The sequence below is a fragment of the Mucilaginibacter sp. UYP27 genome (genome assembly GCF_040547175.1).
Lineage (GTDB): Bacteria > Bacteroidota > Bacteroidia > Sphingobacteriales > Sphingobacteriaceae > Mucilaginibacter.
This window is the reverse complement of sequence record NZ_JBEPPE010000008.1, coordinates 57,672-113,172: the sequence shown is the minus strand read 5'-3', so window position 1 is coordinate 113,172 and position 55,501 is coordinate 57,672. Positions and strand designations below refer to the sequence as shown.

At 42.8% G+C, this 55,501-nt stretch carries 68 protein-coding genes and 1 tRNA gene (2 of these 69 only partly in view); 19 read left to right on the top strand and 50 right to left on the bottom strand.

The features are described 5' to 3' along the window. Positions 1–678, bottom strand: partial view of a glutamyl-tRNA reductase gene (gene hemA / locus ABIB39_RS19565; RefSeq protein WP_354431863.1) — the 5' portion only. The gene continues 549 nt to the left of window position 1, outside the view; only the first 678 of its 1,227 coding nucleotides appear in the window; its start codon is at positions 676–678; its stop codon lies off the left edge, out of view. A 167-nt stretch (positions 679–845) separates the two neighbouring features. On the opposite strand from hemA, the gene ABIB39_RS19560 reads away from it, so the two are divergent. From ABIB39_RS19560 to trxA, 8 genes are all read left to right on the top strand, one after another. After that, positions 846–1,217: a DoxX family protein gene (locus ABIB39_RS19560; protein WP_354431862.1), complete on the top strand. Its 372-nt coding sequence runs from the start codon at positions 846–848 to the stop codon at positions 1,215–1,217. Positions 1,218–1,341: 124 nt separating this feature from the next. After that, positions 1,342–2,868 carry a carbon-nitrogen hydrolase family protein gene (locus tag ABIB39_RS19555; protein ID WP_354431861.1) on the top strand — a complete coding sequence of 509 codons (1,527 nt, stop codon included), beginning with the start codon at positions 1,342–1,344 and terminating at the stop codon, positions 2,866–2,868. A 114-nt stretch (positions 2,869–2,982) separates the two neighbouring features. Then, positions 2,983–3,258, top strand: coding sequence for an ArsR/SmtB family transcription factor (locus ABIB39_RS19550; protein WP_354431860.1), 276 nt, complete (start codon positions 2,983–2,985; stop codon positions 3,256–3,258). Positions 3,259–3,330: 72 nt separating this feature from the next. Then, the gene (locus ABIB39_RS19545) at positions 3,331–4,527 is read left to right on the top strand and encodes an MFS transporter (protein WP_354431859.1); all 1,197 of its coding nucleotides are present in this window, start codon (positions 3,331–3,333) and stop codon (positions 4,525–4,527) included. Positions 4,528–4,628: 101 nt separating this feature from the next. After that, the gene (locus ABIB39_RS19540; RefSeq protein ID WP_354431858.1) at positions 4,629–5,459 is read left to right on the top strand and encodes an alpha/beta hydrolase; all 831 of its coding nucleotides are present in this window, start codon (positions 4,629–4,631) and stop codon (positions 5,457–5,459) included. Between the two features lie 76 nt (positions 5,460–5,535). Next, a complete protein-coding gene (locus ABIB39_RS19535; RefSeq protein ID WP_354431857.1) occupies positions 5,536–6,534 on the top strand; it encodes an MBL fold metallo-hydrolase in 999 nt (332 codons plus the stop codon). Between the two features lie 13 nt (positions 6,535–6,547). Beyond that, the gene (locus ABIB39_RS19530) at positions 6,548–7,423 is read left to right on the top strand and encodes an alpha/beta hydrolase (RefSeq protein WP_354431856.1); all 876 of its coding nucleotides are present in this window, start codon (positions 6,548–6,550) and stop codon (positions 7,421–7,423) included. A gap of 284 nt (positions 7,424–7,707) precedes the next feature. Continuing rightward, positions 7,708–8,007: a thioredoxin gene (trxA, locus tag ABIB39_RS19525; protein WP_354431855.1), complete on the top strand. Its 300-nt coding sequence runs from the start codon at positions 7,708–7,710 to the stop codon at positions 8,005–8,007. Between the two features lie 5 nt (positions 8,008–8,012). Here the strand turns inward: trxA and ABIB39_RS19520 are convergent, their stop codons facing one another. From ABIB39_RS19520 to rplC, 32 genes are all read right to left on the bottom strand, one after another. Continuing rightward, positions 8,013–9,203, bottom strand: a complete 1,191-nt coding sequence (locus tag ABIB39_RS19520; RefSeq protein WP_354431854.1) for an acetyltransferase domain-containing protein — start codon at positions 9,201–9,203, stop codon at positions 8,013–8,015. Positions 9,204–9,424: 221 nt separating this feature from the next. Next, positions 9,425–10,090 (bottom strand): phosphatase PAP2 family protein, encoded by a 666-nt coding sequence (locus tag ABIB39_RS19515; protein WP_354431853.1) that lies wholly within the window; start codon positions 10,088–10,090, stop codon positions 9,425–9,427. Between the two features lie 4 nt (positions 10,091–10,094). Continuing rightward, positions 10,095–11,828, bottom strand: a complete 1,734-nt coding sequence (locus ABIB39_RS19510) for a thiamine pyrophosphate-dependent enzyme (protein WP_354431852.1) — start codon at positions 11,826–11,828, stop codon at positions 10,095–10,097. A gap of 130 nt (positions 11,829–11,958) precedes the next feature. Then, complete coding sequence (gene rplQ, locus ABIB39_RS19505; RefSeq protein ID WP_354431851.1) at positions 11,959–12,525, bottom strand: 50S ribosomal protein L17; 567 nt, start codon at positions 12,523–12,525, stop codon at positions 11,959–11,961. A gap of 161 nt (positions 12,526–12,686) precedes the next feature. Then, positions 12,687–13,679, bottom strand: a complete 993-nt coding sequence (locus ABIB39_RS19500; RefSeq protein ID WP_354431850.1) for a DNA-directed RNA polymerase subunit alpha — start codon at positions 13,677–13,679, stop codon at positions 12,687–12,689. Positions 13,680–13,775: 96 nt separating this feature from the next. Continuing rightward, positions 13,776–14,384: a 30S ribosomal protein S4 gene (rpsD, locus tag ABIB39_RS19495; protein WP_354431849.1), complete on the bottom strand. Its 609-nt coding sequence runs from the start codon at positions 14,382–14,384 to the stop codon at positions 13,776–13,778. A 67-nt stretch (positions 14,385–14,451) separates the two neighbouring features. Beyond that, positions 14,452–14,841 (bottom strand): 30S ribosomal protein S11, encoded by a 390-nt coding sequence (gene rpsK / locus ABIB39_RS19490; protein ID WP_354431848.1) that lies wholly within the window; start codon positions 14,839–14,841, stop codon positions 14,452–14,454. Positions 14,842–14,972: 131 nt separating this feature from the next. Beyond that, on the bottom strand, positions 14,973–15,350 hold the full coding sequence (gene rpsM, locus ABIB39_RS19485) for a 30S ribosomal protein S13 (RefSeq protein WP_354431847.1): 378 nt from the start codon (positions 15,348–15,350) through the stop codon (positions 14,973–14,975). Between the two features lie 71 nt (positions 15,351–15,421). Beyond that, entirely contained in the window at positions 15,422–15,538 is a 117-nt protein-coding gene (rpmJ, locus tag ABIB39_RS19480; RefSeq protein ID WP_082855993.1) for a 50S ribosomal protein L36, read from the bottom strand. 8 nt (positions 15,539–15,546) lie between these two features. Further along, positions 15,547–15,765, bottom strand: coding sequence for a translation initiation factor IF-1 (gene infA / locus ABIB39_RS19475; protein ID WP_022833270.1), 219 nt, complete (start codon positions 15,763–15,765; stop codon positions 15,547–15,549). 63 nt (positions 15,766–15,828) lie between these two features. Further along, on the bottom strand, positions 15,829–16,620 hold the full coding sequence (gene map / locus ABIB39_RS19470; protein WP_354431846.1) for a type I methionyl aminopeptidase: 792 nt from the start codon (positions 16,618–16,620) through the stop codon (positions 15,829–15,831). 5 nt (positions 16,621–16,625) lie between these two features. Continuing rightward, positions 16,626–17,969 (bottom strand): preprotein translocase subunit SecY, encoded by a 1,344-nt coding sequence (gene secY / locus ABIB39_RS19465; RefSeq protein ID WP_354431845.1) that lies wholly within the window; start codon positions 17,967–17,969, stop codon positions 16,626–16,628. Positions 17,970–17,974: 5 nt separating this feature from the next. Next, entirely contained in the window at positions 17,975–18,421 is a 447-nt protein-coding gene (rplO, locus tag ABIB39_RS19460) for a 50S ribosomal protein L15 (protein ID WP_354431844.1), read from the bottom strand. A gap of 4 nt (positions 18,422–18,425) precedes the next feature. Next, positions 18,426–18,605 (bottom strand): 50S ribosomal protein L30, encoded by a 180-nt coding sequence (rpmD, locus tag ABIB39_RS19455; RefSeq protein ID WP_067059736.1) that lies wholly within the window; start codon positions 18,603–18,605, stop codon positions 18,426–18,428. Positions 18,606–18,611: 6 nt separating this feature from the next. After that, entirely contained in the window at positions 18,612–19,130 is a 519-nt protein-coding gene (gene rpsE, locus ABIB39_RS19450) for a 30S ribosomal protein S5 (RefSeq protein WP_067059737.1), read from the bottom strand. Positions 19,131–19,142: 12 nt separating this feature from the next. Beyond that, positions 19,143–19,490: a 50S ribosomal protein L18 gene (rplR, locus tag ABIB39_RS19445; RefSeq protein WP_252757840.1), complete on the bottom strand. Its 348-nt coding sequence runs from the start codon at positions 19,488–19,490 to the stop codon at positions 19,143–19,145. A 5-nt stretch (positions 19,491–19,495) separates the two neighbouring features. Next, positions 19,496–20,053: a 50S ribosomal protein L6 gene (rplF, locus tag ABIB39_RS19440; protein ID WP_354431843.1), complete on the bottom strand. Its 558-nt coding sequence runs from the start codon at positions 20,051–20,053 to the stop codon at positions 19,496–19,498. A 17-nt stretch (positions 20,054–20,070) separates the two neighbouring features. Next, complete coding sequence (gene rpsH / locus ABIB39_RS19435; protein WP_457132732.1) at positions 20,071–20,469, bottom strand: 30S ribosomal protein S8; 399 nt, start codon at positions 20,467–20,469, stop codon at positions 20,071–20,073. A gap of 154 nt (positions 20,470–20,623) precedes the next feature. After that, entirely contained in the window at positions 20,624–20,893 is a 270-nt protein-coding gene (gene rpsN / locus ABIB39_RS19430; protein ID WP_354431842.1) for a 30S ribosomal protein S14, read from the bottom strand. Next, positions 20,886–21,455 carry a 50S ribosomal protein L5 gene (gene rplE, locus ABIB39_RS19425; RefSeq protein WP_354431841.1) on the bottom strand — a complete coding sequence of 190 codons (570 nt, stop codon included), beginning with the start codon at positions 21,453–21,455 and terminating at the stop codon, positions 20,886–20,888. Before rplE ends, rpsN begins: the two co-directional genes overlap by 8 nt. After that, entirely contained in the window at positions 21,455–21,796 is a 342-nt protein-coding gene (rplX, locus tag ABIB39_RS19420) for a 50S ribosomal protein L24 (RefSeq protein ID WP_354431839.1), read from the bottom strand. The genes rplE and rplX overlap by 1 nt, the downstream gene beginning before the upstream one ends. Position 21,797: 1 nt before the next feature. Next, positions 21,798–22,166: a 50S ribosomal protein L14 gene (rplN, locus tag ABIB39_RS19415; RefSeq protein ID WP_073405786.1), complete on the bottom strand. Its 369-nt coding sequence runs from the start codon at positions 22,164–22,166 to the stop codon at positions 21,798–21,800. A 1-nt stretch (position 22,167) separates the two neighbouring features. Next, positions 22,168–22,422, bottom strand: coding sequence for a 30S ribosomal protein S17 (gene rpsQ, locus ABIB39_RS19410; RefSeq protein WP_354431838.1), 255 nt, complete (start codon positions 22,420–22,422; stop codon positions 22,168–22,170). A 20-nt stretch (positions 22,423–22,442) separates the two neighbouring features. Continuing rightward, positions 22,443–22,652: a 50S ribosomal protein L29 gene (gene rpmC, locus ABIB39_RS19405; protein WP_252757837.1), complete on the bottom strand. Its 210-nt coding sequence runs from the start codon at positions 22,650–22,652 to the stop codon at positions 22,443–22,445. 110 nt (positions 22,653–22,762) lie between these two features. Beyond that, a complete protein-coding gene (gene rplP, locus ABIB39_RS19400; protein WP_129876197.1) occupies positions 22,763–23,185 on the bottom strand; it encodes a 50S ribosomal protein L16 in 423 nt (140 codons plus the stop codon). A gap of 47 nt (positions 23,186–23,232) precedes the next feature. Further along, positions 23,233–24,105, bottom strand: a complete 873-nt coding sequence (rpsC, locus tag ABIB39_RS19395; RefSeq protein WP_354431837.1) for a 30S ribosomal protein S3 — start codon at positions 24,103–24,105, stop codon at positions 23,233–23,235. Positions 24,106–24,111: 6 nt separating this feature from the next. Beyond that, positions 24,112–24,540, bottom strand: coding sequence for a 50S ribosomal protein L22 (gene rplV, locus ABIB39_RS19390; protein WP_067059749.1), 429 nt, complete (start codon positions 24,538–24,540; stop codon positions 24,112–24,114). 3 nt (positions 24,541–24,543) lie between these two features. Further along, the gene (gene rpsS / locus ABIB39_RS19385) at positions 24,544–24,810 is read right to left on the bottom strand and encodes a 30S ribosomal protein S19 (RefSeq protein ID WP_067059750.1); all 267 of its coding nucleotides are present in this window, start codon (positions 24,808–24,810) and stop codon (positions 24,544–24,546) included. A gap of 2 nt (positions 24,811–24,812) precedes the next feature. Continuing rightward, the gene (gene rplB, locus ABIB39_RS19380) at positions 24,813–25,640 is read right to left on the bottom strand and encodes a 50S ribosomal protein L2 (protein ID WP_354431836.1); all 828 of its coding nucleotides are present in this window, start codon (positions 25,638–25,640) and stop codon (positions 24,813–24,815) included. Positions 25,641–25,647: 7 nt separating this feature from the next. Continuing rightward, positions 25,648–25,938, bottom strand: a complete 291-nt coding sequence (gene rplW, locus ABIB39_RS19375) for a 50S ribosomal protein L23 (RefSeq protein ID WP_354431835.1) — start codon at positions 25,936–25,938, stop codon at positions 25,648–25,650. Between the two features lie 2 nt (positions 25,939–25,940). Beyond that, entirely contained in the window at positions 25,941–26,573 is a 633-nt protein-coding gene (gene rplD, locus ABIB39_RS19370; RefSeq protein ID WP_252757832.1) for a 50S ribosomal protein L4, read from the bottom strand. 1 nt (position 26,574) lies between these two features. Next, positions 26,575–27,192 (bottom strand): 50S ribosomal protein L3, encoded by a 618-nt coding sequence (gene rplC / locus ABIB39_RS19365; protein WP_354431883.1) that lies wholly within the window; start codon positions 27,190–27,192, stop codon positions 26,575–26,577. A 235-nt stretch (positions 27,193–27,427) separates the two neighbouring features. Here rplC and ABIB39_RS19360 point away from each other — a divergent pair, with 235 nt between their 5' ends. Then, complete coding sequence (locus ABIB39_RS19360) at positions 27,428–28,951, top strand: rhomboid family intramembrane serine protease (protein ID WP_354431834.1); 1,524 nt, start codon at positions 27,428–27,430, stop codon at positions 28,949–28,951. A gap of 10 nt (positions 28,952–28,961) precedes the next feature. Here the strand turns inward: ABIB39_RS19360 and ABIB39_RS19355 are convergent, their stop codons facing one another. After that, on the bottom strand, positions 28,962–30,221 hold the full coding sequence (locus ABIB39_RS19355; protein WP_354431833.1) for an NAD(P)-binding domain-containing protein: 1,260 nt from the start codon (positions 30,219–30,221) through the stop codon (positions 28,962–28,964). Positions 30,222–30,423: 202 nt separating this feature from the next. On the opposite strand from ABIB39_RS19355, the gene ABIB39_RS19350 reads away from it, so the two are divergent. From ABIB39_RS19350 to ABIB39_RS19340, 3 genes are all read left to right on the top strand, one after another. Beyond that, entirely contained in the window at positions 30,424–31,167 is a 744-nt protein-coding gene (locus tag ABIB39_RS19350) for a hypothetical protein (RefSeq protein WP_354431832.1), read from the top strand. 7 nt (positions 31,168–31,174) lie between these two features. Next, positions 31,175–31,621: a hypothetical protein gene (locus ABIB39_RS19345; protein ID WP_354431831.1), complete on the top strand. Its 447-nt coding sequence runs from the start codon at positions 31,175–31,177 to the stop codon at positions 31,619–31,621. A gap of 105 nt (positions 31,622–31,726) precedes the next feature. Next, positions 31,727–32,137, top strand: coding sequence for a VOC family protein (locus ABIB39_RS19340; RefSeq protein WP_354431830.1), 411 nt, complete (start codon positions 31,727–31,729; stop codon positions 32,135–32,137). A 46-nt stretch (positions 32,138–32,183) separates the two neighbouring features. Here the strand turns inward: ABIB39_RS19340 and ABIB39_RS19335 are convergent, their stop codons facing one another. The 6 genes from ABIB39_RS19335 to ABIB39_RS19310 form a co-directional block, all read right to left on the bottom strand. Beyond that, a complete protein-coding gene (locus ABIB39_RS19335; RefSeq protein ID WP_354431829.1) occupies positions 32,184–33,293 on the bottom strand; it encodes an acyltransferase family protein in 1,110 nt (369 codons plus the stop codon). Between the two features lie 96 nt (positions 33,294–33,389). Continuing rightward, positions 33,390–33,695, bottom strand: coding sequence for a 30S ribosomal protein S10 (rpsJ, locus tag ABIB39_RS19330; RefSeq protein ID WP_022830652.1), 306 nt, complete (start codon positions 33,693–33,695; stop codon positions 33,390–33,392). Between the two features lie 127 nt (positions 33,696–33,822). Then, a complete protein-coding gene (gene fusA / locus ABIB39_RS19325; protein ID WP_354431828.1) occupies positions 33,823–35,934 on the bottom strand; it encodes an elongation factor G in 2,112 nt (703 codons plus the stop codon). Positions 35,935–36,019: 85 nt separating this feature from the next. Continuing rightward, positions 36,020–36,487 carry a 30S ribosomal protein S7 gene (gene rpsG / locus ABIB39_RS19320; RefSeq protein WP_121245903.1) on the bottom strand — a complete coding sequence of 156 codons (468 nt, stop codon included), beginning with the start codon at positions 36,485–36,487 and terminating at the stop codon, positions 36,020–36,022. A gap of 19 nt (positions 36,488–36,506) precedes the next feature. Beyond that, positions 36,507–36,926: a 30S ribosomal protein S12 gene (gene rpsL, locus ABIB39_RS19315; protein WP_191161789.1), complete on the bottom strand. Its 420-nt coding sequence runs from the start codon at positions 36,924–36,926 to the stop codon at positions 36,507–36,509. A 452-nt stretch (positions 36,927–37,378) separates the two neighbouring features. After that, the gene (locus tag ABIB39_RS19310) at positions 37,379–37,843 is read right to left on the bottom strand and encodes a hypothetical protein (protein WP_354431827.1); all 465 of its coding nucleotides are present in this window, start codon (positions 37,841–37,843) and stop codon (positions 37,379–37,381) included. Positions 37,844–37,939: 96 nt separating this feature from the next. On the opposite strand from ABIB39_RS19310, the gene ABIB39_RS19305 reads away from it, so the two are divergent. Further along, positions 37,940–38,012, top strand: a tRNA-Gly gene (locus ABIB39_RS19305). A gap of 36 nt (positions 38,013–38,048) precedes the next feature. On the opposite strand, the gene ABIB39_RS19300 is transcribed toward ABIB39_RS19305, so the two are convergent. Both ABIB39_RS19300 and ABIB39_RS19295 read right to left on the bottom strand, forming a co-directional pair. Continuing rightward, positions 38,049–39,275 carry a serine hydrolase gene (locus ABIB39_RS19300; protein WP_354431826.1) on the bottom strand — a complete coding sequence of 409 codons (1,227 nt, stop codon included), beginning with the start codon at positions 39,273–39,275 and terminating at the stop codon, positions 38,049–38,051. Then, complete coding sequence (locus ABIB39_RS19295) at positions 39,211–39,714, bottom strand: serine hydrolase domain-containing protein (protein ID WP_354431825.1); 504 nt, start codon at positions 39,712–39,714, stop codon at positions 39,211–39,213. The genes ABIB39_RS19300 and ABIB39_RS19295 overlap by 65 nt, the downstream gene beginning before the upstream one ends. Before the next feature lie 128 nt (positions 39,715–39,842). Between ABIB39_RS19295 and ABIB39_RS19290 the strand changes: the two genes are divergently transcribed. Then, positions 39,843–40,094: a hypothetical protein gene (locus ABIB39_RS19290; RefSeq protein ID WP_354431824.1), complete on the top strand. Its 252-nt coding sequence runs from the start codon at positions 39,843–39,845 to the stop codon at positions 40,092–40,094. Positions 40,095–40,592: 498 nt separating this feature from the next. On the opposite strand, the gene ABIB39_RS19285 is transcribed toward ABIB39_RS19290, so the two are convergent. The 4 genes from ABIB39_RS19285 to ABIB39_RS19270 all read right to left on the bottom strand — a co-directional run bounded on the left by ABIB39_RS19285 (position 40,593) and on the right by ABIB39_RS19270 (position 44,092). After that, on the bottom strand, positions 40,593–41,765 hold the full coding sequence (locus ABIB39_RS19285) for an acyl-CoA dehydrogenase family protein (RefSeq protein WP_354431823.1): 1,173 nt from the start codon (positions 41,763–41,765) through the stop codon (positions 40,593–40,595). 234 nt (positions 41,766–41,999) lie between these two features. Further along, positions 42,000–42,452: a DUF1569 domain-containing protein gene (locus ABIB39_RS19280; RefSeq protein ID WP_354431822.1), complete on the bottom strand. Its 453-nt coding sequence runs from the start codon at positions 42,450–42,452 to the stop codon at positions 42,000–42,002. 2 nt (positions 42,453–42,454) lie between these two features. Continuing rightward, positions 42,455–43,753, bottom strand: coding sequence for an alpha-L-fucosidase (locus ABIB39_RS19275; RefSeq protein ID WP_354431821.1), 1,299 nt, complete (start codon positions 43,751–43,753; stop codon positions 42,455–42,457). A gap of 9 nt (positions 43,754–43,762) precedes the next feature. Beyond that, positions 43,763–44,092: an L-rhamnose mutarotase gene (locus ABIB39_RS19270; RefSeq protein WP_354431820.1), complete on the bottom strand. Its 330-nt coding sequence runs from the start codon at positions 44,090–44,092 to the stop codon at positions 43,763–43,765. 113 nt (positions 44,093–44,205) lie between these two features. On the opposite strand from ABIB39_RS19270, the gene ABIB39_RS19265 reads away from it, so the two are divergent. Beyond that, a complete protein-coding gene (locus ABIB39_RS19265; RefSeq protein WP_354431819.1) occupies positions 44,206–44,721 on the top strand; it encodes a GNAT family N-acetyltransferase in 516 nt (171 codons plus the stop codon). 57 nt (positions 44,722–44,778) lie between these two features. Then, entirely contained in the window at positions 44,779–47,340 is a 2,562-nt protein-coding gene (locus ABIB39_RS19260; RefSeq protein ID WP_354431818.1) for a phosphocholine-specific phospholipase C, read from the top strand. Here the strand turns inward: ABIB39_RS19260 and ABIB39_RS19255 are convergent. Further along, complete coding sequence (locus ABIB39_RS19255; RefSeq protein WP_354431817.1) at positions 47,333–49,000, bottom strand: ArnT family glycosyltransferase; 1,668 nt, start codon at positions 48,998–49,000, stop codon at positions 47,333–47,335. The genes ABIB39_RS19260 and ABIB39_RS19255 overlap by 8 nt on opposite strands. A gap of 196 nt (positions 49,001–49,196) precedes the next feature. Here ABIB39_RS19255 and ABIB39_RS19250 point away from each other — a divergent pair, with 196 nt between their 5' ends. Next, positions 49,197–50,054: an alpha/beta hydrolase gene (locus ABIB39_RS19250; RefSeq protein WP_354431816.1), complete on the top strand. Its 858-nt coding sequence runs from the start codon at positions 49,197–49,199 to the stop codon at positions 50,052–50,054. A 125-nt stretch (positions 50,055–50,179) separates the two neighbouring features. Further along, a complete protein-coding gene (locus ABIB39_RS19245; RefSeq protein ID WP_354431815.1) occupies positions 50,180–51,076 on the top strand; it encodes an MBL fold metallo-hydrolase in 897 nt (298 codons plus the stop codon). A gap of 729 nt (positions 51,077–51,805) precedes the next feature. On the opposite strand, the gene ABIB39_RS19240 is transcribed toward ABIB39_RS19245, so the two are convergent. Beyond that, positions 51,806–52,903, bottom strand: a complete 1,098-nt coding sequence (locus tag ABIB39_RS19240) for a DUF3810 domain-containing protein (protein WP_354431814.1) — start codon at positions 52,901–52,903, stop codon at positions 51,806–51,808. A gap of 106 nt (positions 52,904–53,009) precedes the next feature. Then, complete coding sequence (locus tag ABIB39_RS19235) at positions 53,010–53,525, bottom strand: DUF2911 domain-containing protein (protein ID WP_354431812.1); 516 nt, start codon at positions 53,523–53,525, stop codon at positions 53,010–53,012. 259 nt (positions 53,526–53,784) lie between these two features. On the opposite strand from ABIB39_RS19235, the gene ABIB39_RS19230 reads away from it, so the two are divergent. After that, positions 53,785–55,437 (top strand): ArnT family glycosyltransferase, encoded by a 1,653-nt coding sequence (locus ABIB39_RS19230; protein ID WP_354431811.1) that lies wholly within the window; start codon positions 53,785–53,787, stop codon positions 55,435–55,437. Position 55,438: 1 nt separating this feature from the next. Here the strand turns inward: ABIB39_RS19230 and ABIB39_RS19225 are convergent, their stop codons facing one another. Beyond that, on the bottom strand, positions 55,439–55,501 hold the 3' portion of the coding sequence (locus tag ABIB39_RS19225; RefSeq protein ID WP_354431810.1) for a TonB-dependent receptor plug domain-containing protein. 2,343 nt of this gene lie beyond the right edge of the window; 63 of the gene's 2,406 nt are visible here — the last part of the coding sequence; its start codon lies off the right edge, out of view — the gene reads right to left on this strand; its stop codon occupies positions 55,439–55,441.

Sequence of the window (55,501 nt, the reverse complement as noted above, 5' to 3'; positions counted from 1 at the left end):
AGCCAATTGCTGCGCTTTCGAGAGTGTGCGGTTAAAAACCGAGAAGTTTGAGAATTTATGTTTTTGAAGGTATTTAGAAATATTGCGGTTCGTTTCGCCGGCACCGATAATAAGGATACGGGCGTTAGCGCAAAGTTTTAGGTCTTTTAACTTACGGTAAGCTAATGACACTACCGAAATTGGATTTTTTGAAATATTGGTGTGGGTATAAACCTCTTTAGCTGCCTTTACCACGCACTCCATGGTTACACGCAGTTTATCGCCGGTTAGGCCAGCCCCGCGGCAATCTTCGTAAGCTTTGCGTAACTGGGCTAAAATTTCTTTCTCGCCAACTATCAGGCTTTCTAAAGAGCATGAGGTACGCAACAAATGGTTCATGGCGTCCTGCCCTTCGTAAATAGAAGCGGCATCAAGGAAAGTTGTGGTTGAGTGCGAACAAAGGCCAGTTTCTAAAGAAGAAAGAAACTCATGTGCAAAGGCCTTGTCAATAACTTGCGGGGTAGAAAACACAAATTCTACCCGATTACAGGTAGATAGGTAAAAGATCTCATCGATAGCAAAACGTGCTTTAACATCACGAAGCTTGTCGGTCAGGCTTTCCTGGCATAGCACCAATCGTCCCAATTCCTTCAGCTCAATGTGTTTATGTGTAAAAGCGATAACTTTTAAATACTTCAAAGCAGTTTTATATTTTGACCCAACAAAAGTAATATACCTTGTTAGATGCAGTGTCAATTATTTGTCATACAGGTGCATTTAGAATGATTATAAATAATGTGTTTTTATCAATAAAAAGCCATATTTTTACGATTATTCTTTCCAATCAATCGATTGAACAATTAAAAATGCGAATATTAAAAAACATCAGTCTTGTAATTTTGGTGGCCAGCTATGTTTTAGCCGGGGCCAATCACTTTATACATCCGCAGGGATATCTCCGCATCATTCCCTCGTATTTACCTGCCCCGGTGATCCTGAATTACCTGGCCGGTTTCTTCGAAGTTTTGCTCGCGCTAATGTTGATACGGCCAAAAACACGTAAGGTTGCCTCATATGGCATAATGCTTATGTTACTGGCGTTTATGCCGGTGCATATCACTATGCTTTTAAACGCCCCGCTAAAAGTGGGCGACCTTTGGGTTACCCCTGCAATTGCCTGGGTGCGGTTACTGTTGCAGCCAGTGCTGATGCTGTGGGCGTGGTGGCATAGGGAATAGTATCAAGTATATAGCATCGAGTAGTTAGACCACTGTACGCAATGGCATCCAAAATTTTGATACTTGCTACCAACTACTTGGTACCTTAATCCAAACATTACTCCCAAATCTCCGTTACAGGAAAATGGATCTGCAAAGCATCGAACTACGTACCCTGGAGGTACTGGACTACCAGGAATTAAAAAAATCAATGAAATCGGCCTACACCGATATGGAGGACGACCATTGGGATATGGCCTCTATTAAAAAGCTGATCAAGCTATTTCCCGACGGGCAAGTTTGTGTTACGGTTAATGGCGAGGTAGTAGGCTGCGCGTTGGCTATTATTGTAGATTATAATAAGTACGGTGACACCCACACCTACAAGCAAATTACCGGTAACGGCAGCTTTAAAACCCACGACGATAAGGGCGACGTACTATATGGTATCGAGGTTTTTATCCATCCAAAATACCGCGGTTTGCGCCTTGCACGCCGTTTGTATGATGCCCGAAAAGCCCTTTGCGAAAAACTGAACCTGAAAAGTATTATTGCCGGCGGCCGCATCCCTAATTACCAAAAAGTCCAGGCCGAACTCACGCCAAAGCAATACATCGATAAGGTAAAATATAAAGAGATCTTCGACCCTACACTTTCGTTCCAGCTATCTAATGATTTCCACGTGCGTAAGATCTTGCGTAATTATCTGCCCGAGGATGCCCGTTCAAAAGGTTTTGCTACGCTGATAGAATGGAATAACGTTTATTACGAAGAGATAAGCTCGGTCATCAACCAAAAAACGGTTGTGCGTATCGGGTTGGTGCAATGGCAAATGCGCCCCTACAACAACATCAGCGAGTTGATGAAACATGCGGAATATTTTGTTGACGCGGTGAGCGATTACCAGTCGGATTTTGTGCTGTTCCCGGAGTTATTTAATACGCCATTAATGGCCGAGTACAACCACATGGACGCGGCCAAAGCCATGCGCGAACTGGCTAAATTTACCGAACCTATTACCCAGGCCTTCTCTAAATTGGCGGTATCTTATAATGTAAATATCATATCAGGCAGTATGCCTTGTATCAAGGATGATTCCTTGTATAACGTTTCGTATCTATTCCGCCGCAACGGCAGTATGGAGGAAAGTGTGAAGCTGCACCCTACCCCGTCAGAAATCAATTCGTGGGGGATGCGCGGCGGCAGCGACCTTAAGGTATTTGATACCGATGCAGGCCGTATAGGTATCCTCATTTGTTATGATGTGGAGTTCCCGGAGTTATCACGCATCCTTGCCAGCCAGGATATGCAGATTCTGTTTGTGCCTTTCCTTACCGATACCCAAAATGGTTACAACCGCGTTAAATTTTGCGCCCAGGCACGTGCTGTTGAAAATGAATGTTACGTAGCCATTGCCGGCTGTGTAGGTAACCTGCCTAACGTAAATAACATGGATATCTCTTATGCTCAATCGGCCGTGTTTACGCCGTCAGATTTTGGTTTCCCTACAAATGGCATCCAGTCCGAAGCTACACCGAACAGCGAGATGATCGTTATTGCGGATGTGGACCTTTCGGTACTAAGCGCCCTGCACGAGTATGGCAGTGTGCAAAATTTAAAGGACAGGAGAACGGACCTTTACGGGATAACTTTTAACGGGAAGAAAGTATAAACAAGCCCAAATATGACAGTCGATACATAGATACATTTCTATCTATCTATAATATTATATACTTTTGCATTATCAAATCGATCATCACGTTATAAAAATGATCGGTTGAAAATAATGGACAATAAAAAAATAGAGAAAATATCACGGGCACTAAGCGACACCAGCCGGATAGCTATTTTACAGGAATTTAAAAAAAAGAAAGATTGCCTTTATTGCGCCGAAGTGAATGATCTGCTTGATCTTACACAGCCTTCGGTTTCGCATCACCTAAAGCAATTGGTTGATGCCGAACTTTTACTTCCCCAAAAAGAAGGCCGCAATCTTAAATACGTACTGAACCAGCAAGTACTTGACGAGTACATCGATTGCCTGAACAAACTTAAAGATTAGAGCGTTTTATCGAACCTCACTAAATACCACTTACATATATCGAAACATTTGAATACTTGAATATTAAAACACATGAAAAGATCAATTTACATATTAGCACTGGGAGCGTTTGGTATCATCACAACCGAATTTGGTGTCATTGGCATTTTACCCACTATTAGCCGCGAGTTTAAGGTATCTATTGATACGGCTGGTTGGTTATTAAGCGCTTTTGCACTAACTGTTGCTTTATCATCGCCGTTTATAACTGCCCTTACAACCAAAATAAACCGCAAATTTTTGCTATGCCTGGTATTGGGTGTGTTTATATTATCAAACTTGCTTTCTGCTTTTTCTCCAAACTTTACGATACTCATGATCGCCAGGATATTACCGGCATTTTTTCACCCTCTATTTTGGAATATATCTTTAGCTGTAGCATTTAAACAAGGGGGTGCTAAAGCTGTGTCAATAGTGATGACCGGGCTTAGCATCGCCACAGTATTGGGTGTCCCGCTTACCACATACGCTGCCGATTTTTTTCATAACTGGCAGGCATCCTTTTTTCTTACAAGCTTTATAAGCTCAATTGCCTTTTTGGGTTTGCTATTTTTTGTACCTTCTATGCCTGGTAATAAAGATAAAGCGGCAGAAAGCCAACTATACGTGCTAAAGGACACCAAGCTGTGGCTTAATCTTGTTTCAACTGTTCTTACCCTCGCTGCCATGTTTTCAAGTTACAGCTACCTGGCTGCATATCTCGAAAAAATCTCAGACATGAACGGTGCTCAAATCAGCATCATGCTGCTTTTGTTTGGCGGTATGGGTATTGCCGGTAATTGGCTAATGGGGATTGCTCTTGGTAAAAATGTAATATTGGCCAGCAGGTTCTTTTTTATCCTGTTGATAGCCATGCAATTATTAGCCTATTATTTTGGCAGCATTTTTATACCCATGGTATTTATTGTTGCTTTTTGGGGTATGATACATACCGGTGGTTTTTTAGTCCCTAATATCCGCACTACCCAAAGTGTACCACATAGTTCATTAGAATTTGTAAACAGCCTGCTCACTTCATGTTACAACATCGGCATATCTGTGGGTGCTTTACTGGGCGGCTTTGTCATCGCAAAATACGGCATTCATGAAATAATCTGGATGGCTATACCCCTATTGCTGTTGGCCTTTGGCTTAAGCTTTTTTACCGGCGCTAAAACGCAAAAAAACGACAAGGACAACGCTGATAAAATAGTTGTACAAGAACCTGTTCCTTCTGTTGTTGGCGAATAACAGCTAATCAATACAGTAGTAATGCCCGTTATCCTAAATATAAAGGGGCATTACTATTTGTACTTGCTACATTTCGCATCAAAAGCCGTAATTTTCGGGCCATGATCGTTAAGCAACATTATACCATCCCCGGCGCTAAAGGCCGTGGTATGGCGGCCGATATAACCTATGATACGCTGCACCCTTATGCGCCGCTGGTGATCTTTGCCCATGGCATCAGGGGGTTTAAGGATTGGGGCGCGCATAACCTGGTTGCCAACTATTTTGCAGAAAATGGTTTCCGTTTCCTCAAATTCAACTTTTCGCATAACGGCACTACGGCAGATAAGCCTACCGAATTTGCCGACCTGATAGCCTTTAGCGATAACACTTTTTCTTTTGAGCTGGAAGACCTGAAATCGGTAATAGATTTCGCCTGCGGCGGCTCGGCCATTCCGCGTGTGAAAAGCGTGTATGTTATTGGCCATAGCCTGGGTGGTGGCATCAGCATTGTAAAAACAGCCGAGGATAAACGGATAGCAAAACTGGTTACCATGGCCGCCATCTCCAGCTTCCATAACCTTTGGCCGAAGGATGCCGAAAAACAATGGCGTTTACAGGGCGTCATGTATATGAAAAACTCGCGCACCGGCCAAAACATGCCCTACAAATCGTCATTGTTAAAAGATCTGGATGACAACCCTACAAGGTTGGATATCCCGCTAAGGGCATCAGAAATAACCCAACCCTGGCTAATTATACATGGTGATGCCGATACCAGCGTGCCTCTTAGCCATGCCGAACTTTTGTACGGAGCGCAGCCACTTGCACAGTTGGTAGTGATACCCACTGCCGATCACGTTTTTAACGCGTCGGAGCCATATCAATCAGCAGAACTCCCTGCACAATTATCGACATTTTGTGATGCTGCCATCAACTTTTTTAAGATATAATTGCTGTTACAGCCATCTGTAAGCAATCTTTCATCGTTATATAATTAAAATAGCACCACAAGTTTTATAATTGTTTATGAGTTTAGCCGGAGCAAAAAAACAGGGACGTAAATTTTTAAATCCTATACCCACCGAAGAAGCCGGTTTAGGCGTAATGATCCCTATACTACGGGAATACATTAATAACAAGGCCGAAAACGTCCCAAAAATAACGATAACCGGCCCTAAAACGGATTTAGCTATTTACCAAACGCCACCTGCAAGCGGCCTACGAATAACGTGGGTTGGGCACAGTAGTTTGCTGATAGAGGTTGATGGCATCCGTATTTTAACTGATCCGGTTTGGAGCCAGCGGGTATCTTTCTCGCAGGCATTTGGGCCTAAAAGGTTTTTCCAGCCACCGATAGCACTCGAAGACTTGCCGCCATTAGATGTGGTGATCGTATCGCATGATCATTACGACCACCTGGATAAAGCCACCATTAAATTCTTTGCTGGCAAGCCCATCCGGTTCATCACCCCTATAGGTGTTTGCAAATATCTCGAAGATTGGGGTATCCTCAAAAACTATATCCACGAGGTGGATTGGGGCGATAGCGTGATGATAGGTGACTGCAACATTACGGCTACACCATCAAGGCATTTTTCGGGCCGTGGTATCATCAACCGCAACGAAACACTTTGGGCATCATGGGTGATAAAAGGGCCACAGCATAACATATTTTTCGGTGCCGATTCAGGTTGGTTCCCGGGGTTCGCCGAGATAGGCGAAGCCTTCGGCCCGTTCGATCTTACCATGTTAGAGATAGGTGCTTACGGTACGAATTGGCCGGATATCCACATGGGGCCGGATAATGCCACCAACGCCCACCTTGCCCTTAAAGGCAAACTGATGATGCCTTTACACTGGGCCACTTTTAACCTGGCCCCACACGCCTGGTTTGAACCCGGCGAACGGTTGGTGAAGTTTGGCGAAGAAAAAAATATTAACCTATTTATCCCCCAGCCCGGTAAACCTACCGAGGTAAAAGGCCCATATAATTCGGAATGGTGGAAACCATTTATGAGTAAATAACTTAAATTGCATCATGAAAACACCGACATCGTTTTATCAAGTTTTGTTTATACTGATGCTGTGTGCGTTGGCATCGCAGGCGCAAACTGTGATACCACTTTGGGCCAAAGGTGCCCCCGGCTTCGAGAACCGCCGCAATGAGCCCGAACAGGCTAAGGATTACTGGGTAAAAAATATCCACAATCCGTCACTCACCGTTTATTTGCCACCTGCAGGCAAAGCAAATGGCGCTGCCGTAATTGTATGCCCCGGTGGCGGCCACCGCCTGTTGGTATTTAATTCCGAAGGCGTTGCACCTGCCAAGTTCTACAATGATTTGGGCGTAACCGTTTTTGTATTGAAATACCGTTTAGGCAGGGATACATTGTCGCCATACAAAGTTGATATCCACCCCAAACAAGATGCTTACCGTGCTATGCGCCTGGTTCGCAGCCGCGCCGCGGAGTTTAATATAGATAGCAACCGGATCGGCATGATGGGCTTCTCGGCAGGTGGCGAGGTGGTGGATATGGTTGCTTTTGGCGGCTGGCAGGGCGACCCGAAAGCCGTTGATAAGATAGATCGTGCCAGCGCCAAGCCCAATTTTATTGTACAGGTTTATCCGGGCCCGGGCTTTGTACCAGAGAAGATCCCGGCGGATGCGCCACCCGCTTTTTTGGTTGCCGCTAACGATGATGCCTGCTGCTCGTTACCCATTATCCAACTGCTGCAACGTTATCGCGAAGCAAAAGTACCTGTAGAAATGCATATGTACGCGCGCGGTGACCATGCCTTTAATATGGGCACCAATCGCAAATTAAAATCCATCAATAACTGGCCGCAACGCCTGGCCGACTGGCTGGAGGATAGTAACATTTTGAAACCCGAACGAAAGAAGGTAATGCATTAATATTTGTTTATCGCAAAAGCGCCAAGGGTAGCTCCTCTGGAGCAAAAGACACTTTGCTTATGTTTCTACAAAGCGGTAGCCCCGATGGGGCATCTTTAAAATATTCATCAACGCGTTAATGCAACCACAGCAATCCCCCCGTGTCCCGTAGGGACTAACGCTTTGTAGCAACAAACCAAATCAGTTTTGCGTGCCGTAGGTACGCAACATATATGGCATATAAATGATCAATCTGTAGAAACGTATTGTCACCTTTAACGTTATTACTAAAAGGAGATACAGCAATGGCAAACTTCCAGGATATTATAGCTTCAGATAAACCCGTGTTAGTAGATTTTGCTGCCGAGTGGTGTGGCCCGTGTAAAATGATGCCGCCAATTTTAAAGCAGGTTAAGGATGCCCTTGGCGATAAGGTCACCATTATTAAAATAGATATCGATAAAAACCCGGCGGCGGCAAATGCCTACCGTGTACAAAGCGTACCCACCCTCATGATCTTCCAGAACGGTGAAAGCAAATGGCGCCAAAGCGGTGTAATGCAGGCCAACCAGTTACAGCAGGTTATTCAGCAGTATATAAAATAGCTATCCTACAAATAACTTAGCCACCACTGCTTGTGGGTTTTCTTGTAATTGGAAAACCATTTACACGGGTAATATAGGCTAAGTATGATACACAGCCAAATCAAATACACCCATCCCAAACTAAACCCAAAACCCGGTGGTGTAAACAGAAAAGGCGCATTGGGCGTTTCAATTTGCGAGGTTTTATAGCCTTGTACAAAGAATACGATCATTGTAAGTATCCTGATGAGGTAGAAATGACATACGTAGTAAAAGAAGGGCACGCTGCCGTAAACTTTAAAAAAGCCAGCCAGTTTCCCCATCGCGTTTTCAGTAAAGGCCAGTACCAGCAGTGCTACGGATAGCGTAAGCAAGCAATAATCTAACGATGCCGGGTATTTGCTCACATTAATGAACGATAGGAATGTGTAAACACCCGTTTGATGTACCGACCATGGCGCCGGGTCGCCGTAGATATTTACCAGTCGCAAGGCTAAAAATAACAAGAACATTAAGGCAGAGCAAATGAGCAACATTCCTTTCCGGTTCTTGGGTTTATATTTGGCTTGGTACAAACTACCAAAGGCATAACCCAAAAGCATGACCCCTGTCCATGGGATAACGGCGTAAAGTGCAAATACGATGTGTGTTTTATCAAGCGGGAGTACTGTTCCGCGGGCTGTAAAAAATAGTTTCATCAGCACGTCTTCGGCACTATTGGGTGTTAGTTTTAGGTTGTTGAGCATATCGTGCCCTATAATGATAATTAAGCCTATCGCTCCAATAACACGCAAGGGCAAACGCACCATCAGCCCGAGCAATATCATACTTAGCCCTATAGCCCATATTACTTGCAGCCCTATTACATTATAGAATGGATTTAGCGTAAGCGCGAGTGTGATAATTGCAACCTCTACAAATAAAAGCCAAATGCCACGTTTGATGAGGAAGCTACTTAATTCGCTTTTTGTGCGGCGCGTGCCGGCAAGGTATGCCGATAACCCGCTCAGGAATACAAAAGTTGGCGCGCAAAAGTGCGTTATCCAACGAGTGAAAAACAGCAGCGGGGTTGTGGTTGCAAGGTTGGTTGGGTCGCTGGTGGCGCCTGCTAAGTGGAAATAGTCGCGGGTATGGTCTATCGCCATGATCAGCATAATTACACCGCGAAGAATGTCTATAGACTGGATGCGTTGTTTAGTTGCTACGGTTGCAGGCATTGTGGTTATTATCAGGTTTTTAACGACCTGAAATTAATGATAATTATTGTTGAATAAAAGTATAGGTAGGATTATTGAAGCGTAGATAGTGTTCACGTTCACGGTGCAAACACGAGCATCATTTCCATGAACACGCTGATAATCAACAATCTAATTTTTAGTCTTGCCTAAAAATTACACTATTAGACTGATAATCAGATAATTAACTTTTAGATGAGTAATTATTTCGTTTCTGCTACGGGTGCTTCCTGTTTAGCGGCTGGTTTGCGTAAATAAAGCCACGATAATAGACACAGGCAAGGCAGGCCTAACAAAAAACCACCCACTACATCGGTAAACCAATGCGCGCCCAGGTAAATGCGCGAGAAAGGGATGCTAAATATTAAAAAAATACTCAGCAAACCAACAGCATATCTAATCAACCGCGGGATACGCTCTAACTGAAACATCAACAGGATCATAAAGCCAAAAAACACCACATAAAATAATACATGCCCACTGGGGAAGCTTTGCTGGGTGGTTTCATACAAGATCTTGACAAGATCTTTTGAAGGCCGTGGCCTGTTAACCAATGCTTTTACAAGCGTACTTATCAATCCGGTTAAACCCGTTGCCAGCACAAACGCGGCTGCTTTTTTATATTTATACAAGAAAAACAGCAGGCTGGTACCCAATACTAATATCACCGATTCGGGCATGTAACCCGGCGTGCTTATCAGGTACATCAACTTATCAAAAAAAACATTGTGGTGCTCCTGGATCTCTTCCGAAACCTTTAGATCAATGGGCATAGACGGGTACATCGCCACCAAAACAGATAAGCATATGAACCCTACGGTGATAAGGGCAAGTACTAACAGCAGTATCTTTTGCCTGCGTATATTCATTAATTTAGATAAGATCTTTTACATGTTTATAGTTGGCTTTAATGGTATCTACCACCTCATCCATGCGTCCGTTCAGCATTAGTTTGGTCATGGATAATGCCATACCTTTTACCTGCCCCAATTCTATTTTTGGCGGCATGGCCAATGCGTTAGGGTCTGTAAATATATTTATTAAGGCCGGGCCTTTGTATATTAACGCTTCAATTAATGCCTGCCTGGCCTCTTCAGGGTCTTTTACGGTGATACCTTTTATGCCCATGGCCTTAGCAACCATCGCGAAATCGGGATTGTGCATTTCGGTTTGCCAATCGGGCAGGCCTGCAACCTCCATCTCCAGTTTCACCATCCCTAACGATCTGTTGTTGAATACGATGATCTTTATTGGCAGGTTGTATTGTGTAATGGTAGCCAGATCGCCCATTAACATAGATAAGCCTCCATCGCCACACAAAGCAATAACCTGCCGGTTCGGGAACGCCAAAGCGGCGCCAATAGCCTGCGGCATCGCGTTAGCCATCGAACCGTGGTTGAACGAGCCTATCATCTTGCGTTTGCCCGTAGCATTGATATAACGCGAACCCCACACGCATGACATGCCGGTATCTACCGTAAAAATGGCATCGCCGGTAGCTAACTCATCTATTAGGCTGGCAATATATTCTGGATGGATATTTTCTTTTTTGCCGGTATCTTTTACGTAGATCTTCATGTTCTCCTTCACATGCCCGTAAAACTCCAACTGTGCTTTCAGGAAGCTATCATCATCGTGCTGTGCTACCTGTGGTAACAGGGCGCCTAAAGTATCTTTAACAGATCCACTTAAACCCACATCAACCTTAGCACGTCGGCCAATGCGTTCGGGTTTAATATCTACCTGCACAATTTTGCAATCGGTAGGCATAAATGGCGTGTAAGGGAAATCGGTACCTAACAATATCAGCAAATCGCTCTCATGCATGCTGTGATATGCCGAAGGCAGGCCAAGCAGGCCCGTCATCCCCACTTCGTTAGGGTTATCATACTGGATATCCATTTTAGAGCGGAAAGAATACGCTACAGGCGCGTTAAGCTTCTGCGATATGGCAACAACCTCAGCATGCGCATCAGCGGCACCTATCCCACAAAATATGGTGATTTTTTTATGCTGATTAACCAGCGCGGCAAGCTTGGCAATATCTTCATCATTAGGGCGGGTTACTGCAACAGGGTCAAAATTTTGGGTAGATGTAGTGATCTCTTCGGCATCCATGCTGGTCAGATCACCGGGGACACCAATTACGGATACTCCTTTACGGTGCAAGGCAGCCTGTATGCCCCCCTGTAGCATCCGCGGGAACTGCTTTGGCGTGGTGGCCACATGGTTATAGTAGCTGCAATCATCAAATAGCTTAATAGTATTAGTTTCCTGGAAATATTCGGTACCATACTCAAAGCTGGGAACGGTTGACGCTATGGCGATAACCGGCGCGCCCGAACGGTGCGCGTCATACAAACCATTTATCAAGTGTACGTGGCCGGGCCCGCTGCTGCCTGCGCAACAGGCTAAGTTACCTGTAAGCTGCGCTTCTGCACCCGCCGCATACGCGCCTGCTTCCTCGTGGCGCACATGCACCCATTGGATGCTTCCCTCGCGCCTTACGGCATCGTTCACTTCATTTAAGCTATCACCTGTTACCGCGTATATCCTTTTGATACCCGCGTTTACCAGCATTTCAACCATTTGGTCTGCTACGTTCATAGTACGTTTTTATATTATACTATTTAAACCCAATTAGTAGCCGGGGGTTTTAAAATTCAGCAAAACGTTGTGCACAAAAAAAGCCCCCCGAAATTCGGGAGGCTTTATATACTTTAAGCTGAATAATTAATTATACGCCTTTTTCAGCATTTTCTTCCTTGTCGTCAGCTGCAGGAGCTTCGGTAGCAGGAGTTTCTTCAACAGCCGGTGCAGCTTCAGCTACAGGGGCAACAGTTTCTGTTGCGGCAGCCGCAGGCTCAGCTTTTGCTTTAGAAGCACCACCACGTCTACGTGTTGTTTTCTTCTCAGCTTTAGCGTCAACGTCTTTACCGTAAACAGTGTTGTAGTCAACCAATTCTATGATCGCCATTTCAGCGTTATCACCTAAACGGTTCTCTAACTTAACGATACGAGTGTAACCACCCGGGCGGTTAGCTATTTTCTCAGCAATTTCACGGAACAGGATGTTCACAGTGTCTTTGTCTTGTAAGTAGCTAAATACGGTACGACGAGAGTGCGTAGTATCGTTTTTTGATTTAGTTAAAAGTGGCTCAACATAACCGCGCAATGCTTTTGCTTTTGCCAATGTTGTTGTAATACGCTTGTGTAGAATAAGCGAAGACGCCATGTTAGCCATCATCGCTTTGCGGTGGCTGTCTGTACGACCTAAGTGATTTACTTTTCTTCCGTGTCTCATTTGTTTGTTAATTTGTGCACGTGCATACCGTCAGGCGAACTTAATCAAGCCATCGGAATTATGCCCTCGCTTATTGTTATTAGATTTAAGATAACAGATGTGAGATTTGAGACATAAGACCAAAAATCTCACATCTTTTATCTCACATCTTTTATCTAATATTATTCTTCGTCTAACTTAAATTTAGACAAGTTCATACCAAAAGATAAACCTTTTGATTTAACCAGGTCCTGAATTTCAGTTAATGATTTTTTACCGAAGTTCCTGAATTTTAACATATCAGCAACATCGTAAGAAACCAGGTCTGCAAGGCTACGGATATCAGCAGCTTTTAAGCAGTTAAGCGCGCGAACTGAAAGGTCAAGATCAACCAATTCGGTTTTAAGGATCTTACGCATGTGTAAAATTTCCTCGTCAACTTCTTTAGTTTCTTCTTTAGCCTGCGCTTCAAGCATCATGTTCTCATCAGAGAACAGCATGAAGTGCTGGATAAGGATCTTAGCCGCCTGCTTTAATGCATCTTCAGGGTGGATAGAACCATCTGTAGATATATCAAGGATCAGTTTCTCGTAATCTGTTTTTTGCTCAACACGATAGTTTTCTAAAGTGTATTTTACATTTTTGATAGGTGTAAAGATAGAGTCGATAGCTATCACACCTACGTTAGCATCAGGATTTTTGTTTTCCTCGTTGCTGATGTAACCACGGCCTTTAGCAACCGTAAGCTCAACTTCAAGCGTTACTGATGAATCCATGTTACAAATAACAAGATCAGGGTTCAATACTGTAAAGTTGTTTGAAAACTTAGTAATGTCACCTGCAGAAAAAGCATCCTGGCCGTTAATGATCACAAATACTTTCTCATTATCGCCCGATTCACCTGTTTTTTTGAAACGTACTTGTTTCAAGTTAAGTATGATCTCGGTTACATCTTCAACCACACCTTTGATGGTCGAAAACTCATGCGTTACACCAGAAAAACGTACTGATGTAATAGCATAACCTTCTAATGAAGAAAGTAAGATACGACGCAGAGCATTACCAATGGTTACACCGAAGCCTGGTTCTAACGGACGAAACTCAAACGTGCCATCAAAATCATTTGATTTCTGCATGATAACCTTGTCTGGTTTTTGAAATGCTAAAATTGCCATTTATATCTTTTGTTTATTGTTAACTAATTTGAATTGATTTTAACCACGAAAATGATTGACATAATATGCCAACCACTTCCCGGATAATTATCGTTATTATTTTGAATATAACTCGACGATTAGGTTCTCCTTGATGTTCTCAGGGATCTCATCGCGGTTAGGGTAGTTTAAGAACTTACCTGATAATTCATCAGCGTTCCATTCTAACCAGCTATATTTATTTACTTTACGGCCAGCTACTGAATTAGTAATGCTTTCAAGTGTTTTTGATTTTTCGCGCACTGCTATAACGTCACCAGCTCTTAATGCATAAGAAGCGATGTTTACAACGTTACCGTTAACAGTGATGTGTTTGTGGCCTACCAGTTGGCGTGCACCAGAACGTGTAGGAGCAATACCTAAACGGTAAACTGCATTATCTAAACGTGCTTCTAAGAACTTTAACAAGTTCTCGCCTGTGATACCTTCTTTTGCAGATGCAGTGTGGAATAAGTTTTCGAACTGACGCTCTAATACACCGTAAGTGTATTTAACTTTTTGTTTTTCCATTAACTGTACCGCGTACTCAGATTGCTTTCCTCTTCTTTTAGAAGCACCATGCATACCTGGACCGTAGTTTTTTCTTTCTAACGCTTTGTCCGGACCGAAGATCGGCTCGCGGAACCTACGCGCAATTTTTGATTTGGGGCCTGTATATCTTGCCATTATTTGTGTGTTTTAAAGTATCAAACAGCCCGCAGCTGTCGAATCTTAGCTTTAAAAATTTAGTTAATTAAACTCTTCTACGTTTAGACGGACGGCAACCATTGTGTGGAAGCGGTGTAATGTCTTTTATAGTAGTTACTTCGATACCTGTTGTTTGCAGTGTACGGATAGCAGACTCGCGGCCTGAACCCGGACCTTTAACAAACACCTCTACTTTGCGCAGACCTAAGTCGTAAGCAACTTTACCGCAATCGGCAGCAGCCTGACCGGCAGCGTATGGGGTATTCTTTTTAGAACCTTTAAAACCCATTTTACCTGCAGACGACCATGATACAGCTTGCCCGCTTTTGTTGGTAAGGGTGATAATGATATTGTTAAAAGTTGCGTTGATATGTGCTTCGCCTACCGACTCAACAATAACAACGCGCTTTTTGGTAACTTTTTTGCTTTTCGCCATTTTCTTAATTATTGAATTAATGAATTACGGAGTTATATCTTAAACTCGGACCCACTAACCGTTTTTTATAATTTTATATTCCTGGTAAGCTTAAAGTATCAACTACTCACCGCTCACCAATCAACTATTTACTATTTAGTAGCTTTCTTTTTGTTAGCAACTGTTTTACGTTTTCCTTTACGGGTACGTGAGTTGTTTTTGGTGCGTTGGCCACGTAGAGGTAAACCTTTACGGTGACGGGTACCACGGTAGCAACCGATATCCATTAAACGTTTGATGTTAAGCTGAACTTCTGAACGTAGTGAACCTTCAACTTTGATTTTATCGTTGATGATGGTACGGATAGCAGTTAACTGATCATCATTCCAATCCTGAACTTTGATGTTAACATCTATACCTGCTTCAGTAAGTATGTTTTTAGCGGTTGTACGGCCTATACCGTAAATGTAGGTTAAACCTATCTCGCCTCTTTTATTTTTTGGTAAATCAATACCGGAGATCCTTGCCATATTTGTTTTTTGTTTTTAAGTAATACCGAACGGCGGGCCACCGTTGTGCGGCTAATTACAATTCCTTTTAATTATCCCTGACGCTGCTTAAACTTAGGGTTCTTTTTGTTTATCACATAAAGTTTCCCGTTACGGCGGATGATCTTACAATCAACACTGCGTTTTTTAATGGATGCTCTAACTTTCATCTCGTTTGTTATTTATATCTGTAGGTTATTCTTCCTTTTGTTAAATCATACGGGCTCATCTCTAATTTCACTCTGTCGCCAGGTAATATTTTGATATAGTGCATCCGCATTTTTCCGGATATGTGTGCAATAATCTCGTGGCCGTTTTCAAGTTCAACTCTAAACATAGCATTTGATAATGCTTCGCGAATTGTACCATCTTGCTCAATCGAGGATTGTTTTGCCATATTTTATTGATTATTACTTAATTATCCACCCCAAAACCGGGATGCAAAATTAATAAAAATTATTTACTTTTTATTCTTTTCTTCTAAAACTTTATCAATGTAATCAAACGTCGATAAAATGTCTGGTTTTCCCTTGCCAACAGCTACGGTATGCTCGTAATGTGCCGATGGTTTTTTATCTGCGGTTGATACCGTCCATCCATCGTCCCAAAACTTAACACCGGCGCGGCCTGCATTGATCATAGGCTCAATGGCAATTACCATTCCCTCCTCTAATTTAATGCCTGCACCACGTTTGCCATAGTTAGGTACTTCGGGCTTTTCATGTAAGCGTGTGCCTACACCGTGGCCTACCAGCTCTTTTACTACACCAAAGCCATTCTTCTCAGCGTGCTCCTGCACAGCGTAGCCTATATCGCCAATGCGCATACCTACAACAGCTTTTGCCACACCAAGGTCTAAACACTCGCGGGTAACGCGCATCAGTTTCTTAGTGGTTTCATCAACCTCGCCAATAGCGAAGGTAAAAGCAGAGTCGCCGTAGTACTTGTTCAATACAACGCCACAATCAACAGATACCAGGTCGCCCTCAACCAAAGCTTTTTTAGTAGGGAAACCGTGTACCACCTGGTCGTTAAGCGAAATGCATAATGAAAAAGGGAACCCGTTATAGTTCAAAAATGCCGGAACCCCTCCGTTGTCACGGATAAAGGTTTCGGCAAGTTTATTTAATTCTAAAGTAGTGATACCAGGGCCAATAACTTTCGCTATTTCGCCATGTGTTTTAGCAACAAGTAAAGAACTTTCTCTTATCAGTTCTATCTCTTCGACAGACTTATAGATGATCTTTGACATGTTTATTAGATAACCGGCGGGGTTGCACCCGAAGCTGTAGGGATACTTGCACGGCCTTTGATACGCCCTGTTTTCATCAACCCATCATAATGACGCATTAATAAATGGCTTTCAACCTGCTGTAAAGTATCTAACACTACACCCACAAGGATGATCAATGATGTACCGCCAAAAAACCTTGCAAAAATGCTGCTCACACCTACCAAACTGGCCAGGGCCGGGATGATAGCGATGATGGCTAAGAAAATAGAACCCGGTAAAGTTATTCTTGAAATAACCCCGTCGATATAATCGGCTGTAGATTTACCCGGTTTAACACCCGGAATAAAGCCACCGTTCTTTTTCATATCATCAGCCATCTGGTTAGGATTAACTGTAATAGCAGTGTAGAAGTAAGTGAATAGTATAATTAATATACCAAACGTTACATTATGCTGCCATGAGTTATAGTTTGATAATGCTATTAACAAACCGTTTGAACTTGCGTTAGGGAAAAACTGGCCAACTGTTGCCGGGATAAACATCAATGCCTGCGCAAAAATGATAGGCATTACGCCAGCGGCATTTACCTTTAATGGTATATACTGGCGCACACCACCATATTGTTTGTTACCCACAATACGTTTTGCGTATTGTACTGCAATTTTACGTGTACCTTGTACTATTAATATGGTAAACATTACCACACCAAGCAGTGCCACAATCTCCACAATGAAGGTAATTAAACCGCCGGCATCGTTTGTACGAGAGTCAAACTCTACAACAACCGCGCTTGGCAGCTGGGCAATAATACCCGTCATGATGATCAATGAGATACCGTTGCCAATACCTTTATCGGTAATTTTTTCACCCAACCACATTACAAATAACGTACCTGCAGTTAATACACAAACATTAAGTATAGTAAACAACGGGTTAGCTATAGACATGGCATCGGGCTGCACCTGTGATTTCAAATAACCAATAGCTTGCAACGCTGTAATACCTATTGTTAAGTAACGTGTCCACTGGTTAATTTTATTACGGCCGCTTTCGCCTTCTTTTTGCAATTTAATAAAGTATGGTACCGCGATACCTAATAATTGCACCACAATTGAAGCAGAGATGTAAGGCATAACACCTAATGCCAAAATAGACGAACGTGAGAACGATCCTCCGGCAAACATGTTTAACAAGCCTACAAGCCCCTCTTTACTTTGTGCAGCATTAAGTGATGCCGCTTTTACGCCAGGCAAAACAATATACGAGCCAACACGATATATCAAAAGAAATAAGAGTGTGTTTATAATACGCACTCTTAGATCTTCAATTTTCCAGATATTGGATAATGTGGTGAAAAATTTCTTCATCGAAATTATAACTTTACAATAGTTCCGCCGGCTGCTTCAATAGCTTTTTGTGCAGTAGCAGTAAATGCGTGTGCTTTAACCTCTAATTTAGCTTTCAATTCGCCACGGCCAAGGATTTTCACCAAGTCGTTACGAGAAGCTAAACCGTGCTCTTTCAAGATATCGAAATCTACTGTTACCAGTGAAAATTTCTCAACCAATTGTTGCAACACATCAAGGTTTACACCTGTGTATTCAACACGGTTAGGGTTTTTAAAACCAACCTTAGGCACACGGCGTTGCAATGGCATCTGGCCACCTTCAAAACCCACCTTGGTAGATGTACCTGAACGTGAACCGGCACCTTTATGGCCACGGGTTGATGTACCGCCACGGCCAGAACCTGTACCACGGCCAATTCTTTTTCTATTTTTAGTAGAACCTTCTGCAGGTTTAAGATTACTTAAATTCATGATATTAAATATTTTCTACTGCTACCAGGTGGTTAACTTTTCTAACCATACCTATAATAGCCGCAGTGGCTTCAACTTCCACGCTGTGGTTAATTTTTTTAAGGCCTAATGCCTCAACGGTTTTCTTTTGGCGCTCGCTTCTGTCGATAACGCTTTTAATTTGTGTTATTTTAATTTTCGACATGACTGATTATCCGTTAAATACTTTACCTAAACTAATACCGCGTTGTTGCGCTACAGTAACTGCATCACGTAATTGTGATAATGCAGATACGGTTGCTTTAACCACGTTGTGCGGGTTTGATGATCCTTTTGATTTTGCCAATACATTGTGTATACCGGCACTCTCTAATACTGCACGCATTGCACCACCAGCTATTACACCAGTACCGTTTGCAGCAGGTTTTAAGAATACAAAACCACCGCTGAATTTACCTATTTGCTCATGAGGGATAGTGTTGTTGATAATTGGAACTTTTACCAAGTTCTTTTTAGCATCATCAATACCTTTGGCAATAGCTTCGGTAACCTCTTTCGCTTTACCTAAACCGTAACCTACAACACCGTTCTCGTCACCTACTACCACAATGGCAGAAAAACTGAATGTACGGCCACCTTTGGTTACTTTGGCTACACGTTGTATGCTCACCAGGCGATCTTTTAATTCGATCTCGCTGGTTTTTACTCTTTTTATGTTGATTGTTGACATTTCCTGTTTCGATTAAAAGTTTAAACCACCTTCACGTGCACCTTCGGCCAATGATTTAATACGGCCGTGATACAGGTATCCATTCCTGTCAAACACTACATCTTTAATACCTGCGGCAATAGCTTTTTCGGCTACTAATTTACCTACGGCAGTAGATTGGTCTGATTTGGTTGTACCACTTGCAACAAAATCTTTTGATAATGATGAAGCTGATACAATAGTTTTACCAGTAACATCGTCAATAATTTGTGCGTAGATGCCTTTGTTGCTTCTGAATACAGATAAACGTGGGCGTGCTGTTGATCCTGAAAGGCGTTTTCTGATGCCTTTTTTAATCCTGTCTCTTCTTGATAATTTCATGACGATTATTTTTTAGATGCTGATTTACCTGCTTTTCTTCTCAATATTTCGCCAACAAACTTGATACCTTTACCTTTGTAAGGCTCCGGAGTACGTAACGAACGAATTTTCGCCGCAACTTGTCCAATCAATTGTTTATCGTTTGATTCCAGGATGATGGTTGGGTTTTTACCCTTCTCAGCAGTGGTTGAAACTTTAATTTCTACTGGTAATTGAAACACATAGTGGTGAGAATAACCCAACACAAGGTCTAATGTATTGCCGGTGTTAGTTGCGCGGTAACCCACACCTACTAATTCCTGCTCAATTTTGTAACCGGTAGTTACACCAATAACCATGTTATTTAAAAGCGAACGGTATAAACCGTGTAGCGCTTTGTGACGTTTTTGATCTGAAGGGCGTTTTACTAATAACTCGCCGCCTTCTTGCTCAATGATGATATCTCTATCAACTGCCTGTTGCAATTCACCTTTTGGGCCTTTAACAGTAACAACATTATCTGCTGATACGGTAACGGTAACACCGCCGGTAATTGCAATAGGTGCTTTTCCTATTCTTGACATTGCTTAATTTCCTCCTATTAATAAACGTAGCATAAAACTTCGCCACCCACATTTTGTGTACGAGCTTCTTTGTCGGTCATTACACCTCTCGAAGTCGATAAGATAGCGATACCTAAACCATTTAATACGCGTGGTAAGTTGTCTGTACCTGCGTATTTCCTCAAACCTGGTTTACTAATACGTGAAATGCTGCGGATAGCAGGGATCTTAGTTATAGGGTGGTACTTCAAAGCAACTTTAATAGTGCCTTGAGGGCCGTTATCCTCAAACTTGTAATTAGCAATGTAACCTTTTTCGAAAAGCACTTTAGTGATTTCCTTTTTCAGATTTGATGCAGGAATTTCAACAACCCTATGGTTGGCTTTAATAGCATTCCTTACTCTTGTAAGATAATCTGCGATTGGATCTGTATTCATTATTGTTGTTTATGATAGTGGTTTCAACCCCGGTAACATCCCGGGCGACCTTCTATCGGTTAATTCATTATAAAATTTCGAGCCGCGAAAATACAAAAAAATTCAAAACATATTGTACTATGTTTTGAATTTCAGTTCAAGGCCGATATTTTGCTTACCAGCTTGCCTTTTTAATACCTGGTATTTTACCAGCTAATGCCATATCACGGAATGTAACACGTGATATACCAAACTGGCGCATATAACCACGGGGGCGGCCGGTTAATTTGCAACGGTTATGTAATTTAACCGGTGATGAAGCTTTAGGCAATTTGTCTAAACCTATGTAATCGCCGGCTGCTTTTAACGCTGCTCTTTTTTCAGCAAATTTTGCTACTAATTTGGCACGTTTTACTTCACGAGCCTTTACGCCTTCTTTAGCCATTGTTAATTGGTGTTTGATTTTTAAATGGTAAACCAAATTGTTTCAGTAACTCCAATGCTTCAACATCGTTAGTTGCCGAGGTTACAAAGGTAATATCCATACCCTGGATCTTGTTGATCTTGTCAATGTTGATCTCCGGGAAGATAATTTGCTCTGATATACCTAATGTATAGTTTCCGCGGCCGTCAAAACCTTTGTCGTTGATACCTTTAAAGTCACGGATACGTGGCAGGGCAACAGCAATTAAGCGGTCTAAGAACTCATACATCGTGTTATCACGTAAAGTTACACGTACACCTATTGGCATACCTTTACGTAATTTAAAGTTTGAGATATCCTTTTTAGATTTTGATGCAACAGCTTGCTGGCCGGTAATGGTGGTTAACTCGGTGATAGTGTTCTCGATAAGTTTTTTATCGGTAGTAGCACCGCCAACACCCTGGTTGATAGCAATTTTTTGCAATTTAGGAACCTGCATTACGCTTTTGTAGGCAAACTTGTCCTTAAGCGCTGTGCGGATATCTTCCTTATATTTTGTTTTTAATCTTGGTACGTAAGTCATTACTTAATTTCCTCCCCTGATTTTTTTGATACTCTAACCAATTTGCCGGCATCGTTTAATTTACGGCCTACACGGGTTGTTTTACCTGTTGATGGTTCAACCAGTGCCAGGTTAGATATATGTATAGCAGCTTCCTGCTTTACAATACCGCCGTTAGGGTTGGCTGCATTAGGCTTAGTGTGTTTTGATACCATGTTGGCACCTTCTACTATAGCCCTGTGTTTTTCAATGATAACTTCAACTATTTTACCTTGTGATCCTTTTGAATCTCCGGCTATAACCTTTACTAAATCGCCCTTGCGGATCTTTAATTTAGCTGGTTTTGTGTTTTTCTTTTCCATATTACAATACCTCCGGTGCTAATGATACAATTTTCATAAATTGTTTTTCACGTAATTCTCTGGCAACAGGGCCAAAGATACGTGTGCCCCTTGGCTCATCCTGGTTGTTTAACAAAACGGCTGCGTTATCGTCAAAGCGGATATATGAACCATCTTTCCTGCGTATCTCTTTCTTGGTTCTAACCACTACTGCTTTAGATACAGTACCCTTTTTAACGTTACCTGATGGTAAAGCGCTTTTTACGGTAACTACTATCTTATCGCCAATAGAAGCATATCTTTTACCTGTACCACCTAATACGCGTATCACTAAAACTTCTTTAGCTCCGCTGTTATCGGCTACATTTAATCTTGATTCCTGTTGTACCATCTTATTTAGCCCTCTCTATAATTTGAACTAATCTCCAGTTTTTGTTTTTGCTCAACGGACGGGTTTCCATAATCAATACGGTATCGCCAACACCACAGGTGTTTGCTTCGTCATGAGCCATAAATTTGGTAGTCTTCTTTACGAATTTACCATAGATGGGGTGCTTCACCTTCCGCTCTACAGCAACCACAATAGACTTTTCCATCTTATTGCTTACTACCAGGCCGGTACGTGTTTTTCTTAAATTTCTTTCCATTGTTTTCCGACGCTTAAAAATTAATTCTGTTCAGAAGCTGACGCCGCCTTGCGTTTTGTTAGTTCAGTAGTTAAACGAGCAATATCCTTACGCACTTTAGTAATGCGGGTTGGGTTCTCAATAGCCGAAACCGCGTGTGCAAATTTCAGTTTAGTAAGAGTTGATTTTTCCTCGCCCAGTCTTGCTGACAATTCTTCGGTTGTAAGCTCTAAAATTTCTGAGTTCTTCATGTTCTTTATTGTTGTTGTAATGTTGGAAAGTTTAAATGTGTTAATGTTACCTTATGGCGGCTGCAAATAACTCTACAACCTTTCAACACTTACAACTTTCAACCTTAAATTTATGCTTCTACGTAATCCCTACGTGTTACAAATCTTGTTTGCACAGGTAACTTTTGTGCTGCCAGGCGTAAAGCCTCTTTAGCAACATCTAAAGGCACACCTTCTGCTTCAAATATCATCCTGCCCGGGCGTACAACTGCAACCCAGTATTCTGGTGCACCTTTACCTTTACCCATACGTACCTCTGCCGGTTTTTTTGTTACAGGTTTGTCAGGGAATATCCTGATCCACACCTGGCCTTCACGTTTCATGAAACGTGTTACAGCGATACGTGCAGCCTCGATCTGGCGACTGGTTATCCAGGCGGCTTCGAGTGATTTTATACCGAAAGATCCAAATGAAAGTTCAGTACCACGACTGGCTAAACCTTTCATCCTGCCTTTTTGCATCTTTCTGAACTTCGTTCTTTTTGGCTGTAGCATTTTATTAAGCTTTTATATCCTTACGGATATGTCTTTTCTAATTCTTGTTATCTTCTTCCGGGGCCGCCTGGACGGTTACCACCACCTTGACCTGGCCCACCCGGGCGGCCACCACCACCGCCTCTGCGGTCGTTGTTGCCACCGGCACCTGGTTTACGATCGCCTCTGCGCTCGCCACCTCTTTCGCCGCCACGTGCATTATCACGGCCGCCGAAACCTGGTGCGCCACCTTCAGGGCGTCCGCCTTTACCGCTTGCGCTGCTTGTACCGCCAATGTTTGGAGATAGATCGCGTTTGCCGTAAACTTCACCTTTACAGATCCATACTTTAACACCTATTTTACCATAAGTAGTTAAGGCTTCTGCCAAAGCATAGTCAATATCGGCACGGAAAGTATGCAAAGGAATTCTTCCTTCTTTATATTGTTCGGTACGTGCCATCTCAGCGCCACCTAAACGGCCTGATGTCATCACTTTAATTCCTTCGGCACCCATTCTCATGGTAGAAGCAATTGTAGTTTTCATGGCACGACGGAAAGAGATACGTGCTTCAAGTTGTTTAGCAATACCTTCGGCAACCAACTGGGCATCAAGCTCAGGGCGTTTTATCTCGAAGATGTTGATCTGAACATCTTTTTTTGTTAATTTTTTTAACTCTTCCTTGATCTTATCAACCTCGGCACCGCCTTTACCAATTACAATACCCGGACGGGCAGTGTGGATGGTTACAGTGATGCGTTTTAAAGTACGTTCTATAACTACTTTAGATACGCCACCTTTGTTGATACGTACTGATAAGTATTTGCGGATCTTTTCGTCTTCAACTAATTTGTCGGCATAGTGATTTCCACCGAACCAATTAGAATCCCAACCGCGGATGATGCCTAACCTGTTACCTATTGGATGTGCTTTTTGTCCCATTTCAAATTAGTTGTTATCGTTTTTACTATCCACAATTAGAGTTACATGGTTAGAACGTTTGCGGATACGGAAACCTCTACCTTGTGGTGCAGGGCGTAACCTCTTTAATTGACGGCCACCACCTACTGATACTTCTTTTACAAATAAGGCACTATCCTCAACACGTTTGCCTTCGTTTTTTGCTTCCCAGTTTTTAATGGCTGATAACAAAAGTTTCTCTACACGTATAGCTGCTTCTTTGTTAGTAAATTTTAAGATGTATAACGCTTTCTCAACGTTTTCACCACGGATCAGATCAACCACCAAACGCATTTTACGTGGTGAAGTTGGACAGTTCTGTAGTTTAGCAACCGAAGAGCCACCCACTACGAGTTTAGCCGCTTCTTTCTGTTGCCTGATCAGTACAGACTTTTTGATTTTAGTTGTTGCTTCCATGCCTTATTTTTTCTTTTCTGCGTGACCGCGGAATGTGCGGGTTGGTGCAAATTCTCCCAACTTGTGACCAACCATATTTTCTGTTACATACACAGGGATAAACTTGTTACCATTGTGTACTGCGAATGTATGACCAACGAAATCAGGAGAGATCATGCTACGGCGCGACCATGTTTTTACAACTGATTTTTTACTTGCATCATTCAAGGTCAGAACTTTTCTTTCCAGGTTATGATCTATGTAAGGTCCTTTTTTAATTGAACGTGCCATTATTATTTCTTCCTTCTTTCAATGATATAACGATCTGACCCTTTTTTCTTGTCACGAGTTTTGAAGCCTTTAGCTAACAAACCTTTACGTGAACGTGGATGACCACCTGATGATCTACCCTCACCACCACCCATAGGGTGATCTACCGGGTTCATGGCAACACCACGAACTCTTGGGCGACGGCCCAACCAGCGGTTACGGCCAGCTTTACCTAACACGGCATTTGCTTTTTCGCCATTTGAAACGGTACCGATAGTTGCCAAACAAGTTGACAAGATCATACGTGTTTCGCCTGAAGGCAATTTGATAATGGCATATTTGCCATCACGTGCTGATAACTGAGCGTAAGTACCGGCACTGCGGGCAATAACACCACCCTGGCCTGGGTTTAACTCAATATTGTGGATGATAGAACCTAACGGGATGTTTTTCAAAGGCATGGTGTTACCAACCTCTGGTGCTGCAGTCTCGCCAGATACAACTACCGTTCCAACTGTTAAGCCTTCCGGAGCTATCATATATCTTTTTTCACCGTCTACAAAGTGTAGCAATGCTATACGTGCAGATCTGTTTGGATCGTACTCGATAGTTGCAACTTTTGCAGGGATGTCAAACTTATTACGTTTGAAGTCAATTAACCTGTATGCTTGTTTATGACCACCACCAAGGTAGCGCATAGTCATTTTACCGCTGTGATTACGACCGCCCGATCTTGTGTTGGCTGAAACAACCAACGATTTTTCGGGAACATTTGTAGTAATATCGGAGTTGATTACATCAATCCTGAAACGGGTACCCGGCGTAACCGGTTTAAATCTCTTTACTGCCATGTCCTAATTATATATTGCTGTAAAAATCTATTGTTTCACCATCCTTCAGCGTGATAATGGCTTTCTTATAAGTAGCGGCACGGCCAGATACTGCACCTGCTTTTGTGTTGCGGGTTTTAAGTTTACCTACATATTTCATTGTGTTAACTGCTGTAACGTTAACACCATACATAGTCTCAATAGCGCCTTTGATCTGAATTTTGTTAGCCCTGTGGTCAACTTTAAACGCGTAGCGGTTAAGTTTCTCAGTAAGTTGAGCTACTTTTTCAGTAAGTAAGGGTTTCTTTAAAATTTCCATAATTACTTAGCTAATGCTTCCTCCAAAGTTTTAACAGCGCCTGTAGTTAAGATTAGTTTGCCGGCGTTTAACACATCATAAGTGTTAAGCTGCTCAACTGATATAACCTTAGTTTTCTTCAGGTTCCTGCTTGATAAATAAACGTTGTTATTTTCGGCACCTGCTAATACTAATAACGTTTTATCGTTAGTAACATTCAGGTCGGCTTCCATTTTAATATACGTTTTGGTTGCGATGGCGTCAAAGCTGAAGTCCTCAAGAACCAAAATGTTGTTATCTTTTGCTTTGTATGATAAAGCTGAAGCACGGGCCAATGATTTAAGCTTTTTGTTTAATTTAAAGCTGTAATCACGTGGCTGCGGACCGAAAACACGACCACCACCATTAAACAATGGAGATTTGATGCTACCTGCACGGGCGCCGCCTGTACCTTTTTGTTTATGTAATTTGCGGGTACTACCTGCAATTTCATTACGTTGTTTTGATTTGTGCGTACCCTGGCGTTGGTTAGCTAAGAACTGCTTTACATCTAAGTAAATAGCATGATCGTTAGGCTCTACTCCGAATACGGACTCAGGCAGTTGCACCTTGGCACCTGTTTCTTTACCTGATAGATTTAATACGTTGATTTCCATCTTATTTATCCACTATTACGAATGAACCCTTAGCTCCGGGGATAGAACCTTTAACTACGATTAGGTTTTGCTCTGCAAATACTTTAACCACTTCAAGGTTTTGTACTTTAACGCGAACGTTACCCATTTGACCCGCCATACGCATACCTTTAAATACACGTGAAGGCCATGATGATGCACCCAATGAACCTGGAGCACGTAAACGGTTGTGCTGACCGTGAGTTTGCATACCCACACCACCAAAACCGTGACGTTTTACAACACCCTGAAATCCTTTACCTTTTGAAGTACCTACTACATCAACGTAATCGCCTGCGGCAAAAATCTCAACAGTGATCATATCACCAAGAGCTTTTTCGTCTTCGAATGTTTTAAATTCAACAAGTTTACGTTTTGGAGTAGTACCGGCTTTTTGGAAATGGCCTTTTAACGGGCCTGAAGTGTTTTTTTCCTTCTTCTCGCCATATGCTAACTGTACAGCTGCATATCCATCTGTTTCAACAGACCTGATCTGGGTTACTACGCAAGGGCCAGCTTCGATTACAGTACAAGGAATATTTTTCCCCGCTTCATCGAAAATGCTGGTCATTCCTACTTTTTTACCAATAATTCCTGACATTTTCTTTATTTTATTTGTGCCCATCGAAGCAGTAGGGCTTCGTTCAAGGCATATTATTTCCCCCTTAAGGGACGGCAAAGATAGAAACTTTACATTAATTTTCAAATAGTTATCAAGTTATTTTTAAATAAATATTAACGCAACGTAATTACCATTCAATTTAATGATAACCACCCTTTAACTTGTGTATTTAAAACGATGATGTATCTTTATAACTTACACCTAAACTTTTAATATGAGCTGGGGCCTTTCGCCACGTAAAACCAACACCGTTCCACTTGATGATTATAACACCCGCCATTATCTTACGCTTGTTTATCATGCGTTTATTAACCTTGGCTGGCGCATAGGCTATTTTAACCACGATGGGATAATTGCATATACCAATATTTCGTGGTCATCATACGCCGAAGAAGTATCTGTACATATAATAGACAACCAAGCCGTCATAAAAAGTGAATGCGTTGGTTATCAGGCCCTTTTTACCGATTATGGCAAAAACGAGAAAAATGTAGAATTACTGTTTGGCGAGATAACTTATGCCGAGTATCATTTGCAAAATAACCTGGAGGAAACAACCCAGCAACTTATTGATAACATCCCCGATAACCAGTTTATCAGCTTTGATAACCCTCCATTAGGTTATAAGGAAAAACTTCGCGGCTTTTTATCATATTTTAATCCCAACCGGGGCTACAGCGTTACCCCTATCCTGGTATTGGCAAACATTGGTATATATATTATAAGTACAGCGGTATTGATAGGCATGTATGTTGCGCTGAATATACAACACAAACAGGGCGCACCGGCTGCTGCAGAGATCAACTTAGAAGAGATCTATCTTTCGATTGGTTTTAGCGGGCGAAACCAAGTGCTGCACGGGCAATTATGGCGGCTTGTAACCAGCACGTTCCTCCACTTTTCTGTCCTGCATATTGTAGGTAATATGATTGTGCTGATCTACATCGGTTCCCTAATTGAGAGCAAGCTTGGCAAATGGAATTACCTTTTTGTTTACCTGCTTACCGGCATTTGCGCCAGTGCAACCTCTGTTATATGGAACCAGGAGGGCGTAATGGCGGGTGCATCAGGCGCAATTTTTGGATTGTTTGGCGTACTGCTGGCATTGTTAACCACCGACTTCTACGAGAAGAACGCACGCAGGGCTTTGCTTATTAGTACCGCCATATTTATTGGCTATAGTATTATTCCGATTGGCAGAGACATAGACCATGCAGCACATTTGGGTGGGTTGGTATCCGGTTTTATATTCGGCCGGATAGCTTATATCGGGTTAATGCATCAAAATAAAAGCCTTATTGCAACAACCGCTTTGGGCATTACAATAGCTTACACTGCGTTATGTATATTTCTTGCTCCTGTATATCAACTAAAGGAAATGCGGCAGCTTTCAACTAAAACCGACACCCTTTTTGCCCGGCTTAACAACGATTTTTACCATAGTTATGATCTCTCACGCTCCGATAAATTAGCTATGCTTAATAATAAAACCATGCGCCGGGTGGATACCCTTTCTAACATTGGCAAACAGATGAAAGCTTTGGCTCTGCCTGTTAAAGACAAAAAGGTAGCTGCAATAAAATCTAAAATTATATTACTGGAATGCCGCCTTTACAAATTGCTTTACAAAGAATTTAGCGACAACGATAATCATAAATACCGGGACGAGATAAGCAAGGTTACCAATAATATAAACGAACTGCGTATTGATTGGGGTAAAATAGAAACTAACGATTAGTCACCTACTTTTAAGTCATCATTAACCGTTTAATCAGCTCGGCGCTTTGCTTGTTGCCTTCTTCCAGCCTGCCTGCAAAAAAGGATTGCACCTCGTTAAAGTGTTTCTTGTAGCCTTCCATATCGCCGTAACCGATGATGGCGCTCCACTCCCGCACTGCGGAATGAAATTCCAGATCGTCTCCGCGGATGGTTTTATCGTAAAGGGCTGTTTTTATAGATTCTTCCAGCAACTCCTCGTTCTTGAACAAATATTCGGCAATACCCAAACGCAGGCGGAACGGCGGGGTTTGGCAAATCAGGTTATCATAAGGGTTTACGCCCAGGTGGTACCAGGCATCAACCATACTTAAGATACTTAGGTGCGAGTTGGGCTTTTGGTGCCCCGCATCGCGCGCAAGCGAAAACTCGCGCATAATGCTATCATTAAACATAATAGGCTTGCGGCTTTCATGGAAAACAAAGTCGCGGGCGCGGTAAAGGCGCTTCCTAAATTCCTGCTCTTCTTCCTTTATCATCAGCTTAAACAATTCTGATTCCGACTCGGCATACCTTTTAACCTGTTGCCTTGCGTAAGGGTTCAGAATAGCCAAACCAGCGTAAACGTGTGCTTTATAGCTAAAGATGCGCAGGGTGGTCAGGATCTTTACATTATCGATACCGCCTATATAAGAAGCGTTCTCCCACGGGAAAAATCCTGCGGATTTCCAGGCGGTGCCCATGCTTTCGAAACCTACGTGTGTTACAGCCTGCGTATCGGCCACAATTTTATCGTGCTCGTGGTAATCAGGGATCTCAACAATGTCGGTTTCTAAGGCCGTAAAAAGGTCAAGCATGCGCTGATAAGCATCAGGCTCGCTTCGGTGATTGATCAGGATAAGTTTTTGGCCTTTAGGCTCAAAGCCCGGGCCGTGCATGGCATGAAAGGTGATGATCTGCGCATCGGCCGGCAGGTACTTTTCAAATATGGCTATCTCGGGATGCTTAACAGACGTTTGCCCCGCTACAATAGCCCCGTACTTTGTCGACGGACCGTACATGCCCACCACCTGCTCCAATTTGTCGGCTTCAACAGAATATATGATAAGGTCGCTTACGCGCGATACATCTTTACCGTTATCCATCAGGGCGATGCCCAAGTGATTGAGTTCGTTCTCCAGTCGTTCGCGGTTAAGGGGCATATCGCAGCCGCACACTGTGTAGCCCGCCTTCGCGAAAGCTTTGGCGTATAAACGGCCCATATCCCCTAAACCTATAATACCTATGCGCATAGTATAAAATAAAGGCCTAATATATGCTTTTTGCTAATTACACCTTGTTATATACCGCTATACTTAACACCTTTTGTAAAGATGGTGGTGATACATGCCATTTGTTTAAACAATATTTATAAACTTTAAATTAATTTGTTACGTTTAACTTATTATACATTTACACAGCGTAACCGATCTTATAAACGATACCTACAACTATATGACCAAGCTTTTGAATTTACGGATCACCTTGTTAGCGATATTTATTTTAGGAAGCGCAGGCTTTAGCCTCGCGCAGGATTCTACCAAAAAAGTAACCGCTGCTAAACCTGTTGCCGCTAAACCCAAATACAGCGCATATAAAAAGCCCGCGGTTACTACCGTGCCTGTATCAGGCGCGGCAGGCGTAACAGCAGCCCCTGTTGCGGTGCAACAACGCCCGGTAGCTCCTGTTGCCCTTGTAGATAAAAGCCTGCGTGGCCAGTACCAATACCTGCTTACCAAAGTTTACAACTACCAGCAGCCCTTAGTTGCCGCGTTGTTTAAAAACTATAACGATACGCTTAGCATTACCCGCAAACAATTAAAGCAGGCACAATTAACAGTTGCAGAGCAGTCAAAAACAATTGATACCTTAAAAAAATCATCAACCGGTAAAGACCAACAAGTGGCCGAATCAAAAGCCAAAGTTGATGAGGTGAGCCTGGTTGGCGTACCACTTTCAAAAAGCACCTACAACCTAATTATGTGGGGGCTGGTTATAGGCTTTGGTGTTATAGCAGCAATAGTAATAGCCCGCAGCGGCAGCCACAGCCGCGAGGCAAGCTACCGTACCAAGCTTTATAATGAACTGGAAGAAGAGTACAAAACCTACAAAACCAAAGCCAACGAAAAAGAAAAGAAGCTTGCCCGCGAATTGCAAACCGAGCGCAATAAAAATGACGAATTAACCGGCAACGGATAGCCCTTACATGAAGGCCTTTTTATTTGGTTGGAACCCCATTAAATTCAAATGGGAGAATATCGATGAAGACATTGAAAGGCTAAAAGCCACCGGCCAACTGGTAGATAATTGGAGCGTTGCCAGCCACAAAAGTATAGCAATTGGCGACCGCGCCTATCTTGTACGCCTGGGTGCCGAACCCAGAGGGATTTTCGGCTCGGGGCTTATCGTGTCAGCACCTTATCTTGCATCGCGCAATGGGCGCGTTTATCACCGCATTAATATAGGGATAGATGCTTTGCTTAATCCCGACAAGGAGCGCATCCTTACTTTCGACACCTTGAAAACCGGCAACCTTGCCGAACAAACCTGGGCGCCACAGGCATCCGGCATATCTATAAGGCCACAACTGGTTGATGAATTGGAGGGAGCATGGCTTGATTTTTTGTCGGATACTTATTATGGGCAATTATAGATCCCTTGCGGCTGTTGTCGCAAAAGCCCCCTTAACTTGTCGTTTTTACACATTTGAAGTATGAGTTTACGACCGTACTTTTGAATAAACAAACAACCAACAATTATGGCAACTCAATTTTTTTTAAACATGGCTGTTAACGACCTTGATAAGTCGATAGCGTTTTTCACCAAACTTGGTTACACTTTTAACCCTCAGTTTACCAACGATAAAGCAATCTGCATGATCATCAGTGATACCATTTACGTGATGCTGCTAACTAAACCTTTCTTCCAGACATTTACCGAAAAAAGGATCATTGATGCACATAATGAAGTAGAATCCCTGATATGTATATCTACCGAAAGCAAAGATGCGGTTAACGAGATGGTAAACAAAGCAGAGGCAGCAGGTGCAACCATACCTAACCCGGCTACCGACTACGGTTTTATGTACCAACACAGTTTTGCCGATCTTGATGGCCACCACTGGGAGTTTATGTGGATGGACCCTGCCGGCCCGCCTAAAAACCAATAGTTTTATACATTAAAGCAAAGTGGCATCTAACGGTGCTGCTTTTTTTTTATTGCGCACTATTCTCGGGTTCAAATTTTTGCTTTAATTTTAAAAATCTCTGTTCAAATTTGAAGGACAGCGTTGCGATGACCGATATCGCGACAAATTTTACGAGCATTAATACCCAAACCGGTTGTGGGCTTAAAAACTTAAGCCAGGGATGCCAGGCATGGTTACCTACAAAAAGTTGCTGCCAGATGTATATGCCATATGATAGCAAACCCATCCTTACCATAATGGGGCTTCGTAAAATTCGGGATAAAAGGTTATCAGAGTTAATGCTCATTAAAATAATGATGCCAAATATGATGGCCGAGATATATTCGGCAATATATTTAAGATGATACAAAAACCGGGGTGAGCAAATGACCAGCGTCCACAATAGCAGTATAATGCTTAAGTACTTGGGTTTACCTAACCACCTGATATCTAAATTATATTTAAATATCAGCATCGCGAATACCGAGCCGATGAGTATCATGGTTGGCCCTTTCCAAAATGCATATCTGCAAAGCTTTGCCAATAGCGCAATGGATGTGTGGCTATTATATAACCCGGTGGTGTAAAAACTAACAATAGCAAATAAGGGCACTACGATCACTATTGATAAAATAAACCAAAAGTAGCGTGTGGGATTAAGTGCTAATAAAGCCGGGAAAACCAGGTAAAACTGCACCTCGACGGCTAACGACCAGTACTGCGCTGTATAATAAGAACTTGGCAGCGGCGAATTTTTATAGAAAATGAACGATTGCAGGAAATCAAACGCAGGTATATTCAGCGTGAAAATGTAGTTTAATATTATAAGCACCAGCAGGTATAAATAAGCTACCGGTAAAATCCTTAAGCAACGGCGCACATAAAAGTATTTTATGTTTACACTCCCGGTTGTAAGTTTTTCGCTTACTAACAAGGTGGTAATCAAAAAGCCACTAAGCACAAAAAAAAGCTGTACCCCAATGTTGCTCTCCATATTGAGCCCTACTTGTCGTAAATAATAATTGATACCAAAATGCGGAAGCAGCACCAGCAAAATAGCTACACCCCTAAGCCCGTCTAAGGCCTGGTTACGGGTTGTTTGTAAATTTACAGGAATGCTCAACTTAGTCTGCCACATACGCATAATGTAAACGAATTAAGGCTTTAAAAAGCGATAAACCAAAAAAGCCATTCTTTTTCAAGAATGGCTTTTTCTATAGATCTTCCGGTACGGTTATACTTTGATCTCAACTTCAACACCGCTTGGCAATTCAAGCTTCATTAGCGCATCTACAGTTTTTGAGTTTGAACTGTAGATATCCAATAAACGTTTGTAAGAACATAATTGGAATTGCTCGCGTGCTTTTTTGTTAACGTGCGGAGAACGCAAAACAGTGAAAATTTTCTTTTCGGTTGGTAACGGAAGTGGTCCGCTAACTACAGCGCCTGTAGGCTTTACTGTTTTAACGATCTTCTCGGCTGATTTATCAACCAAGTTGTAATCGTACGATTTTAATTTGATCCTGATTCTTTGGCTCATTTTGTTTTTGATTTAAACCACCCTAAGAGCTATTTATTAGGGTGATTGGTTTATTTGAAAATTTGAAGATTTGATAATTTGAAGATCATTTTCAAATCTTCAAATTACCTCATCTTCAAATCAATATTTATGCGTTTGCAGCAGCTTTTTTGCCTCTTGCTTTAGCAACTATTTCTTCCTGTACGTTACGTGGTGCTTCAGCATAGTGATCAAACTCCATGGTTGAAGTAGCACGGCCAGATGTAATTGTACGTAACTGGGTTACGTAACCAAACATTTCTGAAAGTGGTACAGTAGCTTTAATTACCTGTGCACCTGCGCGGCTATCCATACCTAACAGCTGGCCACGACGACGGTTCATATCACCGATAACATCACCCATGTTTTCTTCAGGGGTTAAGATCTCGATCTTCATGATGGGCTCAAGCAATACCGGTTTACATTTTGGTAACGCTTCACGGTAAGCGATCTTAGCAGCTAACTCGAAAGATAGCGCATCTGAATCGACCGCGTGGAACGAACCATCAATTAAACGAACTTTTAAACCTGTAAGCGGGTAACCTGCCAACACACCATTTGCCAATGAAGCCGCGAAGCCTTTTTCAACAGATGGGATAAACTCACGAGGGATAGAACCACCAGAGATCTCGTTAACGAAAGTTAAACCTTCTTTACCTTCATCGTTTGGTGATATAATAACCTGGATATCGGCAAATTTACCACGGCCACCAGTTTGTTTCTTGTAAGTTTCGCGGTGCTGTGTAGTACCTGTGATAGCCTCTTTGAAAGCTACTTGTGGCGCACCCTGGTTAACCTCTACCTTAAACTCACGTTTAAGACGGTCCATAATGATATCTAAGTGAAGCTCACCCATACCGCTAATTACGGTTTGGCCGGTTTCTTCGTCAGATTTAACGTGGAAGGTTGGATCTTCTTCAGATAATTTACCTAAAGCCATACCCAATTTATCAACATCAGCCTGAGTTTTAGGCTCGATAGCTAAACCGATAACCGGCTCAGGGAAGTTCATCGACTCCAGAATGATAGGGAATTTCTCATCACAAAGTGTATCACCTGTTTTGATATCCTTAAAGCCTACTACTGCTGCAATATCACCTGCACCTACATTAGGTATAGGGTTTTGCTTGTTAGCGTGCATCTGGAATATACGGGAGATACGCTCCTTGTTATCTGAACGCATATTGTGTACATAAGAACCAGCCTCTAAGTTACCGGAGTAAACGCGGATGAAACATAAACGGCCTACGAAAGGATCCGTCGCGATTTTAAACGCTAATGCTGCAAATGGTTCTTTTTCTGATGGCTGGCGGATAATTTCTTCGCCAGTATCAGGGTTAGTACCAACAATACCATCAACATCCATAGGTGACGGAAGTAATTCCATCACATAATCAAGCATGGTTTGTACACCTTTGTTTTTGAAAGATGAACCACACACCATAGGTACAATTTTAGCATCTAACACTGCTTTACGCAATGCATCTAAAATTTCGCGCTCGGTGATAGAAGCAGGATCCTCAAAGAATTTCTCCATCAGGCTCTCATCGTAATCAGCAACTGATTCCAATAATTTTTCTCTCCACTCGGTAGCTTCCTCGATCATATCCTCAGGGATAGGCACTTCGGTAAAGGTCATACCTTTATCAGCCTCATTCCAAACAATACCTCTCCAGTTAATTAAATCAACAACACCTTTAAAGTTCTCTTCTGCGCCAATTGGCAACTGAAGCGGAACAGCGTTGCTGCCTAACATAGTTTTTACCTGTTTAACAACATTCAAGAAATCGGCACCGCTACGGTCCATCTTGTTAACGAAACCTATACGGGCAACGTTATAGTTGTTAGCAAGCCTCCAGTTGGTTTCTGATTGTGGCTCAACACCATCAACTGCACTAAACAAGAAAACCAAACCATCTAATACACGTAAGCTACGGTTTACCTCAACGGTAAAATCCACGTGGCCCGGGGTATCAATAATGTTGATGTGGTATTTCTGGTCCCTGTATTTCCAGTCGATAGTAGTAGCAGCAGATGTAATGGTAATACCACGTTCCTGCTCCTGCGCCATCCAGTCCATTGTAGCTGCACCCTCGTGTACTTCGCCAATTTTATGGCTAACACCCGAGTAATACAGAATACGCTCTGTAGTAGTGGTTTTACCGGCATCAATGTGAGCGGCAATACCTATGTTTCTTGTATATCTTAGATCTCTTGACATATTCTTTTTTATTAAGTGCGGGAGCGGGGTATTCAGAGCGTTTTAATCCACTCCTCGCACCCTACTCCCGCACTAATTATTTTATTTAGAATCTAAAGTGAGAGAACGCTTTGTTGGCTTCAGCCATTTTATGCGTATCTTCTTTCTTCTTCACGGCAGCACCTTCACCTTTAGCAGCAGATATGATCTCGCCCGCTAACTTCTCCATCATGGTTTTTTCACCACGGCGACGAGCATAGCTGATCAACCATTTCATACCCAAGGCAACTTTACGCTCCGGGCGAACTTCTGTAGGTACCTGGAAGTTAGCACCACCAACACGGCGGCTTTTTACTTCAACAGCAGGCATTACATTGTTCAAAGCTTTTTTCCAGCTGTCTAAGCCGTTTTCGCTTGTTTTCTTTTCAACAATATCAATTGCATTATAAAATATGGTGTAAGCGGTAGATTTTTTACCATCAAACATCATGTTATTTACAAACCTGGTTACCAATACTTCGTTAAATTTTGGATCAGGAAGAAGGATTCTTTTTTTCGGTTTTGATTTTCTCATTGTTACTATCCTCCTTTAATTATTTCTTTTTCTTAGGTGCACCTTTTGCCGGGGCAGCTGCCTGTCCTGGTTTAGGGCGTTTAGTTCCGTATTTAGAGCGGCGCTGGTTACGGCCCGCAACACCAGATGTATCTAACGCACCACGGATGATGTGATAACGTACACCAGGTAAATCTTTAACACGACCACCGCGGATCAGTACAATAGAGTGTTCCTGTAAGTTGTGGCCTTCACCAGGGATGTAGGCGTTAACTTCTTTACCATTTGTAAGGCGCACACGTGCAACTTTACGCATTGCTGAGTTTGGTTTTTTAGGGGTAGTGGTGTACACACGTGTGCATACTCCTCTTCGCTGTGGACAACTGTCCAACGCTGGTGACTTACTCTTGTCAACCATAGCTACTCTACCTTTTCTAACTAATTGCTGAATAGTAGGCATTTTTCCTTTTTTGTATTTACTGTTTTATCCTTATTTTAAGGACTGCAAAGGTAGACACTATTTTTTGATTTTCAAGGGCTTGGGCGAAAAGTTTTTTCAGTAACTGATTGATTGAGTGTGCCAAGTAGCCGGGAGGAGGTAAACCGCACTATCAACTTAGCATTCTGAACAATACCAAAGAAACTAAGCTGCTATATTTCTGAATTTTTAATTAACAATACATATGATTAATATCATGAGCAATGGTGGCGCTATTTTGTCAGTAGTTGTGTTTTATTAAACCACTTATTATCAGCTATTTATAAATATTCGCGTGCGTTCACGGCCGTGAACGTGAACATTTTCACCATAATTGAAAAGCATTTGTTGGTAATGCTATCTCCCGCCAGCCCAGCTTTCCGCTTATACGGCACAGGCCTTAGGCACTGGGTCGGTATCCGCTGCAATCGGGTTTAGGAGTTTAAGATTATGGCTTTTTGTATCCTTTTACTGATTATCTTTAATTCTAACATAGTTAAAAGCATAAACCCGGCAAAAAACACCGCGGGTACCATAATACCCTCATAATTATATTTATTTACAAGTGCGGTTGCAGTGACAACAATAAAGCCTAAGGCCCAAAAAACTATAACACCAGTAGATAGTAAACTATACCGAATTTTATATTCGATGTCGGTTCCATTTTTTGGAATTATAACTATCATCCTTGGCAAAAATTTTTCAAAAGAAGTCCTCAAGCGGGAAAACTGTACTTCTTTTTTACTATCGTAACCTAAGAAAATTTTATTGCTACCTATATCGCTTACAGTAGATACAAGATCAAGCGCGTGGGTTCTTTTAAGCGAGCATTTACGCAAGGCTTGCTCAATCACTAACTTTTCGGTTTCAGTAAGTGTAATTGTTTTTAAATAAATCATGACAGGTTTTAAATACTGCCCTAATGTAAGCAAATTCAACTATTTCAAAATATTTTTTTGCCATTTAAACTAAAATTATACTTTTGCCACCCCAACGCGAAAGTAGCTCAGTTGGTAGAGCACGACCTTGCCAAGGTCGGGGTCGCGAGTTCGAATCTCGTCTTTCGCTCAAATCCTCCCCGTAACCGGGAAGGATTTTTTTGTTTCATTTCACCTTCAACCAGCCCACCGGTATATCATTCATAAACTCCTTATCAATATTACCATTGGCATCTTTTGTAAATTTAAGGGTAAAGCCGGGTTCGCTATTATAAAACTCCAGGTCACCCACCCTAAAAAATTCCAGTGTACCGCCATCCCATGATTGTGTAAGGATCAGTTTATCGCTGGTAACTTTAAACTGCACAAACATCCCATTGTCTTCCCGCTTAAACCTGCCTTCAAAAGCATTAAGCCCGGCGGGGTTAAATTTACTGGATTGCTTTAATGCTTTTATGTGGTATTTAACTGCAACGTTTGTACTATCCATTAATAAAGATCGCACGTAATTTTCAAGCGCTACCTGTTTATTGCCCGCAGCTTCATAAGCCGCTGCAAGGCTGCTATAGGCATTTGGGTTTTGCGGATACCATTTTATCTCCTGGTTTAATATGGCAATAGCTTTTGTGTAGCGTTTTTGTTTAAACAACGTGTTGCCATAACCGTTAATATCCCGCTCAGAAAAAGTGTAACCTTTTCCCTTTAATCTGTTTAATATTTTTGCGGCGTTTTTAAATCCTTGCTTTCTCAGGCTTGCGTAAAGCTGCGCCATGGTTAAGGGCTGGTCGTACCCCAGGCGAAGCCATTGCATGGCACGGGTGGTTTGTTTGCCTAAAAACACATCGATGAGCTTATCGGTAGGTTTAAGGCCATGATCACCGCGGGTAAAAAAAACAAGGCTTTGCCCTTGCCGCGGGTATGCGATAAAGAAAGAGTAGAAATCATCCGTACTGCCCCAGTGCCAAATAGCCATGCCTTTCTCGTTTTGCTGCAAACCAAGGCCAAGCCCCCAATCAATATACTTATCCGCAGCCGAAGTATCCCTATTAAACCATTGCGCATTGCTTTGTTTGGCAAACATTTGCTTTTGCGTTGCCGGCTTTAAACCCTTCCCTTGTATTAACGCCTGTAAGAACCTGTTATAATCCTGCGCATTAGTGAGCAGGCTAAAAGCGGCATTGGGGTACATCCAGGCTATGTCTTTAACCACTGTGCCCAGCATAACGCTGTCCATTTTAGTGGTTTGCAAGTAGGTGCTGCTTGTCATGTGAAGGGGTACAAAAACCTCCTCTTGCATAATTTGCTCAAAAGGTTTCTTCAGGATAGCTTCAATAACTTTTTGCAGGAACCAGATCCCCTCGCCCGAGTAAGCGAAAGAGGCCCCCCGGTTCAAATAGTAGTTTAACCTTCGCGCTACCAAATTCCGAGAATTCTGCCAAGCCGGACCTGTGACTTAAAACCATTCTCGCGGTTATTTTTCCGTATTGTTTATCGGTGCTATCAAATCTATTATAAGTACCTATATAGGCCAATAAAGGAGTATCGATATGAATAAGCCCCTTATCATACAAGCGCATAATGGCATATGCGAAAACCGCTTTACCTAATGACCCCGCACGGAAAACTGTATTTGCATTTATCTTTTTAGTTTGCCCCCGTTTGCCAACCCCCGCATTGTAAAGTGTTGTTTTACCCTTTGCTGAATACGCAAGTTGAATCCCCGCAAGGTAGTTATCGTCGATTACATGGTCGAGCATCTTCCGCTTATTCCCTTGCGCTCTTACGGAGCTGCAAACCGCCAATAAAAACAAACAGTAAATTATATTCTTCATACTTGGATTGATCTTCAAATATGAAATTAAATAGCTTTATTTCCTAATCAAACAGAATTAAATTCTGTTTTTCGATTTATTTCAGCGAGTCTGAATTTCTTCATACCTTGAGATCAAAACCAAATAACATGAAGACAGACCTTTACACCAAAGTTATCCTAACCATTATCGCAGTTGCCCTAACCCTTAACCTGGTTAAAAGCAGCATTACCCCCGCCATGGCCGATACCAAAAAGTATGTTACCCTCCCCGCTAACGCCGATGGCAGCATCAACGTAAATATTAATAGCATGAACGAAACAATGGATGTAAATATCAAAAATGTTGATCGCAGCGCATTTTACTACGTTACGCCTATCCCGGTGAAAGTTACCCAGTAACCAGCTAATCATCAGCAGATTGTAACCGAATTGCAATATTGGGATAAATTATCCATTTTAAGTTGTAGGATATAAATTATATTAATAAGATAATTTATATATTTGTTTCAACTAACAGATTTAATCAAACTGTCAGTATTAGTTAATTAAAAATTTATGAGAGCAGGTATAGCGCAAGGCCAATCCTGCTCTTTTTTATTTAACATACGCTGACTTAAAAATTCGGGATAAAAAAAAGCAGGTTTAGCTTAAGCCATACCTGCTTTAGGGCGCTCGCCCATGCCCCCAGGGCCGCTTGGTAAATATTACCGCGGTGCTCCGGGTGGTTTTGGCGGTGCTGAATGTCGTGGAAGGCTTCCGCAGCCTGTGCCCAGTACTGCGCCTAGCGCAGCAACTAATAAAAGGCCAAATATTTTCTTTTTCATAGTTATGTGTTTCACATACAATACCGCTTGGTACTAATTTGTTTTAATTATTGGCGCGTAGCTTTAACTAACTCTATTTCAACACTTCCCTGCTGATTACTATTTTTTGTATCTCTGATGTCCCCTCGCCTATGGTACACAGCTTGGCATCGCGGTAAAATTTCTCTACCGGAAAATCCTTCGTGTAGCCGTATCCGCCAAAGATCTGTACAGCCTCGTTAGCGCAACGCACCGCAACCTCTGATGCAAAATATTTAGCCATGGCAGATTGCTTGGTAACCGGCAAATGGCGGTTCTTCAGGTCGGCGGCTTGCATAATTAGCAATTCGGAAGCTTCTATCTCGGTAGCCATATCAGCCAGTTTAAACGATATCCCCTGGAAACTGCTAATAGGTTGGCCAAACTGGTGGCGCTCTTTAGAATAAGCAACAGCAGCTTCAAAAGCGCCTTTAGCTATGCCTAAAGATAATGCCGCTATAGAGATGCGGCCACCATCCAATACCTTCATGGCTTGTTTAAAGCCTTCACCCTCTACGCCAAGTAAATTTCCTTTAGGTACGCGGCAATTGTCAAATATCATTTCGGTGGTTTCTGATGCACGCATGCCCAGTTTATTTTCTTTTTTACCGGCACTAAAGCCCGGCGTACCGCGCTCTATCACCAGCGCAGAAATCCCTTTACTATCACCTATTTCGCCGGTGCGTACCATTACTACCGCAATGTCACCGCTTTTACCGTGTGTGATCCAGTTTTTAGAACCGTTCACTACGTAATGGTCGCCATCTAACACCGCGGTTGTAGCCATACGCATAGCGTCGCTGCCGGTATTGGCTTCGGTTAAGCCCCAGGCGCCAAGCCACTCGGCAGTTGCCAGTTTTGGTAACCAGCGGTGTTTTTGCTCATCATTGGCAAACGCCAAAATGTGGCCGGTACAAAGCGAATTATGCGCCGCAACCGATAGGCCTATCGACCCGCAAACCTTTGCTATCTCCACTATGGTGGTAACATACTCGGCATAACCGAGGCCCGAGCCGCCAAATTCTTCAGGAACAAGCACGCCCATCATACCTTGTTCGCCAAGTTGTTTAAACAACTCCAGCGGGAAATGCTGCTCTTCGTCCCACTGCATTACATTTGGGCGGATGTGCTTTTCAGCAAAATCTTTAGCCATTTGGCCTATCATTTTTTGATTGTCGCTTACGCTAAAATCGTAGCCCGCAGGGCTATCGGTTAACAAATGTTCCATGTAAAAAAAGTAGATTTATAATTGGTTGGCAGTAAAACTAAGTATTAATTTATCTAATAACAGCACCTTAAAAGCGCCTAAATCAACACCAAAACGGTATTTAGTATAAATATCATCTTTAAACGCAATAAGATAAATTTATTATGCATGCATAGCAAATAAAATAATTTGAAAAAAGTTTCAAGTGGATCCCTTGAGAATTATCTAAGCTAAAAATTCGAGGTAAACAACAGTTTAGAGCAGCGCAAACTGCGTTAAGTGGTGCGCCATGTGTTTACCGTGCCATATCAGCCACTCATCATAATCCATAGCACCGTATCCCCCGTGGTTTACCAAAATACCGGCGGGTTCAAAATACTTATCAAAATCTTTTAACTCCTGCAACAGCTGGGCTACTGCGGCTTGCAGGTTAGGGTATTCGTTTAGGGCGGGCAAGGCACCTAATATCAAATTCCGTGGGATTTGCGCATCGGTATAGATCCACTTTTTCTTCGCCTGTTTAGCCTCATCTTCGGGCACATCAAAAACAAACGTGAGTTTCCCGTTGGTGTACCTTACCTGGTCTATCATGTGCTCTACCATTTGCTGAGGCGTCATGTTGCCCCAAATGGGTTTGGCATCTGCATCCAGTTTTTTCAACATTTGATGCAATGCTTCGCGGTTTGCGGGCTCAACCAATTGTTTCATCCTTAGTTAACCGTCAGTTTTATAATCGTATCTATACCATCCATCGCCAACCCCTTAGTATAAATAAACAAACCTTCGGGCTGTTGTTTAAATTTAACCTCGCTTCCGTCTGCTAACAAAACGGCTTTACTTACCTTCTCTTTTAGTTGCGGGATAAATATATAGCCCTCGCCCTGTGGCGAAGTTATGTGGGCATACATCGTTTTGTCTTTAACGGTAATTACGCCCCAGGGCTGGGGTGGCATGTTGCTGCAGCGGGTACCGTAAATACTTTCGCCATTCTTTTTTATCCACGCGCCAACAATAGCGAGGGTATCGGTAAACTCCGGTTGGATCTTCCCGTTTGGCATCGGGCCTATATTCAGCAAAAAGTTGGCGTTGCGCCCGGCATCGCCCACCAGGTAATGGATGATCTGTTTAGAAGATTTAAAGCTGCGATCAGTAATGCTAAATCCCCAGCTATTGTTAATGGTTTCGCAGGTTTCCAACGGCAACTTGCCTATGGATTGATCTGGTGCAAACCCGGTGGTGTTTCCACCCGGCAGGTCCTTCTCAAACATCTGGAAGTCCTCACCATCCTTAACCGCAACGTGGTGGTTGTTACCTATCATTATGGCTGGATTCAGTTTGTGTATCAGCCCGTAGATCTCCTTATAACGCCAATCTACTTTGGTGCGTTCCCAATCGCCATCAAACCAAATGCCTTTTACGCCGGGGTATTTAGTTATCAATTCGGTTAGCTGGTCTTTCATGAATTTAATGTAGCCGTCCCAATTTCCTTTTGTGGGTTTCCCGTCAACTATCGGGCTGCCAAAGGCGTAATCGGGCCGGCCCCAGTCAAGCAACGAATAGTAAAAGTGAAGTTCGATGCCTTCCTTCTCACATTCTTTGGCCAGTTCCATCAAAGGGTCTTTATGATAAGGTGTGGCATCCACAATATTGTAAGGCGACATTTTGGTGCCGAACATGCTGAACCCATCGTGGTGGCGCGATGTAATAGTGATGTATTTCATACCCGCCTGTTTGGCAAAGGCCACCCATTCTTTTGCGTTAAATTCTTGCGGATTAAAAAAACCTGCAAGCCTTTTATAGCTATCGTAGGGGATGTTTTTGTTGTGCATCACCCACTCACCATCGCCCAAAATACTGTAGATCCCCCAGTGAATAAACAGCCCGAATTTCATATCCTGGAACTTCTTCCTTTGGGCAAGGTTCTCGGCAGTAGGTGTGTAAGTGTTTTGTGCCGATGCATTTATCGCGATAGCAACAAACAAGCATATTGCAAATAGTCTCTTCTTCATAACCATAATTTATAGCTGAAATATCTTATCCATCAACACCCATTTCTCGCCGGCAAATGCACCCTTTATGGGTTGCTGGTACTTCCACATCAGGTCTTCCCACTCCTGCACTTTGGCGTTGCCTGCATCCATGGCAGCTTTTTTAGAAAAGCTAAACCCGGCGTTGGCTTCCACGATCATCACCAGTTTTGTTCCCAGCCTGTAGATCTCCATATTGGTAATGCCCGACGCGGTAATACTATCCAAAATTTCGGGCCATACTGCTTTGTGGTGCTCTTCGTATTGGGCAATAAGGTCTTCGTCGTCTTTCAAATTGAGGGTAAGGCAGTACTTTTTCATAGGCATCTGGTAAGGTAAACGGGGGTTTACAACGATAATACAAGTAAGCAAATGTTTGGCGTAAAAGCAAGCGGTGCCAATAGCTTTCGGTAAAATTCATAGCTTAGTAATTTATGAGCACTATTTTGATCCCATCCACCAAGGTTAACCTGCGCCGTTTCACGCTTAACGATGCCGGTTTTATCTTTGAACTGCTTAACACCCCTACCTGGAAACAATTCATCGGCGACCGCAACATAAACACCCAAACAGATGCCGTTAATTACTTGCTTAACGGCCCTACGGCTATTTATGCCCAGCACGGTTTTGGCCCTTGGATGGTAGAACTAAATGAGGGCGGGGTACCCATTGGCATGTGCGGCCTGTTTAAACGCGACTACCTTGAACGCCCCGACCTTGGCTTTGCCTTTATGCCGGGGTATGAAGGCCGCGGGCTTGCCTATGAAGCTTGCACAGCTTCCTTAGCTTACATAAACGGGCATTACCCTATAGATAAACTATATGCCACTACTACCGACACTAATTTGCGATCGCGGCGTTTATTGGAGAGGTGCGGATTTACCTTAACTGGCACTGTAACCCCACCGGGCGATGAAGCACTTTTGCTTTACACGTTGATTTTACAATAACATAATACTACCATTACTAAACAGTACAGATATTTGAAGCGGTAAAAATTTAGTACGATGCCAGATACACGCAGAGATTTCCTTAAAAAAGCAGCCATGCTTGCCGGTACCGCCGGTTTAGCAAATATACTCCCCGCCTCTATCCAAAAAGCAATGGCAATAAACCCGTTGCCGGGCACTACCTGGGCAGATGCTGAGCATATTGTTTTTTTAATGCAGGAGAACCGCTCGTTCGACCATTGCTTTGGGTCGCTTAAAGGCGTAAGGGGGTTTAACGATCCGCGTGCTATCGATCTTCCTAACAAAAACCCTGTTTGGCTGCAAACTAACGCTAAAGGCGAAACTTATGCGCCGTTCCATCTCGATATAAAAAACACCCGCTCTACCTGGATGAGCTCGTTGCCGCATAGCTGGAACAACCAGGTAAATGCCCGCAACGATGGCAAGTTTGACCAATGGCTGATGGAGAAGCAATCGGGTAATAAAGACTATAAGAACATGCCTTTAACGCTCGGTTATCACAACCGTGCCGACCTACCTTTTAATTATGCCCTGGCTGATGCCTTTACGGTATGCGACCAAAACTTCTGTTCATCATTAACCGGCACGACGCCTAACCGACACTTTTTTTGGACGGGCACCATCCGTAAGGAACAGAGTGAAAACTCGCGCCCTAATGTGTGGAACGAGGATTCGGACTTTGAATCGCATAACTGGACCACCTTCCCCGAGCGATTGGAAGATGCCGGCATTTCATGGAAATGTTACCAGAACGAGATTTCGGTAGGCGTGGGTTTTGAAGGGGAAGAGGATTCGTGGCTGTCGAACTTTACCGATAACAACCTGGAGTTTTTTAAACAATACAACGTTAAGCTGCACGATAAACATATTGCTTATCTAAAAAAACAGCTTACTGTATTACCGAAAGAAATTGCCGAAACACAGGCTAAAATAGATGGTTTGCCTACCGGCGATGCAAGCCTTTCCAAGCTAAAAAAGCAGCTTAAGCAACAAAAAGAGGCACTGGATAGCATAAATAACAACAAGGCTATTTTAGAGCCTGGCGCGTTTGATAAACTGAGCGCTAAAGAAAAAAACCTGCACTTAAAGGCTTTTACAACCAACAAAGCCGACCCCGATTACCATAAATTAACCACGCTTAAATACAACGATAACGGCACCGAACGCGAAATGCTGGTGCCAAAAGGGGATGTACTTTACCAGTTTAGGCAGGATGTAAAAACAGGCTACTTACCTACCGTATCGTGGTTAACTGCCGGCGAAAATTTCTCTGACCACCCCGGCGCGCCCTGGTATGGTGCCTGGTACACATCAGAGGTTTTGGACATCCTTACCAAAAACCCGGATGTTTGGAAGAAGACAATCTTCATTCTTACCTACGATGAAAACGACGGATATTTTGACCATATTCCACCTTTTACTGCCCCCCATTCGCACAAAAAGGGAACAGGAAAGGTATCTGACGGCATTGATACGCGCGTTGAATTTGTAACCCTTGAGCAGGAGCAGGAACGCAAAGGTTTTCCTAATAATTACGACCGTGAAAATGCCATTGGCCTGGGCTACCGGGTTCCTATGGTCATTGCGTCACCGTGGAGCCGTGGCGGATATGTAAACTCGGAAGTATTTGACCACACTTCGTCACTACAATTTTTAGAAACCTTTCTTACCAAAAAAACAGGTAAAAAAATAAAGGAGCACAACATCAGCGATTGGCGCCGCACCATTTGCGGCGACCTTACCTCGGTATTCCGCGCCTACCACGGTGAAAAGTTTGCCGCCCCTGCGCCGCTAAAAAAGAATGAGTTTGTAGAAGGCATCCACAAGGCACAGTTTAAAAAACTTCCTTCGGGGTATAAAAACCTTTCGGCAGATGAGATAGCTGTTATTAAAAAGCATCCGGCATCATCGCCATACATGCCCAAGCAGGAGCCAGGCATAAAGCCCTCATGCGCCTTGCCTTACGAGCTTTATGCGGATGGGCAGCTGAACGAGGACAAAACCGCATTCGAGATAAAATTTAAGTCAGGTAATACTATTTTTGGCGATAAGGCGATTGGCGCGCCGTTTAACGTGTACGCACCAGGTAAATATGCTTCCTTTAATGATTTGCAGAAAATGGAAGCCGTGCGCACCTGGAGTTATGCTGCCAAAGCAGGTGATACCCTAACCGACGGCTGGCCGCTTAACGAGTTTGAGAACAGCAATTACTACCTGCGCACCTACGGGCCAAACGGCTTTTACCGCGCTTATAAAGGCAGCGTTAAAGACCCGGGCATAGGTGTACAATTTGCTTACCAAACAGCAGGTAAAAAGCTAAAAGGTAACGTCGACCTTACTTTTTGGCTTATTGGCACAAACGTGCCGCTAACCGTTGAGGTGATAGATAACGCCTATAAAACCGGCACAAAACAAATGACCATCCAACAGGAAAGCTTCGCGCCGCAAACCATAAAACTGGATCTAAGCAAAAACCACGGATGGTATGATTTTACCGTGAAAGTAAAAGGCTTTGCTGAGTTTGAGAAACGCTATGCGGGCAGGGTAGAAACCGGCCATTCCAGCTTCTCGGACCCGGTGATGGGCAGGGTTATTTAGAAATTCGCATTACTTCCATTGGCGCTACCTGTTTATCGCGGGTGGCCTTGTTTAAAAATGCGGGCTTTAATTTAGAGATATGGAAACGTTCGAACTTAGCGAGCGTGGTTACTTTATATCCCTTTGCGGTAAAGGATGCCGCTGTTTCTGCAGGCCCGTAAAATATGAAAGGTGTTGTGGGTAAATGCCCGCTGCCGTCTTCATTTAATTCAATGATGGGTTGCCTCAAATAAAACTCCATGGGGAAGGAGGCAAATTCAAAACTGCGTGCAACAGGGAGGCCTTCCTTATTATTACCATTTATCCAAAAGGCCGCCTCGCTCCCGGCCTGGTATTTTAACAGCGACGGATAGAAAGCAAGGTTCAGATAAAGGTTCACCACAAAGGCTATGATAATCGTGCGGAACGCCGTTTGCCTGAAATCGGTATCGCTAAAATTGCCGGGTATTATCACCAGCAGTGCCAGCCATATTAGGATTGTTATGCCGACGTCCCACCTAAACTCCTGAGGTTTAAAAAAGTAATGCAGGGTAGCAATTACAAATAAAAGCAATACCACCAAACCTATTTGCATTACACGGATAGCCTTGATGCTGCGCTCTGATTTTAACCCCACCAGGTACTGTGCGGTGATTATAGCGAAGAAAGGGAACACGATATTCAAATAATGCGGTAACTGAAACTTTGATGCCGAGAACAACAGAAAGGTTAACATAGCCCCGCTAATGCAAAGCCACTCACGCTTTTGCACATCTTTGATGCCTGTTTTAATAAAATGCCAAATGGCCGCGAATAATATTAGCGACCATGGCAAAAATGCCCATAACGTGGTATGTATAAAAAAGGAAAGGTCGCCGTGGCCTTTTATTGGGCCGGTATTAAAAAAGCGCCCAAACTGGCTATCCCAAAAAAAGAATTTAATGCCCGATACATTGTGCGTATCAAAAACAAGCTTCTCGGGGTGGCTGTCGAACTGTACATACAGGCAATAGATCTCGGGCAGGATAAACAACAATATCATCACCGCGGCAAGCAGCCAGCGCAGGTTAAAAAGCTGTTTCCATTGTTTGGTGATAGCAAGGTGGCACACTATGGCGCCACCTATCGGCACCAGGGCAAACATCCCCTTTGTCATGATGGCGCAGGCAGTAAATAACGCGCCCAATACCAGTTGCCAAAACTTGTTTTGGGTATATGCGCTGTAAAAATAATATACCGATGCGATTATCAATCCCGTTAGGTAAGGCTCTGCACGTACGTCGTTGTTGGATAGTATGATGTGCTGCGAGGTAAGCAATATCAACACCGCCCATAGCGCTATCTGCTTAGTATAAAGTTGCTTGGCTAACAAGTAAGTGTACCAGGCCCCCATCAGCATAAACAATATACCGGGCAGTTTATACGCCCAGGTATTTATGCCAAATACCTTTAACGACAGGGCAGCCACCCAAAATGGGAAATGCGGTTTATCCAGCCAGTCGGTGTTATCTACGATGATGTTGATATAGTCGTTACGCTGTACCATGGTTTTGGCGATAACCGCGTAAAGCGTACCGTCGGGCGCCAGGATAGGGATGAACAACCCGGTAAAATTAAGCAGCACAGCCAACCCTATAAAGCTGTACAGCCATTTGTATTGATCCGGGTTGGGTTGTTGCATGCGCGGTAAAGTTAGATTTTAGATATGAGATTTGAGATACCCGATGTGAGATTTGCGTTAGCGATAAAAGCCATCCGCCCCGCCATGAAAACAAATCCTGTTATCTTTAAAATCTGCTTCATCCCGGCTCAGACATTGAAATTTATCGCTAATTTTAACCAACCGCAATAACCCCTGTTACTAACCAAAAATCTTGATGAAAAAAACATTCCTTTTATTACTGCTGCTTTGCCCTGTAGCGCTGTTTGCACAAACGGGCAAAGTGTATGATAACTTAACCCTTAACAGCAAGATCCTGAAAAGTGAACGCAAGTATGCCATTTACCTGCCACCAGATTATGAAACCAGTGGACGCACTTACCCGGTGCTTTACCTGTTGCATGGCGCCGGCGACGACCAAACAGGCTGGGTGCAGTTTGGTGAGGTGCTTAGCATTACAGATAAAGCTATCCGCGATGGCGTGGCTACGCCGATGATCATTATTATGCCCGATGCCAACACCGGCCACAGGGGTTACTTTAATAATGTTAAAGGCGACTGGAATTATGAGGATTTCTTTTTTACCGAATTGATGCCTTTTGTAGAGAAAAAGTACAAAATTAAAGCGGAGAAGCATTACCGCGCCATTGCAGGTTTAAGCATGGGCGGCGGGGGCAGTTTTATTTACGCGCTGCACCATCCGGAACTGTTCTCATCGGCATGCCCTTTGAGCGCCGCTACCCGTTTTTGGAATTTGGATGAAGCCAAAGGTTATTGCAAAGAAGAGTATCCGCAGGTTACAGATACAGCTGTAAGCAATTATTATAACAAATACAGCGTATCACAATTGATAAACGCCATACCCGAAGCGAAAAAGAAAGACGTGCGCTGGTTTATGGACGTTGGCGACGACGACTTTTTGTACGAAGGCAACGGCTTGGTGCATAATCTGATGCGCAAAAACAATATCCCGCACGAGTACCGCGTTAGGGATGGTGCCCATAACTGGACCTACTGGCGGGCATCGTTACCCAATGTGCTGGAGTTTGTATCACAGGCGTTTCATCAGTATTGAACAATTGATAGCCAATGGTTGATGGCTCATAGGAGAAATTTTCATGAACCGTAGCTATTTACTATTCGCCAATAAAACATAACTTTAACTGAACTCAATTTTATCTAATTTCTATTCTTTAACCTATGGAACGCCGCAAATTTTTAAGAAATACAGCTTTAACAGCAGGGGCATTGGCTTTTTTAAACAATAAAAGCTTTGCATCAATACTTACCGCGCCCGAGTATAAATTAACCGCGTTACGCAACAACGTGGGTATTTTTACAGAGCAGGGAGGTACCATCATCTGGATGGTAAATAAAGAAGGCATTGTTTGTGTAGATGCCGAGTTCCCGGAACCGGCGAACCATTTGATAGCCGAGCTGAAGAAAAAATCGGACCAGCCTTTTCAGTGGCTGATAAATACCCACCACCACGGCGACCATACCAGCGGCAATATCTCTTTTAAAGGCACGGTGAAAAACGTGGCTGCGCACGCCAACTCGCTCATTAACCAAAAGGCCGCCGCCGTTAAACAAAAATCGGAAGATAAACAGCTTTACCCCGATACCACCTTTACAGATAAATGGAAAGTAAAAGTTGGCGACGAACACATCACCGCGCATTATTTTGGCGCGGGCCACACCAATGGCGACAGCTTTATACATTTCGAAAACGCCAACATTGTGCATTGCGGCGACCAGGTGTTTAACCGCTTGTACCCTTATATTGACCGCAGTGCGGGCGCATCATGCAAGCATTGGCCCGTAGCGCTTGAGCAGGCACAAAAACAATTTAACAAGGATACCCTATTTGTTTATGGCCACGCTTTTGACCCTACAAAAGTTACCGGCACCATGGCCGACCTTAAGACTATGCAAAACTATATGGAAAAGCTTGTGGCCTTTGTTGATGGCAGCATAAAAGCAGGTAAAACAAAAGAACAGATCCTGGCCGCAACGGCTATCCCCGGTGTTACCGACTGGCAGGGCGATGGCATCCAACGTGGCCTTACCGCCGCTTATGAAGAGTTAACCGCTTAATATTAAACCTGATTTTGTAGCCAACCGCTGTACAAAAGCGTATATGACCCCGCTATGGTATGGAAGTGGATTTAGAAATTATAATAATTATCCCTGGCGAATGCCGGGGATTTTGATTAATAACCTATAAATTCTTTTTGATGAATCACTACCTGGCCTTGTTTTCGGTACTGCCGCGCCTATCGCTTTTAGGAATAGCTGGTAAACTCACATTACCTAACCATTTTTTGTAATTACTTATGGTTGTATACTTTAAAGGGCATCACCCATTAAACACATTTGGTCCGTTAGCGCAACAGGTCAATTTTTTAAAACAAAATTCATTTCATCTGTTGCAGATGTGTTTAGCCCCCCGTATTACTTCAGAACTGTATTTTTCACAGTTTTGTAACTTTTATGTGTTTAAACAGTCTTTTACTATAATAAGCTTTTATCCCATTCGTTCATTGTGTATATTTGACACTTAGTGTGCTTAGGAACACTTTTTGTAGTTTAACTTACACAGACAGAATATATTAGGAAATATGCAGCCGCAATGGCTTTGCTATAAAGAGCTTGGGTAATTTTTAAACATGTTATCTGAGGTTTAGTTGATCAACATTATTTGAATGATGTTGTAGTGCGTTCCGGGGTGAGATACGGAACGCATTTTTTTGTTTACATCAATTGCGCTTATAGCAGTTAGATTAAGATTAATTTCACCGATCAGTTTTCCAACAATCCCTATAGCTATCTGGACGCCACTTTCTTACCCTTATATGTTGCGAGGACTAATAACACCATTCGGTTATAGGTATCCAGCCCTTGGGGTTGGTTATTGGCCTTTAAAAAGTTGTCGTAAAAAACACTGGTAATGGTATTTATTTTGTTTTGATACGATAGCCAATAAAGGCGCTCTTCTTTAAAATCCGCCAGTACCTGCGGGGATATTTTGATTTTTAATTGTTTAAATACAACGGTATCCGTATAACGCACAGTGTGCATAAATTCGTTAACCGCGAGGTTATAGGCCGAGTATCTTAACAGCCTGTCGTTAGAACCTATTGCCGCTATAAAGCCAACGAAGTTTGCCTCATCCTCGGGCCCGTAACCCATTTGGTGAGACATCTCGTGGCTGGCCACAAACGGCCGGTTAAACACCGGCATCTGGTAGTTCATTTGCGCCTCGCCTGTAAACGGGTTGTAGTAGCCGGATGTACCAATGTAATTTAGCAGTCCTGTTAATAGCGATGGTTTTATTTTCGGGCTGTAAGTATAGTATTGGGCATTGGTGTTCGATAGTTTGATAACCGCTTTGTTTGCAATGCTATAAATAGAATCGTTGCCCTGTTTCAGATCTGCCGCTGTAACCCTTGCACGGGCAGCGTTAGCGCTATCTATCAGTATAGTGGTAACTCTTTGCAATTCGGCTTTGGTATAAGTGCTATCGCGAAGATTAAGCCGCTCGCCTGCCGATGGACGGAAGTAGTTAAGTCCCCAAAACGAGTAAAACATCAATATGCCTGCCATCACTGCTATTACAATGCCAGCTGCAAAAATACCGGCGTGCATAAACTTTTTTTTGATGCAGAGTACAATTAGCCGGATCAGCGCATAAACCAGGTAGCCTATCACAAACAGGTATATGAGGTCGCCAACACTAAAGGGAAACAGATTAAAAACCGGGTGCAGTACGTGGCAAATGAACGGGTAAAACCCTTTCGAATAATATTTCTCAACCGCTTGGGGGTGGTCGGCAAAAACAAGCAGCAGGTTTACCGCCAGCATAAGGCTAAGGACAATTAACCATCTCCTTAATAAAACCTTGCCCGGCCTTTGTTTTTGCATGTTTAGGGTAAAATTGCTACAGGCAAATATTACGCTTTATTTTTATATAGCGCAATAAAAAACCCCGGTCAAATTGGCCGGGGTTTTTACGTAAAATCGCAATAACTTATTTTACAGCAACGGGTACCGTTAGCTTGTCCCAGGTTAAACTAAAACCTTTTTTGTTGATCTTGTAAACCAAACGCTCGGTAGCTTTTGCAGCAACCGGTTTAACGGTCACCCGCAAAGCATCATCTGCTTTTTTATATTTGTAGGCCCCCCATTGTTTGGCCACCTTGTTAAAAACGATCGTCCAGGTAGATTTGCCGGGAATAGCGAAAAGCCCATAAGTACCAGCAGGTAATTTTTTCCCCTGTACTAAAATATCCCTGCTTGTTTTAAATACGGTAGCTTCGTTTGCACCGGCGCGCCAAACTGAATCTATCGGCACTAATTCACCATATATTTTACGGCCTTTTACCGATGGGCTGCCGTAGTTGATGCTGATAGTAGCTGCACCAATTTGAGCACTAACGCTATCGCGCGGGCTTGCAACAGGTTTGTTTTGGGCAAAAGTAACGGCTGTAAACAGCATGGCAAACGCAAATAGCATTGCTGCTTTTAGTTGAAATGTTTTTTTCATGATGGTATCATTGTAGTTTATATGGGGATAAAGATAACGCATAAACGCCTAACATCTTAAAAAATTACTTATTACCGCTAACTACTAAAACTTTCATAAACACAGCGTGTTATATAAGCCGAATTCACATTGCAGTTAGGAATTGACCGAAAGGTTAAACAATTGTTGTGAGTTTTTGGCCCCTGCCGCAAGGTGGGGGTTTTTTATGCCTTCGGCCTCATAAATATTTGCCGCCATTACACTTATATTTGCCATTACAATGGCCAATAATTACAAGCCCTTTTACATTTTACTGTTTTTGCTGGCGCTAATGGTTAACTTCATTGGCATCGACGCCGATTTTTTTACCGACGACCCCGGGCTTTACGCCTCTATCTCCAAAAACATGCTTTACAAGCATGACTTACTCCAACTCTTTACTTATAACACCGACTGGCTGGACAAACCCCACTTCCCTTTTTGGGCAGTATTGATAAGCTTTAAAATATTTGGCGTTAGCGCCTGGTCGTATCGCTTGCCGGCTTTGCTCTTCTTTTTGTTAAGCCTGCTTTATACCTACTTATTTACCCGCAGGTTTTACACCAAAGAGATAGCCCTTACAGCCGTTTTAATACTGACGACAGCCCAGCACCTGCTGCTATCAAATATTGATGTACGCGCCGAGCCATACCTTTTGGCATTGATAATTGGCAGCATTTATCACATTGCCCGATATAATGATAAACCAATAGCTAAACATTTGCTGCTGGCAGCCCTGCTTACAGCTTGCGCAATCATGACGAAGGGCATCTTTGTAATCGTAGCTATTTACGGAGCGTTGCTGGGGCAATTCATCGCGCAAAAAAATTTTTTTCAGTTGTTTTATCCAAAATGGTTACTGCTATATGCTCTTACTTTTCTGTTCACCCTGCCCGAACTTTATTCCCTTTACGTGCAGTTTGACGCACATCCGGAGAAGATGGTTTTCGACAGGCAACATGTAAGCGGGATAAAGTGGTTTTTGTGGGATAGCCAGTTTGGACGCTTTATAAACCAAGGGCCTATCCAACAAAAAAAAGGTGGCGATAAATTCTTTTTTGTACATACCCTGCTTTGGGCATTTTTGCCGTGGTGCCTGTTATTCTATTACTCGCTTTACAAAAGTTTTAAAAGTGTTTGGCAAAAAGCAACTTTGCCTGAGTATTACACCCTGAGTGGAGCGTTACTGTTGCTGATCCTGTTCTCTTTATCGCGGTTTCAGTTACCTTTTTATACCAATATACTTTTCCCATTATTTGCCATTATAATGGCGCCTTACTGCTTTAAACAACTTAGCAGGGCAGGTACAATTTACCGCAAGATGGTTCTGCTTTTATTTGCTGTTGCTTTACCAATAGTTATTGTTGCGATACATGTTTACGCTAAACCGCCATCTAACCTGCTGTTTATGTTGGCTATTGCGCTTTTTGGATTAATAGCCGTTGCTATAACTATAAAAGTAAAAGAAACGGCTTACAAGATTTTTATGCTTACCTGCTGCTCGGTACTGTTTGCCAATTTTTATTTGAATACGGTTTTCTTCCCGCTTGTTGCGTCTTATAACGCGCAAATACCTGCCGCCAGGTATGCAAGCCAGCAACAGTTTGCCAACGCAAAGCTTTACACCCTGCGCATGTCTAACAACTCGTTCCAGTTTTATAGCAATAAACCTGTGGAGTTTGTACCGCTTGAAAGTTATAAAGATTTTAAGCCTACAGGCAAGGCGCTATTCTTCGCCAGCCAGGCATCGGTAGATTATCTTACCAGCGCCCATACCAATTTTAAGATCATTCAGGCCTTTATTGATTATCCTCAGGAAAACATACTGCCAAAGTTTATAAACAGCGATACGCGTAGCCAGGTACTTTCTAAGGCGTACCTTATCAGTAAGTAGGTTATTGCACGTTATATTTATAAACGGCCCTGCCTATATTGCCCATATTATCGATTCCTTCAAC

Coding starts and splice junctions, on each gene's coding strand:
- ABIB39_RS19560 (WP_354431862.1), top strand. CDS start 846: ATGCGAATATTAAAAAACATCAGTCTTGTAATTTTGGTGGCCAGCTAT.
- ABIB39_RS19555 (WP_354431861.1), top strand. CDS start 1,342: ATGGATCTGCAAAGCATCGAACTACGTACCCTGGAGGTACTGGACTAC.
- ABIB39_RS19550 (WP_354431860.1), top strand. CDS start 2,983: ATGGACAATAAAAAAATAGAGAAAATATCACGGGCACTAAGCGACACC.
- ABIB39_RS19545 (WP_354431859.1), top strand. CDS start 3,331: ATGAAAAGATCAATTTACATATTAGCACTGGGAGCGTTTGGTATCATC.
- ABIB39_RS19540 (WP_354431858.1), top strand. CDS start 4,629: ATGATCGTTAAGCAACATTATACCATCCCCGGCGCTAAAGGCCGTGGT.
- ABIB39_RS19535 (WP_354431857.1), top strand. CDS start 5,536: ATGAGTTTAGCCGGAGCAAAAAAACAGGGACGTAAATTTTTAAATCCT.
- ABIB39_RS19530 (WP_354431856.1), top strand. CDS start 6,548: ATGAAAACACCGACATCGTTTTATCAAGTTTTGTTTATACTGATGCTG.
- trxA (WP_354431855.1), top strand. CDS start 7,708: ATGGCAAACTTCCAGGATATTATAGCTTCAGATAAACCCGTGTTAGTA.
- ABIB39_RS19520 (WP_354431854.1), bottom strand. CDS start 9,203: ATGCCTGCAACCGTAGCAACTAAACAACGCATCCAGTCTATAGACATT.
- ABIB39_RS19515 (WP_354431853.1), bottom strand. CDS start 10,090: ATGAATATACGCAGGCAAAAGATACTGCTGTTAGTACTTGCCCTTATC.
- ABIB39_RS19510 (WP_354431852.1), bottom strand. CDS start 11,828: ATGAACGTAGCAGACCAAATGGTTGAAATGCTGGTAAACGCGGGTATC.
- rplQ (WP_354431851.1), bottom strand. CDS start 12,525: ATGAGACACGGAAGAAAAGTAAATCACTTAGGTCGTACAGACAGCCAC.
- ABIB39_RS19500 (WP_354431850.1), bottom strand. CDS start 13,679: ATGGCAATTTTAGCATTTCAAAAACCAGACAAGGTTATCATGCAGAAA.
- rpsD (WP_354431849.1), bottom strand. CDS start 14,384: ATGGCAAGATATACAGGCCCCAAATCAAAAATTGCGCGTAGGTTCCGC.
- rpsK (WP_354431848.1), bottom strand. CDS start 14,841: ATGGCGAAAAGCAAAAAAGTTACCAAAAAGCGCGTTGTTATTGTTGAG.
- rpsM (WP_354431847.1), bottom strand. CDS start 15,350: ATGGCAAGGATCTCCGGTATTGATTTACCAAAAAATAAAAGAGGCGAG.
- rpmJ (WP_082855993.1), bottom strand. CDS start 15,538: ATGAAAGTTAGAGCATCCATTAAAAAACGCAGTGTTGATTGTAAGATC.
- infA (WP_022833270.1), bottom strand. CDS start 15,765: ATGGCAAAACAATCCTCGATTGAGCAAGATGGTACAATTCGCGAAGCA.
- map (WP_354431846.1), bottom strand. CDS start 16,620: ATGTCAAAGATCATCTATAAGTCTGTCGAAGAGATAGAACTGATAAGA.
- secY (WP_354431845.1), bottom strand. CDS start 17,969: ATGAAGAAATTTTTCACCACATTATCCAATATCTGGAAAATTGAAGAT.
- rplO (WP_354431844.1), bottom strand. CDS start 18,421: ATGAATTTAAGTAATCTTAAACCTGCAGAAGGTTCTACTAAAAATAGA.
- rpmD (WP_067059736.1), bottom strand. CDS start 18,605: ATGTCGAAAATTAAAATAACACAAATTAAAAGCGTTATCGACAGAAGC.
- rpsE (WP_067059737.1), bottom strand. CDS start 19,130: ATGTCAACAATCAACATAAAAAGAGTAAAAACCAGCGAGATCGAATTA.
- rplR (WP_252757840.1), bottom strand. CDS start 19,490: ATGAAATTATCAAGAAGAGACAGGATTAAAAAAGGCATCAGAAAACGC.
- rplF (WP_354431843.1), bottom strand. CDS start 20,053: ATGTCAAGAATAGGAAAAGCACCTATTGCAATTACCGGCGGTGTTACC.
- rpsH (WP_457132732.1), bottom strand. CDS start 20,469: ATGAATACAGATCCAATCGCAGATTATCTTACAAGAGTAAGGAATGCT.
- rpsN (WP_354431842.1), bottom strand. CDS start 20,893: ATGGCTAAAGAAGGCGTAAAGGCTCGTGAAGTAAAACGTGCCAAATTA.
- rplE (WP_354431841.1), bottom strand. CDS start 21,455: ATGACTTACGTACCAAGATTAAAAACAAAATATAAGGAAGATATCCGC.
- rplX (WP_354431839.1), bottom strand. CDS start 21,796: ATGGAAAAGAAAAACACAAAACCAGCTAAATTAAAGATCCGCAAGGGC.
- rplN (WP_073405786.1), bottom strand. CDS start 22,166: ATGGTACAACAGGAATCAAGATTAAATGTAGCCGATAACAGCGGAGCT.
- rpsQ (WP_354431838.1), bottom strand. CDS start 22,422: ATGGAAAGAAATTTAAGAAAAACACGTACCGGCCTGGTAGTAAGCAAT.
- rpmC (WP_252757837.1), bottom strand. CDS start 22,652: ATGAAGAACTCAGAAATTTTAGAGCTTACAACCGAAGAATTGTCAGCA.
- rplP (WP_129876197.1), bottom strand. CDS start 23,185: ATGCTACAGCCAAAAAGAACGAAGTTCAGAAAGATGCAAAAAGGCAGG.
- rpsC (WP_354431837.1), bottom strand. CDS start 24,105: ATGGGACAAAAAGCACATCCAATAGGTAACAGGTTAGGCATCATCCGC.
- rplV (WP_067059749.1), bottom strand. CDS start 24,540: ATGGAAGCAACAACTAAAATCAAAAAGTCTGTACTGATCAGGCAACAG.
- rpsS (WP_067059750.1), bottom strand. CDS start 24,810: ATGGCACGTTCAATTAAAAAAGGACCTTACATAGATCATAACCTGGAA.
- rplB (WP_354431836.1), bottom strand. CDS start 25,640: ATGGCAGTAAAGAGATTTAAACCGGTTACGCCGGGTACCCGTTTCAGG.
- rplW (WP_354431835.1), bottom strand. CDS start 25,938: ATGGAAATTTTAAAGAAACCCTTACTTACTGAAAAAGTAGCTCAACTT.
- rplD (WP_252757832.1), bottom strand. CDS start 26,573: ATGGAAATCAACGTATTAAATCTATCAGGTAAAGAAACAGGTGCCAAG.
- rplC (WP_354431883.1), bottom strand. CDS start 27,192: ATGTCAGGAATTATTGGTAAAAAAGTAGGAATGACCAGCATTTTCGAT.
- ABIB39_RS19360 (WP_354431834.1), top strand. CDS start 27,428: ATGAGCTGGGGCCTTTCGCCACGTAAAACCAACACCGTTCCACTTGAT.
- ABIB39_RS19355 (WP_354431833.1), bottom strand. CDS start 30,221: ATGCGCATAGGTATTATAGGTTTAGGGGATATGGGCCGTTTATACGCC.
- ABIB39_RS19350 (WP_354431832.1), top strand. CDS start 30,424: ATGACCAAGCTTTTGAATTTACGGATCACCTTGTTAGCGATATTTATT.
- ABIB39_RS19345 (WP_354431831.1), top strand. CDS start 31,175: ATGAAGGCCTTTTTATTTGGTTGGAACCCCATTAAATTCAAATGGGAG.
- ABIB39_RS19340 (WP_354431830.1), top strand. CDS start 31,727: ATGGCAACTCAATTTTTTTTAAACATGGCTGTTAACGACCTTGATAAG.
- ABIB39_RS19335 (WP_354431829.1), bottom strand. CDS start 33,293: ATGTGGCAGACTAAGTTGAGCATTCCTGTAAATTTACAAACAACCCGT.
- rpsJ (WP_022830652.1), bottom strand. CDS start 33,695: ATGAGCCAAAGAATCAGGATCAAATTAAAATCGTACGATTACAACTTG.
- fusA (WP_354431828.1), bottom strand. CDS start 35,934: ATGTCAAGAGATCTAAGATATACAAGAAACATAGGTATTGCCGCTCAC.
- rpsG (WP_121245903.1), bottom strand. CDS start 36,487: ATGAGAAAATCAAAACCGAAAAAAAGAATCCTTCTTCCTGATCCAAAA.
- rpsL (WP_191161789.1), bottom strand. CDS start 36,926: ATGCCTACTATTCAGCAATTAGTTAGAAAAGGTAGAGTAGCTATGGTT.
- ABIB39_RS19310 (WP_354431827.1), bottom strand. CDS start 37,843: ATGATTTATTTAAAAACAATTACACTTACTGAAACCGAAAAGTTAGTG.
- ABIB39_RS19295 (WP_354431825.1), bottom strand. CDS start 39,714: ATGAAGAATATAATTTACTGTTTGTTTTTATTGGCGGTTTGCAGCTCC.
- ABIB39_RS19290 (WP_354431824.1), top strand. CDS start 39,843: ATGAAGACAGACCTTTACACCAAAGTTATCCTAACCATTATCGCAGTT.
- ABIB39_RS19285 (WP_354431823.1), bottom strand. CDS start 41,765: ATGGAACATTTGTTAACCGATAGCCCTGCGGGCTACGATTTTAGCGTA.
- ABIB39_RS19280 (WP_354431822.1), bottom strand. CDS start 42,452: ATGAAACAATTGGTTGAGCCCGCAAACCGCGAAGCATTGCATCAAATG.
- ABIB39_RS19275 (WP_354431821.1), bottom strand. CDS start 43,753: ATGAAGAAGAGACTATTTGCAATATGCTTGTTTGTTGCTATCGCGATA.
- ABIB39_RS19270 (WP_354431820.1), bottom strand. CDS start 44,092: ATGAAAAAGTACTGCCTTACCCTCAATTTGAAAGACGACGAAGACCTT.
- ABIB39_RS19265 (WP_354431819.1), top strand. CDS start 44,206: ATGAGCACTATTTTGATCCCATCCACCAAGGTTAACCTGCGCCGTTTC.
- ABIB39_RS19260 (WP_354431818.1), top strand. CDS start 44,779: ATGCCAGATACACGCAGAGATTTCCTTAAAAAAGCAGCCATGCTTGCC.
- ABIB39_RS19255 (WP_354431817.1), bottom strand. CDS start 49,000: ATGCAACAACCCAACCCGGATCAATACAAATGGCTGTACAGCTTTATA.
- ABIB39_RS19250 (WP_354431816.1), top strand. CDS start 49,197: ATGAAAAAAACATTCCTTTTATTACTGCTGCTTTGCCCTGTAGCGCTG.
- ABIB39_RS19245 (WP_354431815.1), top strand. CDS start 50,180: ATGGAACGCCGCAAATTTTTAAGAAATACAGCTTTAACAGCAGGGGCA.
- ABIB39_RS19240 (WP_354431814.1), bottom strand. CDS start 52,903: ATGCAAAAACAAAGGCCGGGCAAGGTTTTATTAAGGAGATGGTTAATT.
- ABIB39_RS19235 (WP_354431812.1), bottom strand. CDS start 53,525: ATGAAAAAAACATTTCAACTAAAAGCAGCAATGCTATTTGCGTTTGCC.
- ABIB39_RS19230 (WP_354431811.1), top strand. CDS start 53,785: ATGGCCAATAATTACAAGCCCTTTTACATTTTACTGTTTTTGCTGGCG.